Source organism: Sphingobacterium paramultivorum, assembly GCF_014109745.1.
In the GTDB taxonomy this organism is placed as follows: Bacteria; Bacteroidota; Bacteroidia; order Sphingobacteriales; family Sphingobacteriaceae; genus Sphingobacterium; species Sphingobacterium paramultivorum.
On the sequence record NZ_CP058555.1, the window covers coordinates 5,419,978 to 5,477,648 of the forward strand.

The window sequence follows — 57,671 nt, forward strand, 5'->3', positions numbered from 1 at the left end:
AGGAACGTGTGTTTCGGCAAAATCGCATACTTCAAATGAAATTAATTGCTCTACACCAGCAGTTCTTGCGTTCATCTTGGAGACGTTGATAGCCTCTTCCGAGATATCACTTGCGATAATTTGCGGAGCCGCTTTTTTATTGATCTGATCTTTAAGTACGCGACGCTCCTGGAAGAAAACTGTTTCATCATAACCAATGAAATGCATAAATGAATAGTTCATGCGTAATAATCCAGGTTTTCTGTTTGTTGCAATCAGAGCTGCCTCGATAGCTAAGGTTCCGGATCCACACATCGGGTTCACAAAAGGAGAATTACCATCCCATTTGGACGCAATAATAGTAGAGGCTGCCAGGGCTTCCAACATTGGCGCTTTTCCTGGGATCTTCCGGTAGCCATGTTTCGCTAATGTTTCACCTGAGGTATCGAGAAAAATTTCAGCACGGTCATCTTTCCAGTACAAGTGCACAACCGCTTTATTATTGTCTGGGCCTGAATTAGGGCGCATACCCTTTTTTTCCTTGATACGGTCCACGATTGCATCCTTAACTTTGACGTTTGCAAATAATGGTGTGCTGATTGTCTCATTGTCTACATTGGAGCTGACAGAGAAGTATCCGTCAAATTGAATGAGTTCTTCCCATGCGATTTGACTCAATTCTTCATAGAGCTCCGTCGGATTATTGGCCGTAAACTCTTTTAACGAATACAAAATCTGAGATGCTGTGCGCAGGTTCAGATTGAGCTTGATCGTATCGTTTATACTGACCTTTAATTCTACTCCTGTAGGAAATGCCCTGACAATGTCAAAACCTAACTCTTTAACTTCCTGTTGCAAATAAGGTGATAAGCGCTTATTGCACGTTATAATAACTTTATTGGGGGTGTTGAAAACTTCCATCATATTTTGTACAAAGTTAATTAAACTCTTCCTCAAAAATTGCTTAATTTTACGCTTTAATATTTATTTTTTTGATTATGGAAATTAGAGGAAAAGTACACGAGATAGGAGCGACACAACAAGTGACAGAATCATTCAAAAAACGTGATATGATTGTAGCTTATGCCGAAAACCCACAATTTGTTGAGTATATCCGTTTTGAATCAACACAAGACAGAACGTCAATTTTTGATAACCTAGCAATTGGTGAAGAGGTAGAAGTATCTTTTAATCTTCGTGGTCGTCCTTGGACTAATAAAGATGGCGTAACAACTTATTTCAATTCATTGGTAGCATGGCGTGTAACAAAATTGGGTAATGCTGCTCCAGCACCATCTTCTCCAGGTTACGCAGATATGCCTGCTCCTGTAGATTTGGCTGGTTCATCAGATGATGATGATCTACCATTCTAATCTGAATAGGATTTTATGCACTATCGCCCTTGCGGTAGCCAATAGATTATTTGAACTGTAAACAATCCGGTTATTTACAATAGAAAGGCTTCTTCAAGAAGCCTTTTTTCTTTCATAGCATCAGTATGGGCACCTGATTTTTCTTGGCGCTGAAATTGCTTGCTATACGGTGTCGTACATCAAAAAACAACAGATATGAAATTATCCGTATTATTTCTTTGCTTAGCAGCAGTTTCGCTAAGTGCATGCAATCAAACTTCAAAAGAGAGCCAGCATGCTACAGCAGATTCTTCAGTACATGAGACTGCGGCAGTAGATACTGCCCATACATCACAAAACTCACTGGATTGGGCTGGTACCTATGAAGCTACTATTCCCTGTGCAGATTGTGAAGGTATCAAAACCAATATCACCTTAAAGAATGATAATACCTTTGCCATCGTCAGTGAATATATTAATAAAAATACCAAGGTTGAGGATACTGGTAAAGTCATGTGGCATGACAACGGATCCGTTGTTCATCTCACAGGGAAAGAAACAAATATGAAATTGAAGGTCGGCGAAAATAAGCTGATTGGACTAGATCAGGAAGGCCATGAGATCGATGGTCCCAATGCACATCTCTATGTGTACAATAAGGTCGAAGGAGAGAAACTGTAAAACGAAGCTCCAATAACTGAATTAGCCGCTGACGTATTTACCGTAGGGAACTTTTCGGAGAAGATACGTCAGTAAGGCACTCGCCAACAGGGTGAGAACCGTTGCTACCGGGATTTTCCACAAAGTGGGCAACTGAAGCAAAGGATGAATATAATTCAGTAATAAAATATGGCATAAGTAAATGCCAAAGCTGTGAATGTCGATAAATTCCCAGAAGGCACTGAGCTGTTCTGGGAGTTTAAGACCTTGTACGAAGATGAATAAAAAGCCTCCACTCAATGCGATATTTGGCGAAAGATAGTTGTAAAGTGTCGGGTCAAATTCTCCGCGAGAAACACTCAAATGCGATGTCCCCGAAGCTGTAATTAAACAACAGATCAGAAAAAATGTAAAACTTGATAATTTTACCATTTGGATTGGATAATTACGTAAATAATGCCCCAATACAAGGTAGCCCGCATACCCCGAGAAAAAGGTCAGGTCAAAATTAGGTAGGTAACTATTGAACCATTTATTCGTAAAAAATAACGCTGCAAACCACAATCCCAAAAAGATCTCAAGCTCCCTTTTACTGCAGTTTCCAACAATTTTGCGTATGAAAGGAACTGCAAGGTAGAGCCCAAGTATCATGTATAGATACCAAAGGTGTGCATTCGTTCCTGATTTTAAGCGAATTAACACAATGTTAATAACTTGTGGAAAACCAATATAGTCAAAATCAATGTACCGAATAAAATAATAGAGAAGATAGACGATCGTCCAAAAAAGAAAAGGCGGGACAATTTTTAACAGACGTTTCCGATAAAACTGTCCCGTACTTTCATCTTTCTGTAGCAGCAGAGCGCCTGAAATAATGACAAACAGGGGTACCGCAAAGCGCGAGAAGCTATTGAGCCAATTGGCATAACTCCAGTCGAATGACTCAAAGTCATTGCTGTTTAGGTAGCCCGAAGAGGAATGAATCAAGATAACGAGGAATATCGCAACAATACGTAGTACACTGATATAACTGGTTCGCGCCATTTGATTATGCTGTTTTTATTGACTTTTACTGTCGTAGGCTTTCAAATACAGCAGGGTTAGGAGTGCGCCAATACTCGCCATGCCCACGCCAACAAGCGAAGGTGTGTTATAAGCTAAACCCAACGTTATTGGAATTCCACCTAAAAATGCACCTAAGGTATTGCCGAGGTTAAAGGCAGCCTGGCCACCTGCCGCAGCCAATGTTGCAGCTTCTTTTGAAGCGCGGATTAACATCAGTTGTGTCGGCGAACCAATAGTAAAAGATACCAGTCCAGTAATAAATGCCAAAGGATAAGCTGTCCAGCCCAATGGCGATATAAAGTAAACCATCACAAGGCATAGCGCCATGGCGGAAAAACTAGCGATCGCAGCTTTGGTTGGGGAGATTGTATCGGCCAATTTTCCGCCAATAAGATTCCCGAAAAACATACCGACACCGATCAGGACCATAATCAGTGGTACACGATCTGCAGCGATGCCCGACACATTGGTCACTAAAGGCGCGATGTAACTGATCCAGGCAAAAAGTCCACCGGTACCGATGGCGATAATAGCCATTAATAGCCAAGCAATTTTTTTGTTGAAGAAGTTGAGTTGGCTAAAGATGTTATTCCCTTTGGAAGCTTCAATTTTTGGCATCCAAGCATAAATTGCTGCAAAAGTGATTAACCCCAATACACTGATGATACCATACGTCAAACGCCATGAATAATGATGGCCGAGGTAGGTTCCTAGCGGTACTCCAGCCAAATTGGCAATGGTCATTCCTGTAAACATAATGGATATAGCCTGGGCCTCTTTTCCCTTTGGTGCCAACCGAGCAGCAACAACAGATCCAACACCAAAAAATGCACCATGCGGAAGCCCCGCCATAAAACGGGAGAGACTGATCAAAAATTGACCTGGAGCAATACTAAATAGGCCGTTGAAAATAAAGAAGAGCAACATTAAAAAAAGTAATACCTTCTTTGGCGGATATTTTCCCGTAAATAGGACTAATGTTGGGGCACCTACAACAACACCCAGTGCGTATAGTGCAATCAGGTGCGCGGCAGTAGGGATCTCGATATGAAGATCTTTGGCAATATCAGGCAGGATACCCATCATCGTGAATTCGGTCATTCCGATGGCAAGTCCGCCAAATGCCAAAGCGATAATTCCTTTGTTCATTGTATTTTAAGGTTGAGGTTGTACGATAATGGTACGAAGATAATAAATAGATTGTACTAAAAATTATTGATACCTTTTTTGAGGGACACAAGTAATATTTTTAGTCTTTCTTAAGATGATCTGACGTTGATCTAATCTGCTTTCCAGTACCACCGAATCCGCAGCATGATAAACGACTTTAAAGCGGGGGATATACTGGCCGGAAAGATAGCAGCCTGAAATTTTCTGCTTGCCATTCTCCTTGGTATAAATGCCATCGACAATGATAGAGTCTCCACGCAAAACATAAATACCCTTTGCATGTTCTGTCCAGGATCCATTTTTGTAACAGCTATCCGGGATTGTTTGTACTTTATTGTTGACGTGCATGGTCGCGTAAACAGAATCACAGGTAAACTTGAAATCGGTCAAGGCATACTGCATCATCTGCTGTTGTCCTGGAATACTGTCTTGGACCCATTCTCCCTGTAAAAAGGGAGCGCCTTCGTTCTGCATATCCGAATTGAATTTGCATGCAGTAAAAAAGAAAAACATACCTATGGCAACTGCCAATAGGTATGTCTTTGTTCGTATATTTTTTATTGAAATAAAAGTCACAGCTTATTTTAAACTTCCAACCATATCTTCTGGTTTTACCCAAGCATCGAAATCTTCAGGAGTCACATAACCTAAGCGTACCGCTTCTTCTTTAAGCGTAGTGCCGTTTTTATGTGCTGTTTGCGCGATTTCTGCTGATTTGTAGTAACCAATTTTTGTATTCAGTGCCGTTACTAACATCAATGAGTTGTCTACCAATTCTTTGATGCGTTTGTAGTTCGGTTCAATACCAGCTGCACAGTGCTCTTCAAATGAAACACAAGCATCACCCAATAGGCGAGCAGATTGTAAGAAGTTTGCGGCCATCAATGGTTTGAACACGTTTAGTTCATAGTGACCTTGCGTTCCACCAATCGTAATCGCCACATCATTACCCATCACTTGCGCCGCAACCATTGTCAATGCTTCACATTGCGTTGGATTAACTTTACCTGGCATAATCGATGACCCTGGTTCGTTTTCAGGGATCAAGATTTCACCGATACCTGAACGTGGGCCAGAAGCCAACATACGGATATCGTTTGCAATTTTATTTAATGAAACAGCCAATTGCTTCAATGCACCGTGTGTTTCAACGATTGCGTCGTGAGCAGCCAATGCTTCAAATTTATTTTCAGCGGTTACGAAAGGTAGGCCTGTAAATTCAGCGATATATTTAGCAACGACAACGTCATAGCCGTTTGGTGTATTTAATCCTGTACCTACAGCAGTACCTCCCAATGCAAGTTCTGACAAATGCGAAAGTGTATTTCTTAAAGCTTTCAGACCATGGTTCAATTGAGCGACATAACCTGAAATCTCTTGACCTAGAGTCAACGGAGTAGCATCCATTAAGTGTGTACGGCCAATTTTAACCACGCTTTTAAACTCCTCAGCTTTTTTTGCCAATGTGTCACGCAATTTTTCTACACCTGGAATGGTAACTTCAGCAACAGCTTTGTAAGCCGCAATATGCATTCCTGTAGGGAAAGTATCGTTAGATGATTGTGATTTGTTTACATCATCATTTGCTTTTAACACAGGTTCACCTTCACCGATTTTATGTCCAGCCAATACTTGTGCACGGTTTGCTACAACCTCATTCACATTCATATTGGATTGCGTACCCGAGCCCGTTTGCCAAATAACCAATGGAAATTGATCATCCAATTTGCCCGCCAAGATCTCATCACATACTGTAGCGATCGCATCACGTTTCTCTACAGGTAATACCCCCAACTCGTGGTTAGCATAAGCAGCTGCTTTTTTCAAATAAGCAAAGCCTGCGACGATTTCGTGTGGCATTGAAGCTGCCGGTCCGATTTTAAAGTTGTTGCGTGAACGCTCTGTTTGTGCACCCCAGTATTTGTCTGCAGGTACTTGAACTTCACCCATTGTGTCTTTTTCAATTCTGAATGACATAGTATGTAAGTATAAGTAAAACGTAAAAATTAAAAGCATATGTGCAAAGCACATCATACATCACTCACAAAGTTACAGGATAATACAGTAAAGAACAAGGATTAAAGCATAAAGACACAATAAGCAGGTTTTAAAAACCAAGACGTTTTGTCAAGGAATCATTCACATGGTGGAAAACCTGTTTCGGTTTTAACGTCCGCCAGGGAATCACGTTCAATGTACCACCGAAATTAATGTAATAATCTATATTTTGCTGCTGGAATTCTTCGATAACATGCTCACGGAAACCAATGCCCGCAATCCATCCGTCCTCGATATCCTGAAACCATTCCTCATAGTAAGAGTCGTCTGAAGCATGAAAATTCAGTACATTCTCTCCAATTAGAATAAAATACTTGATCCCTTGACTGATCAATACATCGATAATCTCTCGCTTGAGCAACATGATGTCATTGTAGATAGCATCATTCCATTCACCAATCAGTTCGATAATACAGTACTGTTTCTCATAGTCTACAAACAGTATTTTCAGATATAAGGTAAGCGAACCGAATTCATCCCATTGTGGGTGCAAAAGAAAATTATAGATCTGTTTGTCAAAATCGAATTCGCTGTAGACTGTACCATAAAATGGGGATTGTTCATCTTCAGCGGCAATGTAATAGTCCCGCCAATTGTAATAAGGTTCGATTTCGTGCATAAAGTGGAATCTTTTTCAATTCAAACTAAGATAAATTTACGCGAATTTGCAAGTTAAATTATAGGGATCATTGTCATGTATTGAAATTAAATGTTTGGCACTCCTACGAACTGTTTGGTTATGATTTTTGATAAAGACTTTTAATCATGGACAGCTTTGTTTCCTGACCAAAACAATGACGTGAACTTTTTGTTTTTAATGTAAAAATATGGGTTCAAAAACTCGTTTAACCGAATAAACTTGCTATTTTTGATAAAGTAATTAATTGTTGAATAGTTTGTCTCATCTTCGGTAATTCATGAAGATTTCCCATGCAGAAAAGTATTAAACGAAATATTTTTGTAGCCGCTACATATGCTGCAGTATTGCTTCTCGGCTTGCTGTTGGGACAAAATTATGCCGAGGAACAGGGAAGTAACCAGAAAACAACCTTTTCAAGTTTGCGCTCCAATGGCAATTCTGATAAATTACAATATCTCATTCAATTAATTTCCGAGAATTACGTCGACAATGTCAGTATAGACACCGTGCAGGATGAAGCCATTGAGCATGTTGTTTCCCGCCTGGATCCTTTTTCCACCTTTTTGAAACCCAATCAAGTGCTAGCAAAGCAGGAAACGCTTGAGGGAACATTTGATGGTATCGGAGTAGAGTACTTTCGCCTGAAAGATACGCTACTTGTTGTTGGGATGGTTGCAGCTGGTCCCGCTGAGAAAGCAGGTATGCGTATCGGCGACCGCATTTTAAAGATCGGTAATAAGGATCTTGTCGGAAGAAAGGTTGCCGAATCCGAAATTGAAAAACTGATCCGCGGAAAGAAAGGAACAGCTGTATTGATCTCCATTCAACGCAATGGAGTAGTATTGGGCAATCCAATAAAAGTCATTCGTGATCAGGTAAATGTTTCGAGTTTAGATGCATCGTATATGATCGCTCCGAAAACGGCTTATGTGAAAATTCGAAGATTTGGACATAAGACAGCAGACGAATTCAGGCAGTCACTCATTGACTTACGAAAAAGCGGAGCTCAAGATCTTATTTTGGACCTACGTAATAATGGTGGCGGATTTGTACATACGGCAATTGATCTGGCTGGTCAATTTTTCAAAGAAAAGAGACTGTTGATGTATACCGAGGGTGCAAATGAACTGCGCCAGGATTTCTATTCTGAGAAGGCGGGAGATTTTGGTGATGGCCGGGTCATTGTGCTGATCAATGAAAGCACAGCATCAGCGAGCGAAATACTGAGCGGTGCTCTTCAGGATTTGGATCGGGCAACTATTGTCGGCCGCAGATCCTATGGCAAAGGTTTGGTGCAAGAGCAATTTGATTTTTCAGACGGTTCTGCAATCAATCTGACTGTGGCTCGCTACTATACACCGCTTGGAAGATGTATTCAGCGAAAATATGCACGGGCGAATTTTGATGCGGCAAAATACATGACAGGCTTCGATCTATGGACAATGGATACCGAATTCAGCCAAAAGGAAATGTTTACAACCAGCAAAGGAAAGCTTGTCTTCGGTGGTGGCGGTATTCTTCCGGACGTGACTATCCCGATTGACACCAATGAAACCAGTGCCAAGTACCGCGAGATATTTCATTCCAATGCAATCGAAGAGTTTGTTTATGATCGTTTCACGAAACATCTGCCGGCATATTCTATCGAGAATTTTATTAGTGGCTATCACTTGCCAGCAACAGAATTTGATCTATTCATTTCATATCTTAATAGCCAAAAGCGGATCGCGGTCACAGCCAAAGAAGCAAAAAACTTACATGATTTAATTCAATCCGATATCGAGGCCTTGGTAGGTCGATATTATTTTGGTCGTGAAGCATATTACAAAATCAAAAACCGAAGAGATAAATTTATTGAAATAGGTCTTAAAACGTTGGGGTATCAAATGCCTAAGGTTTAAGTTTAAGATCAGACCATACAGGATAATGATCCGACAATTTCTGTTTGACAATCTGATAGTTCATCACCTGAAATTTCTGGCTGGCAAAAATATAATCGATCTGGAATATCGGAAGCAGGGCATGATGGGTTACTCCCCAGCCATTACCTTTCTCCTTAAATGCATTGTACAGCCCGTCTCCAATTAGATTGACCGAGTAACTCATTGGAGTATCATTGAAATCACCTACCGCAATATAAGGATATTGACATTCATTCATATGTTTCTTTAACGAATGCGCCTGTTCGCTACGAAGCTCGAAGGCATTCTTAAGTTTGCGGCTCAATTTACGTGTCCTCGAATTATCCGATTCATTATTATTGGACAGATTTTGGATAAATTCCTTGTCTTCATTTTGAAGCGCAAAAGAACGGAGATGTATATTATAGATGCGAATCAGTGTATCCTGTTTTTTGATATCTACATAACTAATCCGGTTGATTCCGTAATCGTTGTCTCTGATGGTACCTGAATCATAGATTGGGAAGCGGGACAGGACAGCCATTCCATAAGCCTCGTAATCGTTTTTAGAACTAGGCTCAAAGAAAAAATAATCATAGCCCAGTTTATCCTTGAATTCTTCGGAGAACACATGTTTTCCTTTGATCTTGCTAATATATTCCTGAAAGCAGATCACATCGGGAGATATGCTGTCAATAATTCGGACAACGTCGGCTTTAAAGTTTTTTTTCTCATCGTTTACTTTTTTGAACAAATGAGCATTGAAGGTCATGATGCGCAGGGTACGTGTCTCGGAGGATACAGGGGCATTCTCTTTGCGAATGTTCCAATGTTTAGTTAAAAAAGGCCATCCAATGAGGATTGTTACGAGTGAATAAAGAGCAATTTTCCGTTTGCGGAGTAGCCAATAAAAGATAAATCCAATATTGATAAGAAGAATTGGAAGGTAGCCCAGGCCCATAAATGCAATGGGCCAAAAAGATTTAGGATTAATGAAGGTCGCCGAATAGCTCATAAGCAATGCAACGATCGCAAGCATATTTGCCAGGAACATTGTTTTACTTATAAAGCCCAGTTTTCTTCTTAAAAATGTCCTTTTATCCATCAACCTTGTCACCACTATTGCTTGCCCTAAAGAGCGTTTCTTTTTCATGGTTCGTTAGACTGTCGTAGCCAGAAACAGAAATTTTATCTAAGATAGCATCGATTTCGTCCTGATTGGGTAAGTCATAACGATGTTTCCGATTTGTCGGAATATTGTTACCTACAACGACTTTCATTTTTGCAGGCTTCTTTTGTTTTTTCTGAAAAATTGTAGACCAGTCCATCCCCGATTTTAGCGCATAAGTGAATCCCATTCCAAAAAGTATAACTGCAAAATACGAAATGGCTGCTGGTCGATTAGTCATGGTAAGCGCAAGGAATTCCAATCCAAAATAAATGATAGCCACCAACTTTAGTTTCACAGTACCAATCAGCAGAAGTCGTAATTCATATTTGGGAACCAAAGTGACAATTGCCGCCAATACTGCTGCCAACGGGAGAGAGCCGCCCATGAGCTGAACGCTGTCAGAAACGGGAATAAGTGACCCAAAGCCCACATAAAGAACGCTGCCGAGCAGCCACGAAGCGATATAGACAAATAGAAATTGCCGCTTGTTTAAGAAGGTAAAAAAGATCTGACCGACCCAATAGAGCCAAAGACTATCAAAAAGTATGGTCAGAAGCTTGACGTAAACAAAATTCGATGTGATTAATGACCAAGGCTGTGCAATAAATGCTGAGAAATTATTCGGTAAACTCAACCGGCGTACAATAGGCTCCAAAAAGCTTTGTGGTACAATTTTTAATTCGAAGAGTAGATCTAAAAAATAAATGAGGACAAATAAACAGACCTGAATACTGATCACCAAAGGTACGGGCGAGCCAGTTTTATAGGTTTGTCTCCAAAAATCTTTTAAACCGATGTTATTCATTGCGCACGATATTAATAAATTCCTTTTCTAATCTTCCACAGTTTAAGCAGTAGATAGCCAAATAGTGCACCACCGACATGCGCCAGGTGAGCCACAGAATCTCCTGGTCTAGACAAGCTCATATAAATTTCGATGAGGATGAATCCACCGATCATATACTTTGCTTTGACTGGTACAGGAATAAACAAAAATTGAAGTGGTATGTTTGGAAAAAGGTAGGCAAATGCTAATAGAACACCATAAATGGCTCCTGAGGCCCCCAACATCGGAATGAGGTAAGTTAGTGCTTCATTATTTCCGGTATTGGCCATGGCAATAAGTTCGTTTCCGCTTATGCCGTGAAGTGGAGCGAAAGAACCTGTCGCATTATAGAGTTGTATACCATTTACAGCTGTATAAAGAAACCAGGCACCGATTCCCGAAACCAAGTAGAAATTTAAAAAACGTTTTGACCCAAGTACCTGCTCAATCATAGGACCGAACATAACCAGGGAAAACATATTGAAGAAAATATGGGTAATATTGTTCTTGTCATGCATAAACATATGCGTAATCACCTGCCAGATTTTAAAATAAGGGGAGTCTGGATAATAGACCGCAAGATAATCATATGCTGCAGGTACAAGTTGTGATCCAATATAAAATATGATATTGATGATCAATAAATTCTTGATAACAGGTGTCAGTTGTGGAAACATATATTTTATCTTCTAATTTTTACCAAATTTTTCCGCTAATTCTTGCAATGTAAATGTTACAATTACAGGGTTGCCATAAATGGAGATATTGGGTGAGTGACAAGCAAAAAGTCTATCCACAAGCTCCGCCATCGCTGTATTGTCCAATACGGTACCGGGCTTAATGGCCGCATTACGGGCAAGACTCTTGGCAAGATTTTCTCGCTTAGCGAGCTTATACTCAGATTGATTGTTTTTGTAATCCTCCAATATTTTCTCAATCATCTTTATTTCGTCGAATCCTGTTCCTAAGTCTGCAGGAATTCCGTCAATAATATAGGAATTTTTTCCAAATTCACGAATTTGAAAGCCTAAGCCATTGATGTCCTCCAGGAGGTCTTTCATTAATTCATTATCTGCAGCATTCAGGTCCAAAGTCTGTGGAAACAAACTTTGTTGACTCAGACCTTTATGTTGGTCCAGTTGCGCAAGAAATTGTTCAAAGAGAATACGTTCATGTGCAGCCTGTTGATCGATTAGAATAAATCCAGAGTGAATCTGAGAAACAATATATTTATTATGGAGCTGAAAAAAGAGCTTTGAGGATGACTTATCTTCGGCCTGAATGGTCTGTGAGTTATCCGTATGCAATTCTGGCTCCGCATGCAATGGCAGCTGAACAGATTCCTCCTTTTCGACAATCTGGTACAAGGAATCCCAATTGCTGGGTATGCCACCTGTTTTCTTACTGAGTCCCTCAGCGTAGCTTTCCGAGCGCGTGTAGCTCGAACCAGATTTTGATTTGTCTGTATCAAATGGATTGAAGTTTGGATTAAAAGTTACCGTTGGAACGATAATTTCATCCAATGCCTTTTTTGTGATGAGATTGGTGAAGCTCGTTTCCTGTTCAAAATCCAAAGATGGCATGATATTGTACCGTCCCAATGATCTTTTTACGGCTGAACGGATAATGGCGTAAATAGCCTTATCGTCTTCATACTTAATTTCGGTCTTGGTAGGGTGTACGTTGATATCGATGCGTGCTGGATCTATGTCGATAAATAAGACATAGAAAGGAAATGTTTCGGCCTGTAAGATATCTTCATAAGCATTCATGACCGCATGGTGCAGGTAGGGATCACGTACAAAGCGTTTGTTGACAAAGAAAAACTGTTCACCACGTGTTTTTTTTGCAAATTCAGGTTTTCCCACAAAACCTTCTACCTTAATGATGGATGTATCTTCTTCCACAGGGACAAGTCGCTGATTGTAATTGTTTCCGAAAATATGGACAATACGTTGTTTCAGCGTCTCAGCTGGCAAATGGTAGATCTCATTTCCGTCACTATGTAAGGACAGGAAAATCTGTGGATTTGATAAGGCAATACGTTGAAATTCATCAATAATATGACGCATTTCTACGGAGTTACTCTTTAGAAAGTTCCTTCGCGCAGGAATATTGTAAAAAAGATTTTTAACTAAAATATTTGTTCCGGCAGCAACAGCTTCCGGGTATTGGTTGACAACTTTTGATCCCTCTATCTCAACAACTGTACCCAGTTCATCTTCGATGCGGCGTGTTTTGAGCTCTACCTGTGCAATCGCAGCAATGGAGGCCATTGCTTCACCACGGAAACCCATTGTGCGGATAGCGAATAAGTCTTCAGCCTTACGAATTTTCGATGTTGCGTGACGTTCAAAACAAAGACGAGCATCAGTTACGCTCATGCCACAGCCATTGTCAATGACCTGGATCAATGACTTGCCTGCATCTTTAACAATAAGTTTTATTTTGTCAGCTCCAGCATCAATAGCATTCTCAATCAATTCTTTAATGGCAGACGCTGGTCGCTGCACCACTTCTCCCGCCGCAATCTGATTAGCAACATTATCTGGAAGTAATTGAATAATATCCGACATATAATACAAAGTTAAGAAATATCCATATTTACAGCGTATAAACACTGATGAAAATCAACCGGACATTCCGTATGTTCTTTAAAAGCAAAAACCTTTAATGTGTTCATTTATACAAATGAAAATGGATGGCGTTGATAAATAGTTGCGCCCTCTTCCTCGGCCGTCAAAGTCAGTGTGCGATATCTATTACCCCTGTAAGACAAAGCCCAAGGAGTTGGAAAACATTCCTGCGCAATAACCGAGCCATCCCGGGCAAACAGCAGCCGTGAAACATAATACTTCGCGGCTGCTGTCTCAAAGGTATTACATTTCTAATTTTAAGAAACGTGCTGTTTCGCTTTTATTATTCTTAATTAAGTTTTCAGGTGTTCCTTCAAATAGAACCTGCCCACCGTCTTTGCCACCTTCGGGACCGATATCAATGACCCAATCAGCCGATTTAACGACATCAAGGTTGTGCTCGATGATCAAAATGGTGTTCCCGCGCCCGACCAGGCGATTGATAACGCCCATAAGAACATTAACATCTTCAAAGTGAAGACCTGTTGTCGGTTCATCAAGGATATAGAATGTATTTCCAGTGTCTTTTTTAGAAAGTTCAGTAGCCAATTTTACCCGTTGTGCCTCACCTCCCGATAAGGTTGTCGAGGACTGTCCTAAGGTGATATAACCCAAACCTACATCCTGCAGTGTTTTGATCTTTCGGTAAATACTCGGTACATTTTCGAAGAAATCCACAGCGTCGTTGATGCTCATATCAAGTACATCGGAAATGGATTTTCCTTTATAGCGTACCTCTAAAGTTTCTCGGTTGTAGCGTTTTCCGTGACATGTTTCACAAGGAACCTGTACATCGGGAAGGAAATTCATTTCGATGACTTTCAGCCCGGCTCCCTGACAGGTTTCACAACGACCACCTTTGACGTTAAAGGAAAATCTTCCTGGTTTATAGCCTCTGATCTTAGCTTCTGGAAGCTGAACAAACAAGGTTCTGATATCCGAAAATACACCAGTATAGGTCGAAGGGTTGGACCGTGGTGTACGGCCGATAGGACTTTGGTCGATCTCGATGACTTTGTCAATATGTTCTAACCCTTCAATTTTTTTGAAAGGAAGTGGAATTGCTTTGGCTCTGAAAAAATGTTTATTCAAAATCGGGTATAAAGTACCTGTGATTAGGCTTGATTTACCCGAACCTGAAACACCCGATACAACAATGAGTTTTCCTAATGGAAAAGAGACAGACAGATTTTTTAAGTTATGTCCGGTTGCTCCATGTAATGACAATGTTTTTCCATTGCCCTCACGGCGTTTCTCAGGAATCTTAACCTCTTTTGTTCCGTTGAGGTAAGCTGCTGTTAAAGAGTTTGATTTTAGGATTTCTGTTGGTGTACCTTCGGCAACCACAGTGCCACCATGAACGCCTGCAGCAGGTCCCATGTCGATAACATGGTCGGCATGTAGGATCATGTCTTTATCATGTTCCACAACAAGGACCGAATTGCCAATATCGCGTAGGTTTTTAAGCGCATTGATCAAACGTTCGTTATCCCGCTGATGGAGCCCAATACTGGGCTCATCCAGAATATAAAGTACATTCACCAGTTGGGAACCAATCTGTGTGGCCAGACGGATCCGCTGTGCTTCACCACCCGAAAGTGTTTTAGCTGTACGATCCAAGGTCAAGTAATTTAGGCCGACATCCAGCAGGAAGCCTAAACGTGCGCGGATTTCCTTTAATATCTCCGTTGCAATAATGAGTTGGCGTTCATCAAGTTTGCTTTCAACCTGATCAAACCATTCTTTGATGGATGTAATGTCCATCGTTGAGAGCTCATGGATGTTTTTATCCGCAATTTTAAAATGTAAAGACTCTTTTTTCAGACGCGCTCCCGCACAGGTTGGACAGGTCACTTTTGTTCTGAAGTCATCTAAAGAAGGCGCCTCATCCGATGATTTTCCCGAAAACTCTTCCAGCATCTTAAAGATTCCTTCAAATTCAACACGATATTCACGTGTGCCATAACTTCCATAAGATACCGTGACAACGATAGGCTCTTCCTTATTGCCAAATAAAAGCTGATCAATCTGTTCTTCAGTTAGTTTTTCAAGCGGTGTTGTAATCGTAAAATCTAATTTTTTTGCGACAGCTTTCAATACTTCCGAAGTCCAATTTTCCCGGGTAGGTCCCAAAGGGGCCAAACCACCTTTTTGAATACTTAGTTTTTTATCCGGAATAACGGCATTCTTATCAATTTCAAAAATATAGCCCAAACCATCACATGTAGGACAAGCACCGTATGGGGAATTGAATGAGAAGGTATTTGGCTGTGGCTCATCATAAGAGATGCCCGATTCGGCATCCATGAGATAACGGCTATAGAATTGCTCCTGATTATCTTTCGTGGAGACCTTGATGATACCTTTCGCTGTTTTCATCGCCTGCATCACTGAAGTCTGTAAGCGCTTTTTATCTTCACGCTCTACTTTCAGACGATCTACGACGATTTCAATATCGTGTATTTTGTAGCGGTCAACCTGCATTTTTGGAACAAGGTCCAATATTTCTCCATCCACACGTACCTTCACATAGCCTTGCTTACGGATTTGTTCAAACAACTCACGGTAGTGGCCTTTACGTCCCTTAACCACTGGAGCCAGGATGTTCAGGGCCTGTCCTTCAAACTCAGTCAAAATCCGTTCGATAACCTGATCGTCCGACATACGCTCCATTTTCTTCCCGGTCACATGGGAGAAAGCTTCTCCTGCTCGGGCAAATAGTAGACGCATAAAATCATACACTTCAGTAATGGTTCCAACAGTGGACCTCGGATTTTTGCTAGTGGTTTTCTGCTCAATGGAGATCACTGGACTTAAGCCCGATATCTTGTCCACATCCGGACGTTCCATGCCTCCCAAAAACTGACGGCTGTAGGCACTGAATGTCTCCATATACCGACGTTGTCCTTCGGCATAAATGGTGTCAAAAGCCAAGGAAGACTTTCCGCTGCCACTTAAGCCTGTGATAACAACCAATTCATTTCTCGGAAAAGAAACATCTATATTTTTTAGATTATGCGCACGCGCTCCAAATACCTGAACTTCACTTTGTTCGCCCAAATCTGGGCTTCTTTTTACTGCCATGAAAACTCCTTAAGGTCCCCGTGTGAGGGATTAAATGCAAAACATGCAAAATTACAGATTTTAAAGGAATTATGCGAGCCTATCTGACTTTTGGAACAAAATGTGATATACAAGTGATTTAAAAAAATAATGTACCTTGCACAGTAAATCTAAATTTATGCGAAAATACGACGTCAGCAAACAAGAGAAACAATCGATCGACGATATTGTCCAATTTTGGAAGAAAGAGAACTTATTGGATGAACAAAAAGCGAACGAGCTGATGGATAGTTTAGACGTGAAAAGTTTTGATTGGGGACAACTGGCTAGATACGCTTTTTGGATTGCCTTGGCATCTCTGGTCTTTGCTGTTTTTTCGTTGTTTACAGATGCATCATTTTTGGCCTTTGTGGATACACTCTACGAAGCACCTAATATCCTATTTTGCTTCTTTTTCGCCGCCGTGGCTGTATTATTCTATACGCTGGGTTTTCGGTATAAGAAACGTTATCCTTATAAAAATCTATCCACGGAAACCATGATGCTGATTGGGGTTTTCGGAACTGCGGCCTGTATCGGGTTTATGGGTAAAGTATTGGATAAAGACACGATGCACTATTCCTTGTTATTTTTACTCTCCGTGGTGATTTATGGCTTTCTTGCCGTTAAGCTCGAGAGTAAGCTGATTTGGACGTTTATGCTTTTGGCTTTGGGAGTATGGTTTGCGACCGAGACTGCCTACCATAGCAATTGGGGATTTAAGTTTTGGGGAATGAACTACCCACTGCGTTTTACCATTTTTGGGACACTGATAACCGCGTTGGCTGTTTGGATTCAACCCAGGTCTGAAAAGCTACAAGTCTTTCAGCCCATTAGTTATATTGTGGGATTGATCTATCTGATGATATCCTTGTGGACCCTTTCTATTTTTGGAAATTATGCTGATTTCTATGAATGGACGACTGTACGTCAATACCATATGTTCTACTGGGGTATTTTATCCACTGCCGTGTCGGTATTCCTGGTTGTCTACGGCTTAAAAGCGAAAGATAATGTCAGCAGAGAAGTAGGCTTTGTATTTTTAGTGCTCAATATCTATACCCGTTATGTCGAGTATCTCTGGGATAATATCAATAGAGCAGTGTTCTTTTTGATTTTGGCCGTGTCCTTTTGGTTTGTCGGCCGTTGGGCAGAGAAATTATGGAACAAACGGAAGGAAGAGATTGCTGGATAACCCTTAAAATTGAATCGTAAATCCGACACCTCTATTCGAACTGATGCCTAGATTGGGATCCAGGCTTAAGTATTTGCGGATCCGGGTAATAAAGACATCCATGCTCCTTCCTGTAAAGAAATCTGCATTTCCCCATACCTTTTCAAGGATTTCTTCACGCGTGACAAGCTGACCATTGTGTTGCCATAGAAAGAGGAGAAGTTGGGCTTCACGTTCAGTGAGCTTAAATTGTTTCAAAGTATGGCTTAATAATAATTGTTCGGGATGGAATAGATACTTCCCGATGGCGATCGATTTTGGACTACTATTTTTCTGATTCCGCTTTAATATATTCTGTATGCGAAGCAATAGTTCCTCGGGATCACAAGGTTTAGTGACATAGTCATCGGCACCGATTTTTAGTCCCGTGAGCTTATCTATTTTTTGCTCCTTGGCTGTTAAGAAGATAAAGGGTAAAGCAGGGTATAGTGCATTGATTTCTTTGGCCAGGCTAAAACCACTGATTTGAGGAAGCATAACATCAAGTATAACCAGATCGTAATCGGCTAGCTGCTGGAAATTTTCCGTAAGATCATTGGGCTGCGCTATCCAGTCTATGGCAAATGTGGATAACTCAAGGTATTGCTTGAGCATAAAACCAAAATCTGGATCATCTTCAACGAGTAATATTTTATTCATTTTTGTCTTAAGTAGTTAAGTTAATACAAATGCTTTAGTCTATGGCCGCCTATTTCCTTTCCACAGTTTATCCTTGTTGGTTATATTTCCGATGATAGGACAAGTGCATGCGGCAGCTGGATTTTAAACGTAGTCCCTACATTGGGTTTGCTGGTTACAGTAAGCTGTCCGTGATAACGATCGACGATTTTTTTTACAAGGAAAAGACCGATTCCCAGGCCTTTGGTGTCGTGAACATTGTCTTTTTGGATGCGGTAAAACTTGTCGAAAATATAAGGTAACTCGGACTCCTCCATGCCATAACCATTATCCTGTATACAAACCGAGAGTTTACCTTTCTGATCCTCAAAAAAGATATTAATCCAAGTTGCACCATATTTTACGGCATTGTTCATCAGGTTCTGAAATAGTGTTGTCGCATCATTTGGACTCAGACATAATTTGCCGTCAGGCAAGGGACTTAATTGGAATGCGATAGCGGAGTTGGTCAATTGAAAATCGTCGAAAATAGCTTGAAGTTCTGTACTGGTGACAGGAGGCTGATCAATAGTTTGAAGATTTTCGTTAAGTGGATCAAGGGTTTGTTCCAAGCGATTTACTTGTCGTTCAATGACCGTTATAATGCTTTCGTCTGTTGATTTTCGAAGTGTTTTAGCGGCAATTTTCAGGGTTGCAATAGGTGTTTTGAGTTCATGTGAAATATTGTCGACGACATCGTGCAGTACGGTGATCTGTTTCTGCTGTTTTCTGAGATTCTGAATGGTTCTATAAAAAAGCCAAAGAAAAGCGGCTAGAATAAATAAGGTGCTCAATAGGAGCGAAGTAAGTTCTTTGAACAATATCCAGTTGAGATTCGTTACCTCAAAGGAAGTTTTCCGGTGTACAAAAAAGGTATACAAGATCTCTCGGCTTTGGATACTGTCTTTGATTTTCTGTGTTTCCGTTTTTTCAGTTATCCATTCGCTTGAAGAAAGCTCTACGGGTTGACGAAACGTTCCATTTGTTATGTAGACAGTGATAGGCCCCGCTGCGATTTGTTTTTCTAGGTTCTTGAAGTAAATACCCAAAATTTCCTTTTTCAGGATAACATCCATTCCCAAGGGTTGAAATAGGCTGTCGACATATCGCGTGAGCTTCTGGGAAGTTTTATGGGCATTTGCGCGGTATAGCTCTTTTAGTTTTTCGGCTGTTATCTCATTTTTAACCAATTTGATGTAGTAGTCTCTAGCAATATCCTTGCTCATTAAATCATCATCAAAAAGCTTGTCGTTGTCATGAAGCTTGCCCAGCTTACTTTTCACAGTGGCAAAAATATCACGCTGTTTGAGCTGATAGGTATTGTACAATTGATACCCCTGTATGCCAATAAGTACGGCAAAAAATAACGTAAAGAGGACGATATAACTTTTGGGCTTCAATTCCATACACAAATATAACTGCTGACGGCTAAGATAATATACCTTAACCCAGTATTAACCCTTCATTAACCATTATTTGTCGCAACTATAGACACTTTTGAACCATTAAATACCGAAGTATGAAATTGATCCTATTTTTTCTGGCTTTCCCCTTGTTGCTTTCAGCACAGACCAAACAAATCGGGGGACAAGTACAGGATGCAAACAAAATTGTGCTGGCGGGAGCGACCGTTATGCTATTGGATAGCAACTATCAAGAGATCCGTGAAGTAAAGACTGACCATTTTGGAAAGTTTATACTTACGCTGGATCATCCTAGTGGATACTATCTACGGACAACCTATCTGAACTTCAAGTCTCAGGAACTTTTTTTTCGCAGCGATACCATTTCTCGCCCTTTGTTACTTGAACTTCTTCCTGAAGCAAAGGTACTCGAAGAAGCGCAGGTCGTGGGTCGAGCTCCCCGATTGATCCGTAAGTTGGACCGCTTGGAATTTAACGTTCAAAATTCCAATCTTTCAGCACTGAATAGCTGGGATATTTTGAAGCGTACACCATTGGTGATGGTGAATGGTGCGGATTTAATGGTCCGTGGAAACAAAAATATTGTTGTCCTCATTAATGACCGCAAAGTGATGCTCACGGGGGACGAACTGAAAACCTATCTGGAGAATACAGCAGGTAGCGACGTGCAATCGATAGAGGTTATTACCAATCCACCTGCAAAATATGAAGCTGAGGGAAGCACGATTATCAATATTAAACTTTCCAAATCCAACCTATATGGCTTTAGAGGCACGGTGGTTGCATTGGCCGAAAAAAGCAGTACCTGGAAGCAACTGTTTGGACTGACCCAGTATTATAAAGATGAAAAATTCAATCTTCGTGGTACTTATAATTTCGGACGAGGGACCTACGCACGCTATGAAACGAATTATGTATATTATCCGAATGAGCAAACCTCATGGGAAGGTGTCATGGATCGATTTGATACCAATAACAGTCAGAACAGCTATGTATTTTCGATAGACTATACACCCGATACAACCTGGACGGTTAATGCTGGGCTAAATGGTTATTACGGACCGAAAACCTATGGTATTTATGAAGTGCCCACCATTATATACGATAAAAATCATGTACAGGAGTCTAGTTATTTTACCACCAATGATCATCAACGGTCGACAAAAACGAATAACCTCTACCTTCAGGTAACAAAGAAGCTTAATTCCAGGTGGAGCATAAATTGGTCATCCTACTTCACTGACAATCATTCGACAAATGATCAGGATGTACTGACGGCGCTGCGATTTAAGGGGGAGGAGCCGACAGATACCCGATTTATCAGTAATAATGGAAATAAAAATCGGCTTTTTTCTTCACAGATAGATTTCACCGGAAAAATAAAGAAGCTGGGGATGGAGTTTGGTGGAAAATTTAGCGATGTGAAAACGACGAGCACCCTAGCTTTCTTTGATGATGAATCAGGGAAGCTTGAGCAAAGGCCTGATAAGAGTAGTGTGTTTGATTACAAAGAACGTAATGTGGCTTTGTATGGCTCATTGGACTATGCCTGGAAAAAATGGAGCTGGAAAGCTGGTTTAAGAGGAGAATATACCGATTTGGAAGGTATTGTATCCGAACCGGCTGATATCAATAAGCGTGATTATTTTGTGCTCTTCCCGACATTTTACATGCAATATGCCTTGACTGACGATCAGCAGTTTGGTTTTTCCTATGGAAAGCGTATCAGTCGACCATCGTATTCTTGGCTTAATCCTGCAAAATCCTATTACAATCGTTTTTCTTATTTTCAGGGAGATCCACGTTTAAGGGCGACGATCGTTCATAACCTGAATCTGACCTGGACAAAAAACAACTGGAATATCGATCTCTTCTACCGATTTGAAAAGTGGCCCAATATGGAAATTTCCCGCCAAGATAACAACAATCACCAACTGATTTTCCAATATACCAATATCAAGAAAGGACAAGGGGCTGGGATAGACTTAGGAAAGAGTTTTCAGCTGACCGGACGCTGGGGATTGAATCTGCAGCTAGAGGGGATGTATAACGAGAATTATTTTATGGGTACTGATGACGTATTGCACAAAAATGATGTGTATATCGGCAACGGAAACGTAAGCACCAACTATGTGCTGAATAAGGATGCCGGTTGGAACCTTGAACTGGGTAATACGTTTACATCGCCCACGATACAGGGGCCATTTAAAATTACAGGGTATTCAAGTACCTATGTGACGACAAATCGAAAATTCTTTAAAAAGAAATTTGAAGTAAATCTATCATTTATGGATATTTTCAAAACAGAGAAAATGACGATATCATCCAAGTACGGCGATCAAAATAATTTTTATAGGGACTATCGGGATACCAGAAAAGTAAATCTGACGCTGCGGTATCATTTTGGAAATCAGAAAGTCAAGAGCAGTAATCAGCCCACAAGAACAGAAGAGCAGAACCGTTTGTAAATCAGTTAATCTTGGTAAAGTTAAATCCTTTCGATTCTCTGTACCTATTTTATTCATAATACATTGGTAAAGGGAATGAATATAACAGCATGGATTAAAAACAATAATCCTCCACATCGCATGTGGAGGATTATCAGATGCTAAGAAAGTATTTTCTTAGTTTATTTTCAAAGAATACGTGATATTAATACCGCCAGCGGCAAGCATATCGTGTACCGAACAATATTTTTTAACGGCTAATTCAGCCGCTTTGGCTGCTTTTACCTCATCAATTTCACCTTTTAGGAAAAAATTAATGTGAATATCTGTAAATACTTGAGGGATTTCTTCGCGGCGTTTACCTTCCACCTCAACCTGGATATCGTCAATTTGCTGGCGTTGTTTTACCAGAATACTATGGAGGTCAAAGACGCTGCAAGAACCCAGTGCCATTAAAACCAACTCCATTGGACGAACACCTTTTCCTTCACCGCCGATAGCTTCCGAGCCATCAATGTTGACTTTGACAGGGGATAATTCACTGCTGGCTTCGAAATGCACAGCTTGGTTGACACGGTTTAATTTGATTTTCATCTTATTTTATTTTATTCTTTTTTGCTCGTTTAGGCTGTGAGGAGATGGGGTAATACTTCATCTTCTTTTTCAATCCATACGAGTTTTTTCTGTTCAATCTATACTAAACAAATATACAAAAAAGGCAGACGATTATTCGTCTGCCTTTTGTCAGTATATTGATCGCTGTTTATTTTGAAACAGTATCAGGTAATTTAACACCGCGATATTTTGCTACGTCAACTTGCGGGATCTTCGATCCATATTTTGAATTGATCGCACTGATAAAGATATTGGCCATTAGGGCATTTCCAATTGGCGTTAGGTGGATACCATCCAAAGAGAAAGCATTTCCAGTGATATATTTTGCACTAACCGCTAGTCCGTTGATACGGACGCCTCCTTTTACATTATTCAAGAACTCATGTACATCTGCTAAAGCTAGGCCTTTTGAGTCTGCAGCAGCTTTGATGGCCGCATTATACTCGTTGATACGTTGTACGACTGTTGCCGTTTCGCTTACATCAAGCACGTATTTGTCTTCCACGGGATTCAGTGGGTGTAAGCCGTACGGAATTTGTGCGGCATTTGGTTTTCCCAATAATCCTGTTGAGGAGAATGGTAGAACAAAATAATCTTGATCAGTAGCAGCACGAGGACCTGACTTTGTTGCAATGTAGATATTTGTTACTGGTGTCGGCGGATTTGTTGCATTCACGGCTGCCAATAAAGCAGCACGGGTTACCGTCGTAAAATAAGGTGTTGCTGTTACATCAGGAATTGTTGCCAGTACCCCTTTTCTGTCCCCTTGAGTCAGTGCCTGTACATAGCCATTGAGAATCGCAGTAAACTGAGCTGTTTCTGTCAACACAGTTGTCGGATCCGGTTGTTTTGTTGTTGGGTTAATGTTCACTACACCACCATTTGTTGCCCAGCCGAGCGCGTCGTTATTTCCAAGCGCAAAACTAAAGAAGGTATGGTTTTGCGTGGTGGAATAGTTGAAATATGTTTTCATCGCATCTGCATCAGGTAGTAAGCGCTCGAAATACATGTTTCCAGCGGGAGACCCCATACCTGCTACCATAGAAAGGTCCATACGCATACCTGGTACACCAAGGTTGTTGATCGGATCTGTATATTTGGTCAATAATTTTGGTGAAGCTGAGCGGTAGGCTAATTTATCCGTTACCTGTGCCGTCACCGGCTGGCCATTGACAAGTGCTGTAAGCGTAATATAGCCTGAGCCATTGGCTTGATCTTCACTGAAAAATGGCGATTTGAACTCACCGCCCCCGACCTGTTTCAATTGTTCCGCAATTAAATTGGGGTAAGCCACCTTTTGGCCCTCTAAGTAAAGTCCTCCGTCGGCATAACCTGCTGTCAATGAGTTTCCGATGGCAACATATTTTGAAAAATTAAGCGATCCAGCCGAAGGCGTATATTCGTCCAAGGTAGGTTTACATGAGGCGATCGCAAAAAGTGCTAACGCCGCAGCTATATAAAGTTTGTTTTTTTTCATCTTAGTCAAATTTGGCTGTTAATTACCATTTATAGCTTACACCGATACCAGGAGCAAAAATATTTGTCGCATAAGTACCCGAAAGATGGCTCTCCACGTTGGTTGACTGGCGAGCCACAATGCGTTGGTATGCAAAAGAACCTGTGACGTCAATTTTCGGCGACGGTTTTACGGTAAAACCCCCAGATATCAAGTACCTGGTGTTATCTGGTGTCTCCGGATAGACATAGGCACTCTGTTGCACCGGTGTTGCGATCACACCGCCACCTATACGTAATTGTAGGCAGTCGGAAGCAATATACTCCAATCCTGCTTTGACAGATCCTGCTTTATCATATTTTTTTGGTGAATGCGTATCCTGTAATACAGGCGTATTTTCCTTGTAATCGAAGTCCAGGGACTTATAAATGTCGTAGTTGATGAGTGTGGCATCAATAGCCATCTTCAATTTCTCCGAAATAGGGAAGGCCATTCCCACTGCAAATGTGGATGGCAGCGGTAATTCAGCACTGAATTTGTTGCCCGCAGGGAAGTTGCTTGCGACGGATTCAGGTACGTCAAAATTTGCATCCCCATTTTTAAGTTTGGTGACGACTTTAGAGCGGTAACTTACCGATATTGCAAATTCGTCTTCTAAGTTATAATGAATACCCACGTTATACCCCGTTCCAGTTCCAGTTCCTTTTAGGGTTGCCAATCCGGCGTGACCATCCGGATAGAATACGGGAACAGAATTTTCGAGGTCTACGGTACCAATGTTGTAGACAAAACCACCACCAACACTAAAATTTTCAGTTAGTTTGAAACTTAATGTGGGCTGAATATAGATTGCACGTAGCGAAAGGCTGACCAAACTGAATTTACCAACCCAATCTTTCCCCCAATCGACAGCTCCACCATAAGGTGTGTAGACTCCAATACCGGCTTTCCACCAGGAGTTTTTAGGACCGAATGCGGCAAATAATGAGAAAGGAGTTGAAATCTGATTTCTAGTATGATAAACAACTGTACTTCCAACCTCTTGAAATGCAGACTTGTACATCACGGCATTACCGGCAACGGAAATAGCATTATGGTCCATTTTTGCTAAGGCACCCGGGCTATAGAAAATGGAAGATTCATCTAAAAAGTAAGCAGAGCCTGCTCCTCCCATTCCCACTGCCTTGGGACTTTGTAGATTCACTTGTGATCCTTGTGCAAACAAGAGTGACGGACTTGCACAAAGTATTGAGAATAGTAGTTTCTTCATACTAGTGTTTATTGTTTGGTTAACATTCCTCTATCAAATACAATGCTAACATAATAAATGTTTGACTAAAATTAATAAATGTTGTGTAATATTTTTTTTGCTCGTACCTTTAAGTGCAAGGTTACTAAAAATTAAACGATCATATTATATGGCTACAATCACTTTTAAAGGCAATCCAGTAAACACGAAAGGCAGTTTACCACAGGTTGGCGAGCAAGCTCCTGATTTTAAATTAACTGCAGGCGATCTTTCCGATAAGTCTCTAGTAGACTTCAAGGGAAAAAAAATTGTATTAAATATTTTTCCTAGTGTAGATACCGGAACTTGTGCCGCTTCCGTACGTGCATTTAATAAAGAAGCATCGCAGTTGGATAATACTGTAGTGTTATGTATATCGAAAGACCTACCTTTTGCACAAGGTCGTTTTTGTGCAGCAGAAGGTCTAAATAATGTAGTGACATTATCAGAGTATAAAGATTCAAACTTTTCAGATGCTTATCAATTGGCTATTGCGGACGGACCTTTGGCGGGTTTGTTGAGCCGTGTTGTCATTACATTGGATGAAACTGGAAAAGTGTTGTATGAAGAGCAAGTTGCAGAAATTGCTGACGAGCCAAACTATGCCGCAGCGATCGCATCGTTGAATTAAGAAGGATGTGAGCGAATAAAAAAGCCTTTGTTTTATGCAAAGGCTTTTTTATTTAATATGTCTTCTTGTTGTTATTTTGTTTTCTCCAGAGCCTGCAAGATGTCGTTGATGATATCTTGTTGATCTTCCAAACCCACCGACAGACGGATGCTGCCTGGTCTGATACCTAAGTTCAGGCGTTCATCTTCCGATAACTTTGAGTGTGTGGTGGAGGCTGGATGCGTTGCGATTGATCTTGAATCTCCTAAGTTAGAGGTATATAAAATCATTTCCAAATGATCCACAAAGGCTTTTGCTCGCTCAAAACCACCTTTGACAACAAAGGTTACAATACCGCCACCAGCTTTCATTTGTTTCTTGGCCAGCTCATATTGTGGATGGCTTGGTAAAAATGGATATTTTACATCCTCAATTTCCGCATGATTTTCCAATGCCTCGGCCAAAGCCAATGCGTTAGAACAATGGCGGTCCATACGGATGCCCAACGTGTCTAAACTTTTTGATATGATCCAGGCATTGAATGGGGATAGCGCCGGGCCTGTATGACGGATAAAGAACATCAATTTATCGATAAGTTCTTGTTTTCCGACAACAATTCCACCCAAAACACGGCCCTGTCCATCCATATATTTGGTCGCCGAATGGATGACCAGGTCAAATCCATATTGAATCGGTTTCTGAAGATAAGGTGTGGCAAAGCAGTTGTCGATCGACAGAATGATATGAGGATATTTCTCCTTGAATTTACCCAACCATTCCAAATCAACCAATTCCAGACCTGGGTTGGATGGTGATTCTAAAAAGATGATTTTCGTATTCGGCTGGATTGCTTTTTCCCATTCTTCCGGATTAGCTGCGTCTACGTAAGTTGTTGTAACACCCCAACGTGGGAAAAGTTCCGTAAATAACTGATGTGTAGAGCCGAATATTGCACGTGAAGAAACGATATGGTCTCCACTTTCGATAATTCCTGCAAAGGAGGCAAATACTGCTGCCATACCTGATGCAAAAGACAATCCTGCTTCTGCACCTTCAAGAATACAAACTTTGTTGATGAATTCTGAAGTATTTGGATTAGCATAGCGGGAATAAATCATTGCATCCTCTTCGCCAGCAAAGACCGCCCGACCTTGTTCAGCGCTGTCGAAGATAAAACTTGATGTAAGGTATAAAGGAGTCGAATGTTCGCGAAGTGCTGAACGATCGACCTGTTCACGTATGATTTTAGATTGATCTTGTTTCATGATGTGTAAAGGTACGAGATGAAAATTTTATATTTGTATAATTAGCAATGAAATAACCCATTTTATGAAAAAAATATGGCTTTTGCCTTGTACTATAATCCTAGTGCTTTGCTTTTCCTGTTCAAAGGAAGGAGAAATGGACTTAGGGCAAAGGCCAAAGGAAATTCCGATCCTTTATTTGCAGTCATCTACCGCTGAATCATTTATGTCTAATGTGAACGAAATGAAACTGAGTTATCGCGGAAAACAATTGGATCGCATTATAGGGGGATTTTTAGAGATACCTACCGCGAACGGATTTGTCCCCTTTTTTACGGATAAGGTGTACTGGGACGTTCGTGTAAACGGAAATCGGATGATACTTGAAAAAAAGAGTTTTAATAAAGAACTTATATTTTCAGACAGGCAGGAGTTATTATTTGAGGGAGGCAAAATTGTCGAACGTAAAATTTTTGAAGAAGGTACCCATACCCGAGTATATTCTTATCAATACATAGGTGATTTGCTAAAAGGGGAGTACAGCTACGTCGACGAGCAGCTCAGGTCCCAAAAAACATTCTATTTTAATTCAGCGAAGAACCTAGATAGCCTCGTTGTAAGTTATCCTAATTCAGCTTTTAAATCTGTTCAGATATTTCGTGACTATGATACCAAGCCTAATAAGATCAAAGGATTTATGGTGTTGGAAGAGTTTCTTCCCCGCGCCTTGTCGACAAACAATTATCGAAGGAAAACTACAATATCTGTTTCTGTAATTGGCGAGCGTAGTTTTTTTGACGAGAAGAGCTGGGATGAGAAGCTTTTCAATTAGTGTTCCATCATCGTATAAAATTTTTAAACTTTCGTAAAACAAAAAAACTGTAAATACAAAGAGGATAGAAGATAATAATTTCTTAAAGAAGAGAGGCCGGTACATGTACCGGCCTCTCTTTTATCATAAGATTAACTTATTTTTTGACGAATTGCATCACGACGATATCTCCAGAAATAAATGTCAATTCATTATCTCGTACATCAAAGTTTGTCGTTGACTTTAGACCATTCATAAATTCGTTGTAAGCTGCGTTCTCACAGTGCATCATGGTTGAAATCAATTTATCTCCGATTTTGATCGAATTGCCTTTTTCGCTTTCGTAGGTTCCACCAATACCATTACAACCGTTGTTACCATCTACTTTGTGGTCTTTTGTGTTGAAAGTCAGTGTTGGAATTTTGTCCTTAAATAAATCCTTAAGTTGTTTTCCTGCAGTTTCTGGTGTGGTCAGGGATTTAAGTTCCCAGGTGCCTTCCAAAGACGAATTGTCCACTGTGCTTGGTTTTTGAACCGTAGTCGCAGTGTCGCCGCTACCTGTTGCCTCAGTTTTTTTTCCCGTTGTGTTACATGCGATTGTTGAAAACGCCAATGCAACCGCTAAAATCATTAAATTTCCTCTCATAATCATTTTTAATAATATAAAACTTTCATTATTTCTTCAGCATCAAAAACCATGAAAACAACCTGAAGGTTCTTTTTGGTCAATAAAGACAGACACTTTCAGAAAAAACATTCCTTTTTCTGCCCTATACTTATAATTATCATGCCAATCTCAAGTATAGACCAATGGAGCATCTAGTCGAATGCTGTTAACTACTTTATCCTCTATTAATAACGGATGGATGATTTTTGTTTGAACGACAAGCGAAAGAATCAGATTTTTGGGGAAATTAGGGTGAAAAAAGAACAGTTTTGTGTTGATATAGCATATCAATCGAGGTACAGCATGTTTTTCTTTGGTGTTGAAGATAAAAAATCGCTTATGCCGGTATACGAAAAGTTAAATAATTGGCTGTAAATAGTACCATTGATAAATTGGAATTCTTGTTTTAATCAATCGATTGATTTGAACAAAGAATACGATTTGACCTAGGGATAAATCCTATTGGAGCTGAGCATCGGTCGGTTTTGTACGCAAATGTTACATACAGCATTTTGCAAAACTTCTTATCTTAGAGCTTTACAACCTAATTTTCTAGCACATAAATATAGACTATGTTGACAATCTTGTTATCCTCCATTTTACTTTCCAGCGGGCCTGTAGCCAAATCAGATACTTTAAAAGCTTACGGGGCTCTGCCAACCGAGCGTCAATTAAAGTGGCAAGAGATGGAAACGTATTGTTTGATTCATTATACGCCGACAACTTTCCAAAATAAGGAGTGGGGTTATGGTGATGCACAGCCCTCGTTGTTTAATCCTTCGGCTTTTGATGCAAATCAAATTGCTAAGGCAGCTGCAGCAGGAGGTTTCAGGGGCCTAATTAGTGTAGCGAAGCACCATGACGGATTTTGTTTGTGGCCAACCAAGACAACATCCTATAGTATCGCTTCTTCACCATGGGAAAATGGAAAAGGTGATATGGTTAAAGATTTTATGCAAGCGACCCATCGAAATGGGATGAAATTTGGTGTATATCTTTCTGCTTGGGATCGTCACGATGAACGTTATGGTACTCCGGCCTATGCTGAAGCCTACAGACAGCAGCTGACTGAATTGATGAGCAATTATGGCCCTTTGTTTACATCCTGGCATGACGGAGCAAATGGAGGTGATGGCTTTTATGGTGGCCATGAAGGGAAGCGTATTATTGATCGAACAACTTACTATGAGTGGCATGAAAAAACCTGGCCTATCGTGCGTAAATTACAGCCTGAAGCCGTTATTTTCTCAGATATCGGTCCCGATATGCGTTGGGTGGGTAATGAAAAAGGATTTGCTGCCGAAACATCATGGGCAACATTTACGCCGATTGGCTTAAATGGAAAAGTCGCTGTACCTGGAGCAACAGAATCACATAATGCCGAAACAGGCGACCGTAATGGTAAATATTGGATACCTGCTGAATGTGACGTGCCGCAACGTCCGGGATGGTTTTATCATGAAGAACAAGATAGTCGTGTAAAAACACCAAATCAGCTTTTTGAGATCTATTTAAAATCCGTTGGAAGAGGAGCATGCATGAATCTTGGCTTAGCACCGATGCCTTCTGGTACATTACATGAGAATGATGTGACGTCGCTGCAGGCTTTTGGAAAAAAAGTGAAGGAAACTTTCCGTACAAATCTGGCTAAGGGAGCAACCATCACGGCATCCAATGTCCGTAATGGTGATTCAAAATCCTATGGGACTTCATTTATTACCGATAATGATCGCTATAGCTATTGGGCAACAGACGATTCCAAAACATCGGCAACATTGGAAATAAAATTAAAATCCCCAGCGAAGTTCGATCTTATTCAGTTGAGAGAGAATATTAAGTTGGGACAACGTATCGATAGTGTTTCGATTGAACGTTGGGAAAATAACAGCTGGAAGCCTTTGGCCAAAGCAACAAGTATCGGCGCAAACCGACTCATCAAACTCGAGCAACCTCAAACTGCAAGTAAATTACGTCTTCATGTTTATGCTCCTGTAGCGATTACGCTCAGTGATTTTGGATTGTTCAAGGAGTATAACGAGCCCTTTGCATTTAATACCAAAGAGGTGAAAAAGCTGACCGGATTTAAGATTTCGACAGGTAGATCTAATAATAATGCTTATATATCTGACGGAAAACCAAGTACTTTTGCGACTGTTGCCGATCAAGGTGTAATCGTTGTCGCTACAGAAAAACCTGTTTCTGGTATCGGCTTCCTTCCTCGTCAGGATGGAAAGAACATAGGGACACCAACACATTATAAAATCTCAACCAGTACCGACGGGAAAACATGGACCCTTGTTAAAGAGGGCGAGTTTTCCAATATTAAGGCAAATCCAATTTTGCAACAGGTGTTTTTTGATACAAACAACGCAACCAAGTTTATCAAATTTGAACCAAAACAATTTATCGACGGCAATGAATTAGCCATAGCGGAACTTGAATTGTATGGCAAATAAATTTTTAATGTTTATCGTGGTATGTATATGTCATACCACGTTGCTTTTTGCCCAACAAAATCCACTCGTACTTTGGTATAATAAGCCCGCTAAGGTTTGGGAAGAAACTCTGCCATTAGGAAACGGACTCATCGGCATGATGCCAGATGGAAATCCTAGTCAGGAAAAGATCGTGCTCAACGAGATCAGTATGTGGTCGGGCAGTCCAGAAGATCCCAATAATTATGAAGCCTACAAAAATGTTGAAGCTATTCAGGCACTGCTTAAAGCAGGTAAAAATGATGAAGCCGAAAAACTGGTCAATGAAACTTTTGTGACCAAAGGCAAGGGGTCCGGTTTTGGTAATGGTGCAAAGGTTCCCTATGGCTGTTATCAGCTATTCGGCGACCTTTTGCTGGATTATAAATTGCCCGCTGGAACGATCCAAGATTACAAGCGTTCCTTGGACTTAGCGACGGCCTCGGCACAAACTTCATTCAAGATCAACGGACAACAGGTCCAACGTCGTTATTATACTTCTTTTGACAATAATGTAGGTGTTATCCAATTGAGTCAACATAAAGATGAGGTACAGCAGTTAGGTATATCATTTCAGCGCCAGGAAAATATTGACCGTTATACCTTGTTGGACGATGGGATTCTGATCGAGGGGTCTTTGCCTGATGGAAAGGGAGGTAAAAATCTGAAATTCGTTGGATTAATTCAGGTTAAAGGTAAAAATCTGCAGATCAGCAAAAAGGATAAAACCTTAGAGCTGTCTGCAAAAGGCGGTCTCACGGTCTATTTCTCAGCAAGTACTTCCTATTATGGGAAGGATCCTTTACCTGTTGTCAAAGCGGCTGTTGCAGCAGCAAAAACTGCTGACGAACAGAAAATATATAAAAACCATCTTGCTGCCTATCAAAAAATCTTTAATCGGGTAAATCTTAATTTGTTTGGAAATACGGCGAATAACGCTATCCCTACTAATGAACGGATTGCCAATTTCTATAAAAATCCAGTTCAGGACCCTGATCTGGCCACGATTTATTATCAGTATGGAAGGTATTTGAATATTTCAAGTGCTGCTCCTAAAAATACAAATTCTCTGCCGCCAAATCTGCAGGGACTATGGGCTAATCAGATCAATACACCTTGGAATGGTGACTATCATCTCAATATCAATGCACAGATGAATCATTGGGGCGTGGAGGTCAATAACCTGAGCGAATATCATAAGCCTTTTATTGAAATGATAAAGCGGATTGCAAAAACTGGCGAGCAGACAGCAAAGGCTTACTATAACGCACCGGGTTGGGTGGTCTATATGATGACGAATATCTGGGGCTATTCCGCTCCGGGTGAGCAGGCTTCCTGGGGAGCCAGTACGGCATCGGGCTGGCTATGTAACCATCTCTGGGAACATTATCTGTTCACGGAGGATAAAGATTACCTCAAAGAGATTTATCCGATACTCAAAGGAGCGGCTGAGTTTTACGATCATACATTGGTTCAGGACCCTAAAACAGGATGGTGGGTCACTTCACCGTCGGTGTCGCCGGAAAATGCTTTCCGAATGGCCAATGGAAAAGTTGCTGCGGTTGTAATGGGACCTACTATTGATAACCAGATCGTACGGGAGTTATACCAGGCGGTGATCAAAGCTGATTCTATCCTTGCGACGAACGATAGTTTTGCCGGCGCCTTGAAAGCGAAGCTGAAGGATATCCCTCCGCCGGTAGTCGTTAGCCCATCGGGGCGCGTGATGGAATGGCTAGAGGACTATCAGGAAGTTGAACCTAAACATCGACATGTATCACATTTATATGGTCTGTATCCCGCGGCATTTATCTCGCCACAGACAACACCTGAATGGGCTGACGCAGCACGTAAGACTTTAGCTGTACGTGGCGATGAAGGAACCGGCTGGTCTAGAGCCTGGAAAATATTGTTTTGGGCGAGATTACAGGATGGTGATCATGCACTCGAAATTCTAAGGCAGTTGCTTAAACCCGCTTTTACCAATGAAACAACCTATCAGGGAGTCGGGGCAGGTACCTACCCTAATTTGTTCTGTGCGCATCCGCCTTTTCAGATAGACGGAAACTTCGGCGGCGCAGCCGGCATTGCCGAGATGTTGATACAGAGTCACAATGGTTATATCCATCTATTACCTGCTCTACCCAAAGCCTGGTCAAAGGGTGAAGTTAAGGGACTTAAAACCCGTGGAAACTATACCGTAGACATCAAATGGGAAAATGGAAAGGTTTCCGCCTTGCAGATTAAAGGTAAAAAAGGAAAGCTTCGTCTATTTGAAAACGGAAACTATAAAGATTATGAAGTTCGTTAAATATTTTTGCTTGATTTCTGTGCTGGCCTTGGGGACGACAGCCTGTACCCAAAAGTCCGAATCGGCGAAGACAGCCGCCTTGTTGAATAGCTTTAGCTATAAGATAACTGGAAAAACCACTGCCGCGGACGGGACTCAGGTGAGCCTCGTCGATCACGATAATAAACTGCAGCAATTTGTAAAAACGCCGGTTGCCAATGGGCAATTTGTTTTGGAAGGCGAACTAGCCATGGCCGGATTTTATGATATTCAGATAAAGGGTATGGAGGCCTATACATTATTTGTCGAAGGCGGGAGTGACTATGATTTGAGTGAAAATCAGGGCAAGTTTACCTTGACAACCTCTTCGCAGAATGCCAAGGATTTCATACAGTTCAATGCGAACTACAAACAGCGTGAGGAGGAGGAAAAAAATAGAACGGCAAATAAAAGCCAACGGGTAAGGCAGTTGGAGAGCCAGTTGCCTTCGATGGCTGCAAGAAATGATGGTTCCTATGAAAAAGCAGTGGATGAAATACAGCGCTTAAGCGGCAATGCCGCATTTAATCCACGCATACTATACGCCGATTTTATTCTCGATAGTACCCACCGTTCATCCTTAGTATTGCCTTATTTTTTTAAATACATCTCCTTGGATCAGACGAATTATAAAAAATTCGATGCGGCATTGCTGAGTTTTAATACGGATTTGCAGAAGCATCCTTATTTTAAATTTGCCCGCGAAAAGGTCGATAGGGTGAAAGACTTCTATGAAAATATGCCTGTATTTCCTGCTATTAGCCCGATGAATGTAGAGCGGGATAGTTTGAATTTAAAGGATATTTCAAAAGCTAAAATGCTGATTGCCGCGTTTTGGAGAACTTCCAATACAAATAGCAAGGCAGATATAGTGATGTTACGGAAAAAAGAATCTCAGTTGAACGCTATGGGGGTAAGGGTTATCTATTTTTCGCTGGATAAGGATTTGGATAAATGGATCAAATCAAGTAAAGAGCTCGCCCTAGGCAAGCAGAGCTATTTTTTGAATTATAACGACCAAGCAACGATGGAAAATGATTTTGGTATAGATCGTACGCCAAGTTATCTATGGATAAATCCGCAGACCTTCCAAATTTTATCCTTGAGTGGTGAGGATCCAGCAATGCCTCAGTTTTTAGGGAAGGTAAAGGAATTTCTTACTAAAAATTAACGATTATTGTCTTAAAAAATCTTACATTTGAATTAACTGTTTAATATTTGTTATTTCAATACGTAATGAAAGTCGTTCAATTTACAGTTCCGGTTGTTTACCAAGGATCTATTTGTGTGCAGGAAGACATTCTGCCGTCATTCTATAGCAACTATCACCGACACAAGGAAATTCAGTTGACCTACATCCTGAAAGGGCGGGGAACCTTTATGATTGGCAACTTTACACATAGTTTTGAAGAGGACGAAATCTATATCGTTGATGCGGATGAACCGCATATGTTCAAAACGGGGGAAGATATAGGGGATGGCATTCATGCCATCCATATTTTTTTCGACTACGAACATTTTAAACCCTTTCTGGATTTTCCTGAATTCGATGATGTCAAGTATTTCCTGGAACATATCAACGTCAGTAAAAAATTGGATGCGGAGCACTCTGTCGCGTTGAAAGAAAAATTTGTACAGATTAACGTGAGTGCGGGCATAGATCGTCTCCTCTCGTTTGTGAAGCTGATTAATTTTTTAAGTAAAAAAGTAGATCAATGGACTTCGCTGTATACAGGTATTCCACAAAAGAAGTTCTCAGATGCCGAAGGATTGCGAATCAATGAAATATTCCAATATACTTTCCAGCATTTTGGAGACAAAATTTCCTTGGAAGATATAGCTGCGGTAGCACACATGACGCCACACGCATTTTGCAAGTATTTTAAGAAACATACCCGGAAAACCTATGTTACCTTCCTCAATGAAATCCGGATTGAACGTGCCTGTAAAATGTTGATTGACGAATCTTCGGAAAGTGTTTCTAATATCGCTTTTAAAACAGGGTTTAACAATGTTGTCAATTTCAATCGGGTGTTCAAGAAAATAACCAAACTTTCGCCGAGTGAATATGTGCAGGAACATCGTATGCGCGACTAGGCTGTTTGGCGGATGTTACTATGCCGTTTAATGGAATAGTCTATGGAGATTTCCGAGCTATGGCAGGATCGTCATCCCGTTGATTTTTGGTAGGCTCCCCTCCGCGGAAATCGGAAGAATGGTTTTGTTGACAATATCGGAGAAAGACTCGTCAATAAAATTTAAAAATAGCAGGTGCTAAAATGGTATTTTTGAGTTCTAACGATAACCATTCGATGAATAAAAATCTATTTATTGCACTCATAGTTTTATGTATATCTGCGCTGCAGCTCCGGGCCCAATCTTCTCTTTTTAAGATTGATACATTGCAATACCAAGGAACGGATAAGCATATTGTCAATCTGGTCATTTTGGGGGACGGTTACACCAAAGCACAGCTGGATGATTACGCTGCCGATGCCAAGCAGTTTACCAACTATTTTTTCTCGATCGAACCCTTCAAGCAATACAGCAGTTTTTTTAATGTGTTTGCTATTCGTACGATCTCCGAGGAATCTGGTGCAGTGCACGACTGCAAAGCGGGTGACTGTGTACATGGTGAAACCGATCTGAGTAAATATCCCCCACGTTACAATAAGTTTACACGGGATCATGCTGTTCCGATTGCTCATCCGAACACGATTTTTGGAAGCAGCTTTGACAATGGTGGTTTACATCGTTTGGTTGTACCTCAGAAAAATGATCGTATTGAAGAGGTATTGAAAATGCATACCCCAAATTATACACAGGTCGTTGTGTTGGTCAATTCCCCATTTTATGGTGGTTCAGGAGGAAAATGGGCAACTTCTACTGTTAATTTTAAGAGCAATGACATCGCGGTGCACGAAATTGGACATTCCTTTGCCCAGCTTGCGGATGAGTATTGGGCTGGGAATCAATATGCTATTGAGTCTGCAAACCGCTCACAATCGGCAGATGCAAAGCAGGTCCCCTGGAAATACTGGCTTGGAAAAGACGGAGTTGGTATTTATTCTTATGGTGGTAAAGGTTCGCCCTCTAACTGGTTTAGACCACATGAATATTGTAAAATGCAATACCTGGTAGCTCCATTTTGTCCCGTTTGTCAAGAGCAATTTGTTGCTTCCATCAAGAAAAAGTCAAGTCCATTTATTCAGGTAAAACCTGCCCTCGATAAGCCGATTACCTTAGATAGTGTTCAGAAGTTTTCGCTACGTCTGGCAAAACCTTCCCCGAACACCTTTAAAATGTCCTGGTTGTTGAATGATCAAACAATTGCGACCGACATTGATTCGATTTACCTCGATCCGGGAATGCTAAGCGTTGGAGCGAATACGTTGAAGGTGATGATTCAGGATACGACAAATCTATTACGTAATCCATCCTATGTCAACCATCGAGACTCGGTTGTGTGGACATTTAATCAGGTAAAATTGCTTGAATTAGCGAAGCCATCGACCACATGGGGCGATACATTGGAAACCTGTTATGGTGGTGCTCAGGTGCTTACAGTGAAGCATCCTATTGCCGGACTTGAATATCGCTGGTATGATGCCGCCACAGGATTTTGGGAAGAGACGGGCAGTAATATTTTTTTACAAAATATTGTGGAATCAAAAGTATACCTCGTCCGTGGTATTTGGGATGACCGGGTTTCCGAGAAAACAAAAGTTTACATCAACATATTGGACAAAATTGATAAGCCAAAGAATATTCATGTTAAAATAGACAAGAAGAAAAACACAGTGCAATTGACAGTAAAGGATAAAGTCGATGCGCGTTATAACTATATCTGGTTGAATGAAGAAGGTAATCCGATCTATGAATGGGACGAATTTAATGGCGAGTATGTACGTCCAACAGGGGTAAATAATGTGCTCACAATGAAGTTAACAACCTCTTCTGGAAAGATATACGTTCAAAAAATAGATAAAGAGACAACTTGCAAAAGCGAGAAAACGATTGTAATTTTTTAGTTACACTATTGGAGTGAAATGATTTATAAGTTAATTTTAATCTGCCGGTTAATTAACTTATAAATCATTTATATTTATGAAAAGAAAATCCAAGTCAACTTGGGGAATTCTTTCATGTGTATTCATCCTGGTTTTAGCCGCAATGCCTTCGTGCAAAAAGCATGCAAAACTTCCCGATGAAAACGATGAAACAATTCATGCGGTAAAATTCAAAGTCAAGGATTTTGAAGCGATTGTTACTCCTCTAAAAAAACAATCAACCACGGCAAAACGAGCTGCGTTAGGCGGAGCTGCTTCCGAAAACGAATTGCTGTACCACTGGACGTTTGATAATAGCAACACTGTTCCAGAAGTTGCACTCGATGCCGCTGTTTTGATCGATTACAACAATGCAAAGACAGACTATGATTTTTTGGGCGGTTGGCCTGCAACGGGAAAAGCCATAAGTTTTAAGGGCGGGAAAGAGATCCTAATTAAAATCCCTACCAAAGGTATTCAATCCTTAGGCAGCTGGACGTTTGATGGCAATAGTTCGAGTACAGGACCAAGAGCGCTCATGTTGAGCTATTCCCTGGATATGGGAAATAGTTTTTCAGTGCTCTCGGACACAATCAGGTATCCCCCGAATGTGCAACTTTCAGCTAAAATTCCAATAAGTACATCGTTGGCAAATATTTCGCTTGGCAGCAGCAAAGAGCTTTGGTTGAAAATCTCATTATTTGCCGGGAGCAGAGACGGTGGAGTGGGCTACAGTCCAACGACGGGTACCTTTAAGATGGATAACTTGATGATTTATGGGCAAGTAAAGCCGCAGGCTTTACCAAGCAAATTTTACTACCATGTGTTCGATGCAAAATCGAAGGCCATGATCAAATCGGGCGTACTTAATTCGCAGGAAACTTTCGATGTTGAATTGCCGAATGGAACCTATTACCTGAGTCTGATTGCTAAAAATTCAACATTGCCGCTGATTATGGCAGAGGCTGTGGATTTTGAACACTTTTATGCTACGAATGCTTTTTCTGAACAATCTGCGGAGTTGTTTGCAGGTCGGGATACCTTTGAGGTTAAGGGGGCGCTAGAGCGGGTACTGAAGTTAAACCGGATCTACAGTGAGGTCAAGTTGACCTTTACAGACAGCGAAGATCTGAGCGCAATTGATAGTATTCAGGTGGAGCAACTTCATCCTGTATTTCATTATTATCCTTTTATGACGCGAAGTAGTGATCAGTTCGATAAAAGTGTATTGACGGTTGTCCCACATTTTACGGTAGCTGATCAAAGTTTTTCGTTCAACCAATTTATGGGCTATTATCTCGATAACAAGGCTATTCGGTATCAGTTTCGAGTTTTCAAAGACGGCCAACTACTGCGTACATTTGAACTGGGAAGCGAAATCCGAAATAATGTTCAAATACAGTTTAAGGGCAAATTGCTGGAGACTGCCAATGGGAATTTGGGTTTTCAGATCGTGAAGAATGAACATTGGGACGATCATATTGTGATAGAATACTAGCACAGTTATTGTACTTAGCATCTAGCCGCCCTACATCTATTAAAACAAAAAGGTGTCCAGCAATGGACACCTTTTCTGTGATAGCGGATTGGCTATATCAATTTTTTTAGCAAGGTATTCCAACCAGCCAAGTCATTCAATATTTTTTCAAGATCGGCAATGGCAACACGTTCCTGTGCCATCGTATCACGGTGACGGATAGTTACGGTGTTGTCTTCCAATGAATCGTAATCGATTGTGATACAGATTGGTGTTCCGATTGCGTCTTGACGACGGTAACGTTTTCCAATGGCATCTTTTTCATCATACTGAACGTTGTAATCCAATTTTAACGTATTTAGGATCTCACGTGCTTTTTCTGGTAAACCATCTTTTTTGGTCAATGGTAAAATTGCAGCTTTTACCGGTGCCAATGCTGGTGGAAATTTCAATACAACACGAGAATCTTGTTTTTCTGCCGTAGAAAGATCTTCTGTTACCAAAGAGTTACATAATACAGTTAAGAAAAGGCGATCCAATCCAATTGAAGTTTCAATTACATATGGAATGTAGTTTTGATTGATTTCAGGATCAAAATATTGCATTTTCTTTTTAGAAAATTCCTGATGTTGTTTCAAGTCAAAATCTGTACGCGAGTGGATACCTTCAACTTCTTTGAATCCGAATGGGAAGTTGAATTCAATATCAACTGCAGCATTTGCGTAATGCGCTAATTTATCGTGATCGTGGTAACGGTAGTTTGAAGGATCGAAGCCCAATGCCAAGTGCCATTTCAAGCGTGTCTCTTTCCATTTGTTATACCATTCCAATTCAGTACCCGGGCGGCAGAAAAATTGCATTTCCATTTGCTCGAATTCACGCATACGCATGATAAACTGACGTGCAATTACTTCGTTACGGAAAGCTTTACCAATTTGTGCAATACCAAAAGGAATTTTCATACGTCCTGTCTTTTGAACGTTCAGGAAGTTGACGAAAATACCTTGTGCAGTTTCAGGGCGAAGATAAACTTGATCTGCTCCATCTGCCATAGCACCCATCTGAGTTGCAAACATCAAATTAAATTGACGTACTTCAGTCCAATTTTTGGTACCTGAAACCGGACATACGATATTATGTTCTTCAATGATGGTTTTTAGTCCAGCTAAATCGTCTGCATTCAATGCGGTATTCAAAGCGTCTAATAATACAGCAGCTTCTGCTGTCTTGCCATCTGCCTCATAACGTGCAATCTTATCTTCGATCAATTGATCAGCACGGTAACGTTTTTTTGAATCCTTATTGTCGATCATCGGGTCGTTAAAGCCATCAACGTGACCAGAGGCTTTCCATGTCGTAGGGTGCATGAAAATTGCGGCATCAATACCAACAATGTTTTCGTGCAATTGCACCATGGATTTCCACCAATAAGTCTTTAGGTTGTTTTTTAATTCCGAACCTAATTGCCCGTAATCGTAGACGGCACTTAATCCGTCATATATTTCGCTCGATTGAAATACAAAACCGTATTCCTTCGCGTGTGATACTACACTTTTGAAAAAGTCGTCTGTCTGTTTGCTCATAAGTGGCAAATATAGATATTAGTTTTAGATTTTAGATATAAGATTCTTGATAAGAGGTATTCTTTAAATGCCTAAATCACGGATCTGCTGAGACGCATTTTTGTTATCTACTTTTTTGATGATATGCTCGATAATGCCATCTGCATCAATCACAAAAGTGGTACGTGCTGTGCCCATATACTTTTTGCCATACATGTTCTTTTCGACCCATACACCATAGGCCTCTACAAGGCTCTTGTCTTCATCTACAAGCAGCTGAAAAGGAAGCTCATGTTTGCTGATGAATTTTTGGTGCGATGCCTCGCCGTCCACACTTACGCCTATGATTTCAAAACCATCTTTTTTCAAAGACTGATAATTGTCTCTGAAATTGCAGGCCTCCGTGGTGCAGCCTGGTGTATTGTCTTTTGGATAAAAATATAAAATAACTTTTTTCCCTTTAAAATCTGAAAGATGGACTGTTTCACCATTTTGATTTTTTGCACTGAAATCCGGTGCTTTCTGTCCTATTTCTAGTGTTGCCATATTACATTGTATTTAGTCGATTAAGATACGATTAATCTCTTGAACCCCCTGATTTATTGCCAAAAATTAGGGGGCTACCTCATAAAAGAAGCTTCGTATGTCTTTAAATTTCCTTTATTGTCTTTCACTTCGAGTTTAAACTCATGTCGGCCACTGCTTAAGTCGGGTTCGAAGTCGTGCCAGATATGTCTCGTTTTAGGATCATATTTCATCAAGGCCCATTTTCCATCAATATAAGCGTCAAAAGTATCTATTCCAGAGAGATTGTCGCTGATTGTAAAGTCAATGGATTGCTGTCCACTCACATTCTTTCCGTCGGTCAGGTTACGTGTGACAATATTCGGTGCAATGGTGTCAACAGCAACATAAAAACCGCCAAACTCGCGAACATTGGCCACGACCCAACCGTTCTCATATTTACCTCCCTGTGCTCCGCCGTCGGAAGAAACAATCAAAGCTTTGTCATAAAGATTTTCAGACAAGCTGTAGTCTGGTTTGATCATGAGTTTGTAGTATCCGAATACCGGTGTATAAGCGTTGTGGATATAGTGCATTGCCGAGTAGCCTTTTGCAGGTTTTGCTCCCTGCGAATAGTTGAAGTAAAGGTCGTCATACAATATATTTTTGCTCATATAAACCCGAGCATTCTCCGCTTCATATTTATTCTCGTCAGCATAGTGGAACATTTTGAGGCCTGTTGCACCTGTACGGCTGATGGAAAGTGAAGGGTTGTTGTGCACCTTAAAATTCAATTCGCTCATATTCCCTTGAACATCCTTGACAACATATTTGACATCATGGACCTCATTATCTTTCAATTCGATTTTTCCCAGGTTGTCCAGATGTTTATAGATGTTGATCGGATTGTTTGGATCTTTAAAACTTTTTTGAACGCGTACACCGGACTTTTTTAAGTAAGGGTAGTCGACGTAAGACTGGATCGCACGTGTCTGGTCAAAAGGGATTGATTCAAACAGCACCGTACTGATGTTTTTGTTGTCCAAAAAAAGTTCAATCGAGTAGACGCCATACGTAAATGAGATACCACTGCGTTTATCAACCGTGTTAATGCCTAGCCCAAAGGTGCCATTCACAGAGATGGGGGCGTTTGTTGCTAAACTATAATTGCCGCTACCAACGGATTTGATCGTTTGATGTCTGCGGGGCGTATTTTCATCAAACAGTTCGGAGCCTAAATCATAGACCGTCATGCCGCGGATGATCGGTTTTACACCATCCGGAAAGAGCAGTCCGAACAATTGTGGATTGAGTGGTAGCTGCGCTTTTGTATCACGGATTTCAAAATGAAGATGCGGACCGGCAGAGCCACCTGTATTGCCCGAATTTGCAATAAACTCGCCTTTTTTCACCGGGACCTGATTTGGTTTGAGGAATACATCGACATCAAAACGTTTCTGCTTGTACTGCTCATCTTTGATGATTTTAGCAAGATCCGAATTGAAACTCTCTAGGTGCATGTATACCGAGGTGTAACCATTTGGGTGATCAATATAAACATAATTACCACCACCACCTATCTGTACCCTGACGCGGGATACAAAACCTTCCGCCGCTGCATGCACAGGAATATTGATGCGTTGTTGTGTCCGATAATCGTCCCCGCCATGGAAATGCGTTGCGCGCAATTCGCCGAATGATCCTGAAGCCTGCGGCGCAATGTCCATGGGCCGTACAAAATAATTTTGTGGATAATTGCGGCTTTTGATAATATCTTGTCCCTGGCTCAAACCTGTCATACAAGTGAGGAGGGCCAGTAATGCTATTCTTTTTTTTGTCATAGGATGTCCCAACTTATTTAATTTTACAGCTAAACATCTTCTGTTCGCCGATGAAACCTTCCAATAAATCGCCGATGGCAACGGAACCGACACCAACAGGCGTACCTGTGTAAATGAGATCCCCTTTGCGGAGGGTAATAAATTTGGAGGTATACACAATCAGATCCTCGTAGGAGAAAATCATGTCCTTGGTATTTCCCTGCTGAACTGTTTGCCCATTTTGCTGCAGGGAGAAATCAATCGAATTCACATCCACAAGCTCCTCTTTAGGAATCAAGTTGCTGATCACTGCAGAATGGTCAAATGCTTTTGCCAATTCCCAGGGAAGGCTTTTTGCTTTTAGTTCTTGCTGTACATCCCTTGCGGTGAAGTCAATCCCCAGACCGACTGCATCGAAGTATGTTGATGCAAATTTTGGTGTCACATGTTTTCCTTCTTTACAGACCCGGAGGACAACTTCGGTTTCGAACTGAATATTTTTGGAGAATTCCGGGTAATAGAAATCTTTGTTATCCTTTAATACCGCAGTATCAGGTTTTAAAAATATAATGGGATTCTCGGGGACTGGATTATTGAGCTCTTTCGCGTGGTCGATGTAATTGCGACCGATTGCAATTATTTTCATTATATAAATTTTTAAGGCAATGAAGCTTTCAGATTTCTTGCGAACTCATGAGCTCGGTTTTCATCGCGTGTACGTTTGAGGCGGTATTAGAAAGTACTATATGCTATTTGTGAACTACCTACACTTGGCCGGAATGCGCTATGCTAACGAACGTAATGGCTATCTTCTAAAAGCTTGTCGTGCATTCATACTCGGTATACATTAGTTTTCGTTTACCACAACAAACTTAATAAATGTCCAAAGCTTATCCAAAAATGAAGGAAAACAACTGCTTTTATACATACTATCAAAGTAACTATTTACATAGGTTTTAGTTAGGTTTTGTTTAGGTTTTATTTAGGTATAGTATAGGTTATAGCTAAATAAAACCTATGCTATACCTAATCTAATACTAGTTTATACCTAACTTAATTCAAACATTAATATAGATCGATTGTTAAGAGGTCATTGTTAAGATGATAATTAAACAAAAAACTTAAAATATGGCTATAGTAGAAGATGGACCCAATGGTGGTTTTCGAGGTAAAGTTGGTTCGATATATGGATACAATCGTATGGGGCAATGGATTATTCGGGGAGCAAGGAGAAAAAGCAGTAAACCTCCGACTGAAGCTCAGCGATTACATCGTCAAAAAATGAAAGCTATCGGAAAATTTTGTTCGGAGAACAAAGCAGTTTTTGATTTTGGCTATGGGCTAAAAAAAGAAAATGGATCTAAATATGGTGCATTTCAGCTCGCGCAAAAACATGTTTTTAATGATGTACTGGCTTTTGATGCCGATCATAATCCTGTTGTGAATTTTGAAAATTTGAATGTGTTTGTGGGGGATCTAATACCGCCCGCGGGTACTAAGGTAAGTGTGAATGAAGGTCGTATATTTTTGGAATGGATACCAAACCCGGTGTATGATGATGAAATTTATAAGTTAAATCTAGCATGCGTTAGCTTAAAAGATTTCTGCTCGTTAAAATTAGCAGTTGCATCTGCTAGGGATGGCCAATGTTTTGTGGACGTACCGGTTGAATTAAACCAAAAAGCTGATTATCATGTCTACATCGGTTTTTGGGATACCTATCATGGTGCATTCTCAAATTCTACCTATTGTGGTGTCATTTAATAGGATTTTTCCACCTACTTGTGTATCTTTAACACTATGAATAAAATACAGGCGGTATTGTTCGATCTGGACGGTACGTTAATTGATTCGGAATATTTCTATTTCAAAAACTGGGCACCTATATTAAAACAGGAATTTAACCTTCAGATCAACTATGAAGATTGGATTCGCGATTTTGCTGGACATACTTTAGCACATAATGTCAAGCGTCTTACCGAGGACTATGGCTACGACGTGACGGAAGAACATATGTGGAAGCGTACTCGTGCGGCTTATGCCGATTCTAATATGAGCGATATAGAATTGATGCCTGGAGCGCGAGAAATTTTAGCTTTTTTGAAAGCAGAAGATATCCGTATTGGGCTTGTGACCTCGAGTTATAGAAGCACAGTCGATACTGTTTTGGGAAAGCATGAGCTTTTGGATTATTTTGAGTTTTTTGTCACGCGTGAGTGTGTGGAGTTGCCAAAACCCAATCCGGAACCCTATCGTTTGGCATTAACAAATCTGGGTCTACCAGCTGACCGCTGTGTGGCTATCGAGGATACATCGACCGGAAGTACATCGGCGTTGGGAGCAGGGACGCAGTTGATTGCAGTTACGAAACAGGAGGTAGAACGTGCTAGACTAACAGCTGTTGATAACATTGTGGAAAACTTATCTGAGGCAAAAGACCTGTTGGCGCAATGGATTTGAGGGTTGTAAAATAATTTAATCGTTTTAGCATTTGTATTTTTATTCGGATATATGTAATATTACCGAATTGTAAAGGGAACTCTGATTATGAACCGTAGAACCGCAATAAAGCAATTTTTCATTATAGCTGGCGGACTGACAATTTTGTCGTCCTGTCTGAATGATGGAGGTGCATCAATTGTATTAAATAAGCTGAAGATTTCGGCGGAAGATGAGCAATTTTTGGGCGATCTGGCTAACATCCTGATTCCGAAATCGGATACACCGGGAGGAAAGGATCTGAACTTACATCTTTTCGTTATTAAAATGGTGGATGACTGTGAGTCGCCAGAAAATCAGGCTAAATTTGTCGCTGGTTTCAACAAATTGAGAAAACAGTTGAATTTAAAAAATAGCAAAGAGACTGAGACCACTTTGGCGGGGTTAAAAGACCAAACCGACGAGAGGGCTTTTTTTGAGACCTTCAAATCGCGTGCAATTCAGGGGTATATGAACTCAGAATACGTGATGAAGAATAAGGTGATATATAAACTTATTCCGGGTCCGTACAATGGTGCGGTAAAAGTTAAGGCATAAATAGCAGATGGCAAATCTAAATATTGACAGTGAAAAAAATAGAACCTACGATGCGATCGTGATCGGTTCGGGAATTAGTGGCGGTTGGTCCGCAAAAGAGTTGTGCGAGAAGGGCTTGAAAACATTGGTTTTGGAACGTGGACGTGATGTACAACATATCAAGGATTACCCAACCACCAATATGATGCCTTGGGAGTTTGAACATCGGAATGAAATGCCTTTCAAAGTAAAAGAAGAAAATCCGATTGTCAGCAAATGTTACGCATTCCATGAAGATGCGGCCCATTTTTTTGTAAAAGACAAGGAACACCCTTATATTCAAGAGAAACCTTTTGATTGGATCAGAGGCTATCAAGTTGGTGGCAAGTCGTTATTATGGGCGAGACAGACGCAACGTTGGTCTGACTTTGATTTCGAAGGTCCAGCGAGAGATGGTTTTGCCGTAGATTGGCCGATACGTTATGCTGATTTAGCACCTTGGTACGCTTATGTCGAAAAATTTGCCGGTATTGCCGGTAATCACGATGGACTTCCTGAATTGCCAGACGGCGAGTTTTTGCCAGGGTACCCATTAAATATTGTCGAGAAGTATTTTAAAGAAAGCGTCCAAAAGAAATTTCCGGAACGCAAAGTTATTTCAGCACGTTGTGCACACTTATCTAAACCAAATCAGATTCACATCGAACAAGGACGTGTACAGTGTCAGAATCGCGTACTTTGTCAGCGAGGATGTCCTTTTGGTGGATATTTCAGTTCCAATGCAACGACAATCCCTTGGGCCGCCAAGACCGGGAATATGACCTTACGCCCATTTTCGGTTGTTCATTCGATTCTCTATGATGAACAAAAAGGAAAAGCAGTCGGTGTACGTGTTATAGATACCAATACAAAAGAGGAAATTGATTTTTATGCCAAATTGATTTTTGTCAATGCGGCTGCAATCAATACCAATTTGATCTTATTGAATTCTAAATCGAACCGTTTTCCAAATGGTTTGGGTAATGATAGTGGTGTGCTCGGAAAATATGTTGCCTTTCACAACTATAGTGCACGCATTTATGCAGAGTATGAAGGGATGTTGGATTTTACGGCCGAAGGGCGGAATCCCGCAGGTGGAGGGTATATTCCACGTTTCAGAAACTTGCACAAACAGGAAACAGACTTTTTAAGGGGCTATGCCGCCGGTTTCGGAGCTTCACGTAGTAAAGAGTCAGATCGTTCAGGTTTAGGGCTAGATCTGAAGAACAATTTGTTGAATCCTAAATTAGGTGTTTGGCAGGTTGGATCTCACATGATGGGTGAAACAATACCAAAAGAATCAGGAATGGTTTCATTGGATAGCAGTAAGAAAGATGACTGGGGTATTCCTTTGTTAAAAATTGCTGTCGATTATGATGAGAATGATGAAAAAATGAAAAAAGATTACATTGCTGTCATGACGGAGATGTTTACGGATGCTGGCTTCACAAACATTCGCCCGGATACACACTGGCAGGCTCCAGGTTTAGATATCCATGAAATGGGCGGAGCACGTATGGGGCACGATCCGAAAACTTCGGTACTGAATAAATGGAATCAGATGCATGCTGTGAAAAACGTTTTTGTCACAGATGGTGCAAGTATGACCTCAACATCAACACAAAATCCTTCATTGACCTATATGGCATTTTCGGCACGATCTGTCGATTATGCGATCAGCGAGATGAAGAAAGGAAATATTTAGTTTATTGGGGAAAGGTTTTGAAAATAAATCTTTCCCCAGTAAAATTAAAGTGCTATCTTTCCAACTTAATAGCACGTTAAAACCAAGAAATAATAACCAAAAGGGAAAACAATAACGAATAAACAATTAAAGAACCAATAAGTAATAAAAAAGACAATTAAAGAACCAAAATAGGGAAACCAAAAAATTTTACAACAAAAGCAAAAGCGATTTAGCTTAATTTATTACAGATGCTATGCGGCAATAATCCCATAGACATTTTGAAACCTTATGTTTTCTGTTAAATGAAAGCAAGGGGAGTATCATATGCAATTTTAAGAAAGCAGATCGATTTTAAAACCATCAATTAAGGGAAACTAAATTAAACTAGACGTTCTAAGCATCTTTTTGCTAAAACGTTTTTATAAACCAAATCACTATTAATATGAGCAAAGTTGACGTAAAATCACTTGCGCAGCTTGGGAAAAAATCAAAGTTATTTTTCTCATTGGCTGTCATTGCTGGTACTTTCCAACAAGTCAATGCCGCAGTCGGAACTTCTGCCAATTACGATGGCAAATCCTTCGTAAAAGAAGTAAACCATGCGCAGCAACAAGTTAAAGGAAAAGTATTGGATGCTACTGGAAAACCAATTTCAGGAGTTAACATCGCCGTTAAAGGTACTTCAAAGGGCACACAATCTGATGCCTTGGGTAATTTTACATTGGATGCTAAATCGGGGGATGTATTGGTCGTCTCTTCCATTGGTTACAAAGCCAAAGAAGTTACTGTTTCCGGTGCAACTGTTTCTGTACAATTGGACGATGATCAAAGCCAATTGGACGAGGTTGTCGTTGTTGGTTACGGTACAATGCGTAAATCTGATGTGACAGGTTCTATCGCCATGGTCAAAGGGGCAGACATGATCAAAGATCAGAGTTTTAGCCCTTTAGATGCCTTGAGGGGAAAAGCTTCTGGGGTGAATATCTTTTCTAATTCCAGTCAACCTGGAGCATATGGAAATAGAGTCGTTATCCGTGGTGTGGCTACGATCAACTCGTCTTCCAATCCTCTTTACGTTGTCGACGGAGTCGTGATGGAAGATTTCAATTTGTTGAATCCGAATGATATCGAAAATATTGAGGTCTTAAAAGATGCTTCTTCTGCAGCTATTTATGGTGCACGTGGTGCAAATGGCGTTATCTTGGTAACAACAAAACGTGGAAATAAAGACGGATCTAGAACAATTAGTTATCAAGGATCAGCTGGAGTGAGCTCTGCTCAACGCTACATGGATGTGCTGAATGCACAGGAATGGGTGGATGCCTTTATGATCGGATTGGAGAATGAAAACAAATACCAAGGAAAATCTTGGTCTTTGGATAAAAAGACCTGGTTTAATGATGCAAACTATTTTGATGGAAATGGTAATCCACTGTATGATACGGATTGGCAGAAAGAGGCAACACGTACAGCTATCTCACATAATCATCAACTAAATGTACAACAAGGTGATGAAAAATCTTCTGTTGGTGCATTTTTGAATTATACCGACCAACAAGGGATCATGAATAATACCTGGAACAAGCGGATAAATGCAAAAATGGCTTATGATGCAAAACCTACATCCTGGTTATCTACAGCAATTAATTTAACCGTTAATCACACTTGGGGACGTTATACTCCAGAAGATGGTGGTGGACAGGAAGCTCGTCGTACCATGATTGAGATGATTCCTTGGTATCCAGTTTATGATAAGGACGGTCTCTATACGAATTCGTCGTCATCGACTGTAGCAGAACAATTGGGTTTTGAAGGTATGTCCAATCCCGTCGCCATTCTAGATTTGCAAAAACGAATGCGCTACAATACACAAATTTTTGGAAATGCGGCATTAACATTTCATCTAGCTGATGGTTTGGATTTGAAAACACAACTAGGGATTGACCACCATAGAAAAGATTATAAGGGATATTCTTCAAAGCTGTTAAATAATATTTCTAGGCCGAATGGCTGGGCAGAACGTACCCATACAAATACATTGTATTGGCAGGAAGAAACTTATCTAACCTATAATAAGCAATTCGATAAACATCGGATCAATGCAATGGCAGGTCTCTCTTGGCAAAAGAAAACGTATGATTACGATAAAATGAGATCAGAGGGATTTCCGGATGATTTTTACGAGTATAATAACATGGGATTGGGCATCACTCCTTCTGGACTCGAGTCTAATGTCAATGAATGGGCGATGAATTCATATTTCTTAAGAGCTGCTTACTCGTATGATAATCGCTATTCAGCAACGGTAACCAGCCGTTATGATGGTTCATCTAAATTTGGTAAGAACAATAAATATGCATTTTTCCCTTCACTAGGTTTGGCATGGAATGTGTCCAATGAGGAATTTTTACAAGGCAACGAAACAATCAGTAATTTGAAATTACATACAAGTTACGGTTTGACAGGTAACTCCGAAATCGACCCCTATAAGTCGTTGTCAATCGTCGACGCTGGAACAATCTTGCTGAATAATGCTAGGGCTCCATATTCATTTGTGAACACGATTTCGAACCCGGATTTAAAATGGGAAAAAACGGCCCAGTTTGATTTTGGGGTGGAACTGGGATTACTAAAAAATCGATTAAACTTTGATATTTCTTATTATCGTCGGAAAACGACAGATCTTTTGTTGGAAGCGCCTCTACCAAGGGCAACCGGCTTTAATTCGGTTTATAAGAATATAGGATCTGTTCAGAATCAAGGTTTAGACATGATGATTACAGGTACAATTGTGACCAATGAGAATTTTGAGTGGAAGGCATCGTTGAACGGAAACTATAACAAAAATAAAGTCTTGAAATTAGGCGAGAACAACGCTGATATCTTACAAAATGATTGGGTCGGCGGGGCCAATAGCATTATTCGTGTCGGTGAAAACCTAAATAGTTTCTATGGCTATAGAAGATTAGGCGTATATACACAGGCGGATGTTGACGCAGGAAATGCAGAAATAAAAGATATAGGACGTGCAAAACGTTCAAAAGAAAAGGAAATCATAGGAAAAGGACTACCTGATTGGACAGGTAGTTTTATTAACAACCTCCGTTACAAGAACTTCGATTTCACCCTAGATCTGCAATTTGTCAAAGGAGTGGATGTCATGCAACAATTTTTCCATTCTACTTATGATCGTTTTGGAATTACCAATGGTCTGAAGGAAATTTTGACAGATGCATACAATGGTTCCAATCCGAATACCATGCAGCAGGCCATCTATCTGACCAATGGTGGGCATGCGGGACAGGATACCAATGTGGATGATGCTTGGGTTGCGGACGGATCCTATCTTCGTGTAAACTTGATGCAATTGGGATATACATTCAAAGCTGATGCGTTGAAGCGAATAGGATTATCCAGGTTACGTGTTTATGCGAATGCAAATAATCCATTTTTGTTCACATCAAAAGATTTTAAAGGTTATGATCCAGAAAGTACCTCACAAGGGGAGAGTAAATTTGGACAAAATATGACCTTTTTCTCTTATCCTAGAGCGAAGACTTTCTCTTTAGGTGTTAATGTTACATTTTAATTCATAGAATTTAAAAAGATGAAGACTAAATTAATCATGTTGTTATTAGCCGGAATGGCATTGACAACATCCTGTAATAAATTTTTGGAAGAAAATCCGGGCTCAAACTTATCGTTAATAAGTTATTATCAGAATGAAGGACAGGCCGAAGCAACTGTAAATTCACTTTATCGTCGCGGGGCGCCAATACGTTATTCTTCTACCGGTTCTTACCTTGGATCTACAGCCTCGATCAATACTATTTTGACTGGATATTTTACAAATAGCTACGAAGGACAAGAACGTGTTAGTTTATTCGCCCGTGAATTGACGCGACAACAAAATACAAATATCATCTCGCCAACGATGAATACGATCTGGGATGAAGGTTTTAAAGCGATTAATATTGCCAATGCAGGTATAAAGTACATTCCAGAAATAAGTATGCCAAATGAGGCAAAGAAAAATACGTTGTTGGCAGAGGCAAAATTCTTTAGAGCTTATAACTACTTTTATCTTGTCAAAACATTCGGTGCACTCCCGTTGTATACGCTCCCTAACGAAAACTTGACTGATCCACTTTACATAGAGCGTACAGATGCTGCGAAAATATATGAGTTGATCGAGCAAGATTTAAAGAGTGCGGTTGAAGTATTGCCTGCAAAAAAATTCGCAGAGAATGGGCATCGCATTACTAAATATGCAGCAGCAATGCTCTTAGCTGATGTTTATTTGCAAGAGGGAAAATACGCAGATGCGGCAACAGCAGCTAAAATTGTGGTGAATTCTCCGCATAAGATGACTGAAAATATTGATCTTGAGCAGAGTAGTGCATATAACTTACTGCGTAAGACTGATGACTTAGATGAGGTTATATATGCACAGGAGTTTGATGAAACTATTAATAATAGTGGTGCGCGAACAGCGACTGCTTTTAGTTCTTCGGCAGTTTCTGTATTTACTACTTATTCGATATTTGAGCGTGTTTTTGGCCCTACTAAGCAGTTTTTGAATGTTTATGATAAAAAAGATTTGAGGATTAAACCAAATCAGTTCTACCATTGGTCATATACAAATCCGATTAACGGTAAAACATGGACATCTACAGATGCAGGAATATGGTATTATGTGGATGAACAGGCATTGCTGACAACAGGGAGGGGTACAAAAGACTGGAATTTTTACCGCTATCCTGAGGCATTATTGACTGCCGCTGAGAGTATTGCTAAATCAACGGGTGTAAGTGCGGAAGCAGCGGGTTATTTAGCGAAGGTCAAAGCTCGTGCTAATACAGAAGGAAAATCAGTTTCTGCTTATACGGCCGAATTGCAAACATTATCAGCAGAAAATTTTGTGAAAGAATGCTGGAAAGAGCGTCTCCGCGAGTTCCCATTGGAATTTAAAATGTGGGACGATATTGTTAGAACTAAAATGTTCCCTGTTATTTCTACAACAGAAGCTGGAAAAGTAGATTTTGTTCCATTGATTGGTGCAAAGAATGGCTCTGGAGCAACATTTAAAGAATCCGACTTATTATGGCCTATTTCTCCTGATGAGATACAGCGTAATAATAAACTGACTCAGAATCCAGGATACCAATAGACATAACTAATATAAGATAAAGGGTATTCAATCTACCCTTTATCTTATCAATGTATAAAAATAGGGCTTGTGAATATTCATGAGTTCTTTTTTATGGGATATAAGTTGCTTTTTAACTGAATTTCATAAAAACAATAATTCTAAATTATTTTTGATTTAAAATTAAAAATACCTATCTTAACGATCGAATCATACACTTGAACTAAATAATAAACCAAAGAAGGAAATCCAACGTATATTTCTAAAAAAGCTTCCATTTTTTTTACTTTCTTAGCAAAACCGATTTTGCTGATATAGGATGGCGATTTTGAATCACGTGCCGATACTCAATTAATATTTAATACTAAATGTTTCCGATATAATGATGTGTATTGAATAACACAATAATCACTGTTTTCGGCAACTATTATAAATAATAATAAATAAAAATGCCTTTGCCAATAAGCTAAATCGTTTTATATACTAATCACCATAATAAAAATATGAGCAAAATTGATTTAAAAACAGTTGTGCGATTAAAAGGAGAATCTAAGCTATTCTTATCTTTGATTTTTATCGCAGGAGCAATGCAGCATGCGCAGGCTACTGTCTCTTCTCAAAGGATGTTAAGCAACTCTTTTCTAACGGAATCGAAAAAGCCCCAACAACAAATTAAGGGAAAAGTCTTGAATGCTGATGGAAAGCCAATTTCAAGTGTAAACATCACTGTTAAAGGAACATCGAAGGGGACACAGTCAGATGTGTCAGGTAATTTTTCTTTGGATGCTAAACAGGGAGACGTGTTGGTTGTCTCTTCTATTGGTTACAAAGCGAAAGAAGTTACAGTTTCTGGCGATACCATTTCTGTTCAATTGGAAGAAGACCAAAGTCAGTTGGAAGAGGTTGTAGTTGTCGGTTATGGTACGCAAAAAATAAGGGAAGTTACTTCTTCAGTAGCCCATGTAAGTGCAGACCAATTTCGTCAAAGCGGCGCGAGAAACCCGTTGGATCTCATTCAAGGAAAGGTCGCGGGATTGCAGGTGTCTAGAAGTGGGTCAAATCCTAATTCAGGTGTAGCGACTCAATTGCGGGGCGCGATTTCTGTCACTGGTAGTGCCAGTCCATTGTTTGTTATTGATGGGATACCTGGAGGTAATCCGGATCTACTACAACAAGATGATATTGAGTCTATAGATGTGCTGAAAGATGGATCCGGAGCTGCGATTTATGGAACAAGCGCCAATGCCGGTGTCATTCTGATTACGACAAAAAGGGGAAAACCTGGTAAATCGGTATTCAACTATTCCAGTTATTTTCGCAAAGATTTTGTCTATAATAGACCTGATTTTTTAACTCCACAAGAGTTTAGGGATAAGATTGCATCTGGTGAGCTAAAACAAACTGATTTTGGCCATTCTACCGATTTTTTTGATGAATTGATTAATAAAGATAATTTTTCACAAAATCATAACCTTTCACTGTCTGGAGGTAATGAATCAACTACCTATCGTGGAAGTGTCAATTTCCGAAATTTGGAAGGTATTGCAAAGGAAAATTCAAGAAAGGAATATACAGTGAGAACGAGTATAAACCAGAAGGGCTTTAACGATCGTTTGAATTTTCTCCTCAATATCGCTACCAATACGAACAATGCGAACTTGTTAGGCGGTGGTGGCTGGGAAAGTGAAGCTACGAAAAATCCGACGCTCTCAAATTATAACGATGATGGATCTTTTCGTTATGACCGAACGAGTACAAATGAATTTGCTCGATTGTTTACTGAAACAAGTTATCGGAAACAACAGACATCTTCTTTAGACGGAAAAGCAGATTTAAATATAATTGAGGGATTAAAGGCCAGTGTTTTTGGGTCGGTACAACGTAATTCCTATACAGATGGTGCTTATAGAGCGCTCAATAGTGAAGCATCTTTAGAAGATCAAGACTATCCGGGTGGGGGATATGCTTCCAAATCCAATCTATTGAATGAAAAATATGCATTTGAACCGACACTTCAATATAACACTACCGTTGCCGAAAAACATGCAATCACAGCGTTAGCAGGATATAGTTATCGTTATGAGAAAGATGAGGGACAAAGTGCAGACAATAGGGGATTTATAAATAATAATTTCCATGAAGATAATTTGTCGGAAGGACAAGCGCTTCGGGATGGACGTGCTAATATGGACAGCTATAAGAATGACAATACTTTGATCGCCTTTTTTGGCCGGGTAAATTATACCTACGCGGATAAGTACATGGCTCAGTTTATTCTAAGGCGTGAAGGTTCGTCTAAATTTGGAGCAAATAACAAATGGGGGAGCTTTCCGGCAGTATCAGTGGGGTGGAACATCAGCAATGAAGATTTTATGAAAGATATCGGTTTTATAAATAATTTAAAATTACGTGCAGGTTATGGCGAAACGGGAAATACGGGCTTTGCTAATAATGCCTCTCGATTAACTTTGGGGGGAGGAGGAAAATATCTGTTCCCTGATGAGTCCTACCGAGAAACCTACGGACCCGACCGTAATCCGAATCCAAACTTGCGGTGGGAGACGAAGAAGGAAACAAATATCGGTGTTGATTTCACAATGTTGAGCAATAAGCTTTCAGGTTCAATTGATGTTTTTCAACGAAAAACTGTTGATCTTTTGGATACATATACTACCCCACAGCCTCCTTATATAAGAAATAATATATATTCCAATGTAGGTACACTTTCTTCAAAGGGTATTGAGCTAGCGCTTAGCTATCGTGCTATAGATCGTGAGAATTTTAAGTGGAACATGGATTTTACAGCTAGTACGCTAAAAAATGTTTTAGATAGTTATTCGAATGATATATTTAAAGTAAAATATAAAACATTTGGTGAAATCGGCGGAGCAGGAGCATTGGGCGATGCATTCACAACGTACGAAGGGCACAAGATCGGTGAATTTTTTGGTAAACGATTTGCCGGATTTGATGATGAAGGAAAATGGCTTTTTTATAACCGAAATGGCGAAGCTGTGCACAATGATGCAATTAATAATTCAAGAGATGATTTGAATTCTTCTGATTTAGCGGTAATAGGAAATGCAGTCCCCAAATATTATATTTCCTGGACGAATAATTTTTCCTATAAGAATTTTGATCTGAGAATTTTTATGCGGGGTAAATTCGATTATGATATCTTAAATACAACGGCACTTTCTTATGGCAATAAGGTCTGGTCAGAGAATCTTTTGAGAGATGCTTTCACCAAATATAAAGATATTAATGATACCTATATGTATTCTGATTACTATTTGGAAAGTGGTAGTCACTTAAAAATTGATGAAGTTACATTGGGATATCGATTTAAATTGAAAAGTAACACTTGGGTGAATAATGTGCGCATATATTTGACGGCTCAAAATCTGGCAACAATAACAGGGTATTCAGGGAATGATCCTGATTTTGTATTGGATACGGGGCTGGGTAATGAAGTAAATGGACAACGTTTAGGTATTGATAGTAGAGGACCTTATCCCAATACGAGATCGTTTTTGTTTGGTGTAAATTTTGGTTTTTAATAGATAGTATTATGAAAAATATTGTTAAGATTTTATTTTTAGCTTGCGTAATTAATGCATCAAGTTGTACAAATTTAGATGAAAACGCTTATGATATCATTGTAGCGGACGATTTTTATAAAAATAAGAATGAGGTTATATCAGCTGTATTGCGTCCATACACGCATGCAAATGCGTGGATATCACCATCAGGGCAGGATGGATGGTGGCGGCCAGCAGAATTATCCGCAGATCAATTAGCCTGGCCGACCAAAGGGCGGCATGGAGAAGATGGAGGCAAATGGAAAAGGCTGCATTATCATACTTGGACAGTAGATGAAGGTGGGTTAAACAACGCATGGGTATTGATGTATTGGGGAGTAGGTTTGTGTAATAGCCCCATTGATATTCTCGAAAAATCTGACGTGGCTCGCATGGGGATAACAGATGCTGAAAAGAATGAGTTTATTGCTGAACTAAAGCTTTTACGGGCATTACATTATCTAAAGCTAATGGATTTATTCGGCAATATTCCAATAACTACCAAAGCCCCGAGTTCAGCAGAGGAGCCCTTGCCTCTACCTTCTTCTACAAAAGAGGTTTTTGAATTTATTGAAAAGGAAATTTTAGATAACATTGGTTCAGCCCCTAAATTAACAAAAAGTATGCTGGGAAGAGTCTCTCAGGCTTCAGGCTATGCAATGCTCGTTGAACTATATTTGAATGCTGAAAGATGGTCTGGTCAACCGCGATGGGACGATTGTATTGCGGCTGCTGATAAATTGATATCGGGCGCTGGAGGAGGTTTGAATGGTGCCATGGCATTAGATCCAAATTTAACAGATTCCTATGTGCCGACCAATGACATGTCTAAGGAAACTATTTTTTCAATTGCCTACGATTATCAGACAGCAGACTTTGAACCTGGATTTCCAGGGGAATTTTATCATTTTGTACAAAGCGAGATCTATGGTGGGGGAAGAACTGGCAATAACGGTATTGTGTTAATTCCGG

The 57,671-nt window shown here is 40.3% G+C and carries 43 protein-coding genes (2 of these 43 only partly in view); 21 read left to right on the forward strand and 22 right to left on the reverse strand.

The annotated features are described in order from the left end of the window. Window positions 1-900 carry the 5' portion of a THUMP domain-containing class I SAM-dependent RNA methyltransferase gene (locus HS960_RS22565; RefSeq protein WP_153844545.1) on the reverse strand. The gene continues 279 nt to the left of window position 1, outside the view, so only the first 900 of its 1,179 coding nucleotides appear in the window; its start codon is at window positions 898-900; its stop codon lies off the left edge, out of view. A 77-nt stretch (window positions 901-977) separates the two neighbouring features. Here HS960_RS22565 and HS960_RS22570 point away from each other — a divergent pair, with 77 nt between their 5' ends. Together HS960_RS22570 and HS960_RS22575 are read left to right on the forward strand one after the other, a co-directional pair. Further along, complete coding sequence (locus tag HS960_RS22570; RefSeq protein WP_075994416.1) at window positions 978-1,352, forward strand: DUF3127 domain-containing protein; 375 nt, start codon at window positions 978-980, stop codon at window positions 1,350-1,352. Between the two features lie 195 nt (window positions 1,353-1,547). Continuing rightward, entirely contained in the window at window positions 1,548-2,012 is a 465-nt protein-coding gene (locus HS960_RS22575) for a copper resistance protein NlpE (RefSeq protein ID WP_182330668.1), read from the forward strand. A gap of 21 nt (window positions 2,013-2,033) precedes the next feature. Here HS960_RS22575 and HS960_RS22580 read toward each other — a convergent pair whose 3' ends face one another. The 5 genes from HS960_RS22580 to HS960_RS22600 form a co-directional block, all read right to left on the reverse strand. Continuing rightward, the gene (locus tag HS960_RS22580) at window positions 2,034-3,035 is read right to left on the reverse strand and encodes an acyltransferase (protein WP_182330669.1); all 1,002 of its coding nucleotides are present in this window, start codon (window positions 3,033-3,035) and stop codon (window positions 2,034-2,036) included. A 15-nt stretch (window positions 3,036-3,050) separates the two neighbouring features. Then, window positions 3,051-4,205: an MFS transporter gene (locus HS960_RS22585; protein WP_075994414.1), complete on the reverse strand. Its 1,155-nt coding sequence runs from the start codon at window positions 4,203-4,205 to the stop codon at window positions 3,051-3,053. Window positions 4,206-4,268: 63 nt separating this feature from the next. Beyond that, a complete protein-coding gene (locus tag HS960_RS22590; protein ID WP_228280109.1) occupies window positions 4,269-4,700 on the reverse strand; it encodes a fumarate hydratase in 432 nt (143 codons plus the stop codon). Between the two features lie 105 nt (window positions 4,701-4,805). Further along, window positions 4,806-6,203, reverse strand: a complete 1,398-nt coding sequence (gene fumC / locus HS960_RS22595) for a class II fumarate hydratase (RefSeq protein WP_088163154.1) — start codon at window positions 6,201-6,203, stop codon at window positions 4,806-4,808. Between the two features lie 130 nt (window positions 6,204-6,333). After that, the gene (locus HS960_RS22600; protein ID WP_075994411.1) at window positions 6,334-6,903 is read right to left on the reverse strand and encodes a hypothetical protein; all 570 of its coding nucleotides are present in this window, start codon (window positions 6,901-6,903) and stop codon (window positions 6,334-6,336) included. Between the two features lie 311 nt (window positions 6,904-7,214). On the opposite strand from HS960_RS22600, the gene HS960_RS22605 reads away from it, so the two are divergent. Further along, window positions 7,215-8,825, forward strand: a complete 1,611-nt coding sequence (locus tag HS960_RS22605; protein WP_075994410.1) for a S41 family peptidase — start codon at window positions 7,215-7,217, stop codon at window positions 8,823-8,825. Here HS960_RS22605 and HS960_RS22610 read toward each other — a convergent pair. The 5 genes from HS960_RS22610 to uvrA form a co-directional block, all read right to left on the reverse strand. After that, the gene (locus HS960_RS22610; protein ID WP_227550057.1) at window positions 8,815-9,978 is read right to left on the reverse strand and encodes an endonuclease/exonuclease/phosphatase family protein; all 1,164 of its coding nucleotides are present in this window, start codon (window positions 9,976-9,978) and stop codon (window positions 8,815-8,817) included. The two genes, HS960_RS22605 and HS960_RS22610, sit on opposite strands and share 11 nt — an antisense overlap. Beyond that, complete coding sequence (locus tag HS960_RS22615) at window positions 9,923-10,801, reverse strand: rhomboid family intramembrane serine protease (protein WP_182330671.1); 879 nt, start codon at window positions 10,799-10,801, stop codon at window positions 9,923-9,925. Before HS960_RS22615 ends, HS960_RS22610 begins: the two co-directional genes overlap by 56 nt. Before the next feature lie 11 nt (window positions 10,802-10,812). Continuing rightward, on the reverse strand, window positions 10,813-11,499 hold the full coding sequence (locus tag HS960_RS22620; protein WP_153844313.1) for a rhomboid family intramembrane serine protease: 687 nt from the start codon (window positions 11,497-11,499) through the stop codon (window positions 10,813-10,815). A 12-nt stretch (window positions 11,500-11,511) separates the two neighbouring features. Beyond that, window positions 11,512-13,398 (reverse strand): DNA mismatch repair endonuclease MutL, encoded by a 1,887-nt coding sequence (gene mutL, locus HS960_RS22625; RefSeq protein ID WP_153844312.1) that lies wholly within the window; start codon window positions 13,396-13,398, stop codon window positions 11,512-11,514. Window positions 13,399-13,701: 303 nt separating this feature from the next. After that, entirely contained in the window at window positions 13,702-16,542 is a 2,841-nt protein-coding gene (uvrA, locus tag HS960_RS22630; protein ID WP_182330672.1) for an excinuclease ABC subunit UvrA, read from the reverse strand. 157 nt (window positions 16,543-16,699) lie between these two features. On the opposite strand from uvrA, the gene HS960_RS22635 reads away from it, so the two are divergent. Continuing rightward, window positions 16,700-17,755 (forward strand): DUF2157 domain-containing protein, encoded by a 1,056-nt coding sequence (locus HS960_RS22635; protein WP_182330673.1) that lies wholly within the window; start codon window positions 16,700-16,702, stop codon window positions 17,753-17,755. Between the two features lie 3 nt (window positions 17,756-17,758). Here the strand turns inward: HS960_RS22635 and HS960_RS22640 are convergent, their stop codons facing one another. After that, on the reverse strand, window positions 17,759-18,433 hold the full coding sequence (locus HS960_RS22640; protein WP_182330674.1) for a response regulator transcription factor: 675 nt from the start codon (window positions 18,431-18,433) through the stop codon (window positions 17,759-17,761). A gap of 80 nt (window positions 18,434-18,513) precedes the next feature. Then, window positions 18,514-19,857 carry a sensor histidine kinase gene (locus tag HS960_RS22645; RefSeq protein ID WP_153844308.1) on the reverse strand — a complete coding sequence of 448 codons (1,344 nt, stop codon included), beginning with the start codon at window positions 19,855-19,857 and terminating at the stop codon, window positions 18,514-18,516. Window positions 19,858-19,970: 113 nt separating this feature from the next. Here HS960_RS22645 and HS960_RS22650 point away from each other — a divergent pair, with 113 nt between their 5' ends. Beyond that, the gene (locus tag HS960_RS22650; protein ID WP_159727393.1) at window positions 19,971-22,343 is read left to right on the forward strand and encodes an outer membrane beta-barrel family protein; all 2,373 of its coding nucleotides are present in this window, start codon (window positions 19,971-19,973) and stop codon (window positions 22,341-22,343) included. 156 nt (window positions 22,344-22,499) lie between these two features. Here the strand turns inward: HS960_RS22650 and HS960_RS22655 are convergent, their stop codons facing one another. From HS960_RS22655 to HS960_RS22665, 3 genes are all read right to left on the reverse strand, one after another. After that, complete coding sequence (locus tag HS960_RS22655; protein WP_070570243.1) at window positions 22,500-22,916, reverse strand: OsmC family protein; 417 nt, start codon at window positions 22,914-22,916, stop codon at window positions 22,500-22,502. Window positions 22,917-23,085: 169 nt separating this feature from the next. After that, entirely contained in the window at window positions 23,086-24,414 is a 1,329-nt protein-coding gene (locus HS960_RS22660; RefSeq protein WP_182330675.1) for an SGNH/GDSL hydrolase family protein, read from the reverse strand. 22 nt (window positions 24,415-24,436) lie between these two features. After that, entirely contained in the window at window positions 24,437-25,663 is a 1,227-nt protein-coding gene (locus tag HS960_RS22665; RefSeq protein WP_153844305.1) for an OmpP1/FadL family transporter, read from the reverse strand. Between the two features lie 148 nt (window positions 25,664-25,811). On the opposite strand from HS960_RS22665, the gene tpx reads away from it, so the two are divergent. After that, on the forward strand, window positions 25,812-26,312 hold the full coding sequence (gene tpx, locus HS960_RS22670) for a thiol peroxidase (protein ID WP_120335038.1): 501 nt from the start codon (window positions 25,812-25,814) through the stop codon (window positions 26,310-26,312). 71 nt (window positions 26,313-26,383) lie between these two features. Here the strand turns inward: tpx and HS960_RS22675 are convergent, their stop codons facing one another. Then, window positions 26,384-27,556 (reverse strand): trans-sulfuration enzyme family protein, encoded by a 1,173-nt coding sequence (locus tag HS960_RS22675; RefSeq protein ID WP_153844304.1) that lies wholly within the window; start codon window positions 27,554-27,556, stop codon window positions 26,384-26,386. 136 nt (window positions 27,557-27,692) lie between these two features. On the opposite strand from HS960_RS22675, the gene HS960_RS22680 reads away from it, so the two are divergent. After that, window positions 27,693-28,367 (forward strand): hypothetical protein, encoded by a 675-nt coding sequence (locus HS960_RS22680; RefSeq protein ID WP_153844303.1) that lies wholly within the window; start codon window positions 27,693-27,695, stop codon window positions 28,365-28,367. A 136-nt stretch (window positions 28,368-28,503) separates the two neighbouring features. On the opposite strand, the gene HS960_RS22685 is transcribed toward HS960_RS22680, so the two are convergent. Next, a complete protein-coding gene (locus HS960_RS22685) occupies window positions 28,504-28,992 on the reverse strand; it encodes an META domain-containing protein (RefSeq protein WP_182330676.1) in 489 nt (162 codons plus the stop codon). A 593-nt stretch (window positions 28,993-29,585) separates the two neighbouring features. Between HS960_RS22685 and HS960_RS22690 the strand changes: the two genes are divergently transcribed. The 6 genes from HS960_RS22690 (at window position 29,586) to HS960_RS22715 (ending at window position 39,363) form a co-directional block, all read left to right on the forward strand. After that, the gene (locus tag HS960_RS22690) at window positions 29,586-31,469 is read left to right on the forward strand and encodes an alpha-L-fucosidase (protein ID WP_153844301.1); all 1,884 of its coding nucleotides are present in this window, start codon (window positions 29,586-29,588) and stop codon (window positions 31,467-31,469) included. Further along, window positions 31,459-33,798 (forward strand): glycoside hydrolase family 95 protein, encoded by a 2,340-nt coding sequence (locus HS960_RS22695; RefSeq protein ID WP_153844300.1) that lies wholly within the window; start codon window positions 31,459-31,461, stop codon window positions 33,796-33,798. The genes HS960_RS22690 and HS960_RS22695 overlap by 11 nt, the downstream gene beginning before the upstream one ends. After that, window positions 33,785-34,987, forward strand: coding sequence for a DUF4369 domain-containing protein (locus HS960_RS22700; RefSeq protein ID WP_153844299.1), 1,203 nt, complete (start codon window positions 33,785-33,787; stop codon window positions 34,985-34,987). The genes HS960_RS22695 and HS960_RS22700 overlap by 14 nt, the downstream gene beginning before the upstream one ends. 65 nt (window positions 34,988-35,052) lie before the next feature. Further along, window positions 35,053-35,913: a helix-turn-helix domain-containing protein gene (locus tag HS960_RS22705; protein ID WP_153844298.1), complete on the forward strand. Its 861-nt coding sequence runs from the start codon at window positions 35,053-35,055 to the stop codon at window positions 35,911-35,913. A 215-nt stretch (window positions 35,914-36,128) separates the two neighbouring features. Then, window positions 36,129-37,847, forward strand: a complete 1,719-nt coding sequence (locus HS960_RS22710) for a M64 family metallopeptidase (RefSeq protein WP_182330677.1) — start codon at window positions 36,129-36,131, stop codon at window positions 37,845-37,847. Window positions 37,848-37,923: 76 nt separating this feature from the next. After that, on the forward strand, window positions 37,924-39,363 hold the full coding sequence (locus HS960_RS22715) for a hypothetical protein (RefSeq protein ID WP_159727379.1): 1,440 nt from the start codon (window positions 37,924-37,926) through the stop codon (window positions 39,361-39,363). 92 nt (window positions 39,364-39,455) lie between these two features. On the opposite strand, the gene HS960_RS22720 is transcribed toward HS960_RS22715, so the two are convergent. The 4 genes from HS960_RS22720 to HS960_RS22735 all read right to left on the reverse strand — a co-directional run bounded on the left by HS960_RS22720 (window position 39,456) and on the right by HS960_RS22735 (window position 43,874). Further along, window positions 39,456-40,925, reverse strand: coding sequence for a glycine--tRNA ligase (locus HS960_RS22720; protein ID WP_153844295.1), 1,470 nt, complete (start codon window positions 40,923-40,925; stop codon window positions 39,456-39,458). 63 nt (window positions 40,926-40,988) lie between these two features. Next, a complete protein-coding gene (gene bcp, locus HS960_RS22725; protein ID WP_153844294.1) occupies window positions 40,989-41,450 on the reverse strand; it encodes a thioredoxin-dependent thiol peroxidase in 462 nt (153 codons plus the stop codon). Window positions 41,451-41,524: 74 nt separating this feature from the next. Next, window positions 41,525-43,249 (reverse strand): M23 family metallopeptidase, encoded by a 1,725-nt coding sequence (locus HS960_RS22730; RefSeq protein WP_228280111.1) that lies wholly within the window; start codon window positions 43,247-43,249, stop codon window positions 41,525-41,527. A 13-nt stretch (window positions 43,250-43,262) separates the two neighbouring features. Then, window positions 43,263-43,874, reverse strand: a complete 612-nt coding sequence (locus HS960_RS22735; RefSeq protein ID WP_182330678.1) for a fumarylacetoacetate hydrolase family protein — start codon at window positions 43,872-43,874, stop codon at window positions 43,263-43,265. Between the two features lie 482 nt (window positions 43,875-44,356). On the opposite strand from HS960_RS22735, the gene HS960_RS22740 reads away from it, so the two are divergent. The 8 genes from HS960_RS22740 to HS960_RS22775 form a co-directional block, all read left to right on the forward strand. Next, window positions 44,357-44,992 carry a DUF6266 family protein gene (locus HS960_RS22740; protein WP_159727377.1) on the forward strand — a complete coding sequence of 212 codons (636 nt, stop codon included), beginning with the start codon at window positions 44,357-44,359 and terminating at the stop codon, window positions 44,990-44,992. Between the two features lie 36 nt (window positions 44,993-45,028). Next, on the forward strand, window positions 45,029-45,688 hold the full coding sequence (locus HS960_RS22745; protein WP_153844291.1) for an HAD family hydrolase: 660 nt from the start codon (window positions 45,029-45,031) through the stop codon (window positions 45,686-45,688). Window positions 45,689-45,775: 87 nt separating this feature from the next. Continuing rightward, window positions 45,776-46,264: a gluconate 2-dehydrogenase subunit 3 family protein gene (locus HS960_RS22750; protein ID WP_153844290.1), complete on the forward strand. Its 489-nt coding sequence runs from the start codon at window positions 45,776-45,778 to the stop codon at window positions 46,262-46,264. A gap of 7 nt (window positions 46,265-46,271) precedes the next feature. Then, window positions 46,272-47,987, forward strand: a complete 1,716-nt coding sequence (locus HS960_RS22755; RefSeq protein ID WP_088163121.1) for a GMC oxidoreductase — start codon at window positions 46,272-46,274, stop codon at window positions 47,985-47,987. A gap of 424 nt (window positions 47,988-48,411) precedes the next feature. Continuing rightward, a complete protein-coding gene (locus HS960_RS22760; RefSeq protein WP_159727375.1) occupies window positions 48,412-51,558 on the forward strand; it encodes a SusC/RagA family TonB-linked outer membrane protein in 3,147 nt (1,048 codons plus the stop codon). Window positions 51,559-51,576: 18 nt separating this feature from the next. Then, window positions 51,577-53,139, forward strand: a complete 1,563-nt coding sequence (locus tag HS960_RS22765) for a RagB/SusD family nutrient uptake outer membrane protein (protein ID WP_153844288.1) — start codon at window positions 51,577-51,579, stop codon at window positions 53,137-53,139. A 482-nt stretch (window positions 53,140-53,621) separates the two neighbouring features. Next, window positions 53,622-56,678: a SusC/RagA family TonB-linked outer membrane protein gene (locus HS960_RS22770; RefSeq protein WP_227550055.1), complete on the forward strand. Its 3,057-nt coding sequence runs from the start codon at window positions 53,622-53,624 to the stop codon at window positions 56,676-56,678. Between the two features lie 11 nt (window positions 56,679-56,689). Further along, a protein-coding gene (locus HS960_RS22775; protein ID WP_153844287.1) for a RagB/SusD family nutrient uptake outer membrane protein crosses the window boundary here: on the forward strand, window positions 56,690-57,671 show its 5' portion. It continues 665 nt past the right edge of the window; only the first 982 of its 1,647 coding nucleotides appear in the window; it begins with the start codon at window positions 56,690-56,692; its stop codon lies off the right edge, out of view.

What these genes read in the sequence shown, in the direction of transcription:
- HS960_RS22680 (WP_153844303.1), top strand. Translation starts at nt 27,693, where the DNA reads ATGGACTTAGGGCAAAGGCCAAAGGAAATTCCGATCCTTTATTTGCAG.
- HS960_RS22640 (WP_182330674.1), bottom strand. Translation starts at nt 18,433, where the DNA reads ATGAATAAAATATTACTCGTTGAAGATGATCCAGATTTTGGTTTTATG.
- HS960_RS22755 (WP_088163121.1), top strand. Translation starts at nt 46,272, where the DNA reads ATGGCAAATCTAAATATTGACAGTGAAAAAAATAGAACCTACGATGCG.
- uvrA (WP_182330672.1), bottom strand. Translation starts at nt 16,542, where the DNA reads ATGGCAGTAAAAAGAAGCCCAGATTTGGGCGAACAAAGTGAAGTTCAG.
- HS960_RS22660 (WP_182330675.1), bottom strand. Translation starts at nt 24,414, where the DNA reads ATGAAAAAAAACAAACTTTATATAGCTGCGGCGTTAGCACTTTTTGCG.
- HS960_RS22735 (WP_182330678.1), bottom strand. Translation starts at nt 43,874, where the DNA reads ATGAAAATAATTGCAATCGGTCGCAATTACATCGACCACGCGAAAGAG.
- HS960_RS22700 (WP_153844299.1), top strand. Translation starts at nt 33,785, where the DNA reads ATGAAGTTCGTTAAATATTTTTGCTTGATTTCTGTGCTGGCCTTGGGG.
- fumC (WP_088163154.1), bottom strand. Translation starts at nt 6,203, where the DNA reads ATGTCATTCAGAATTGAAAAAGACACAATGGGTGAAGTTCAAGTACCT.
- HS960_RS22745 (WP_153844291.1), top strand. Translation starts at nt 45,029, where the DNA reads ATGAATAAAATACAGGCGGTATTGTTCGATCTGGACGGTACGTTAATT.
- mutL (WP_153844312.1), bottom strand. Translation starts at nt 13,398, where the DNA reads ATGTCGGATATTATTCAATTACTTCCAGATAATGTTGCTAATCAGATT.
- HS960_RS22710 (WP_182330677.1), top strand. Translation starts at nt 36,129, where the DNA reads ATGAATAAAAATCTATTTATTGCACTCATAGTTTTATGTATATCTGCG.
- HS960_RS22635 (WP_182330673.1), top strand. Translation starts at nt 16,700, where the DNA reads ATGCGAAAATACGACGTCAGCAAACAAGAGAAACAATCGATCGACGAT.
- HS960_RS22765 (WP_153844288.1), top strand. Translation starts at nt 51,577, where the DNA reads ATGAAGACTAAATTAATCATGTTGTTATTAGCCGGAATGGCATTGACA.
- HS960_RS22730 (WP_228280111.1), bottom strand. Translation starts at nt 43,249, where the DNA reads ATGACAAAAAAAAGAATAGCATTACTGGCCCTCCTCACTTGTATGACA.
- HS960_RS22720 (WP_153844295.1), bottom strand. Translation starts at nt 40,925, where the DNA reads ATGAGCAAACAGACAGACGACTTTTTCAAAAGTGTAGTATCACACGCG.
- HS960_RS22615 (WP_182330671.1), bottom strand. Translation starts at nt 10,801, where the DNA reads ATGAATAACATCGGTTTAAAAGATTTTTGGAGACAAACCTATAAAACT.
- tpx (WP_120335038.1), top strand. Translation starts at nt 25,812, where the DNA reads ATGGCTACAATCACTTTTAAAGGCAATCCAGTAAACACGAAAGGCAGT.
- HS960_RS22580 (WP_182330669.1), bottom strand. Translation starts at nt 3,035, where the DNA reads ATGGCGCGAACCAGTTATATCAGTGTACTACGTATTGTTGCGATATTC.
- HS960_RS22685 (WP_182330676.1), bottom strand. Translation starts at nt 28,992, where the DNA reads ATGAGAGGAAATTTAATGATTTTAGCGGTTGCATTGGCGTTTTCAACA.
- HS960_RS22650 (WP_159727393.1), top strand. Translation starts at nt 19,971, where the DNA reads ATGAAATTGATCCTATTTTTTCTGGCTTTCCCCTTGTTGCTTTCAGCA.
- HS960_RS22690 (WP_153844301.1), top strand. Translation starts at nt 29,586, where the DNA reads ATGTTGACAATCTTGTTATCCTCCATTTTACTTTCCAGCGGGCCTGTA.
- HS960_RS22585 (WP_075994414.1), bottom strand. Translation starts at nt 4,205, where the DNA reads ATGAACAAAGGAATTATCGCTTTGGCATTTGGCGGACTTGCCATCGGA.
- HS960_RS22605 (WP_075994410.1), top strand. Translation starts at nt 7,215, where the DNA reads ATGCAGAAAAGTATTAAACGAAATATTTTTGTAGCCGCTACATATGCT.
- HS960_RS22715 (WP_159727379.1), top strand. Translation starts at nt 37,924, where the DNA reads ATGAAAAGAAAATCCAAGTCAACTTGGGGAATTCTTTCATGTGTATTC.
- HS960_RS22740 (WP_159727377.1), top strand. Translation starts at nt 44,357, where the DNA reads ATGGCTATAGTAGAAGATGGACCCAATGGTGGTTTTCGAGGTAAAGTT.
- HS960_RS22770 (WP_227550055.1), top strand. Translation starts at nt 53,622, where the DNA reads ATGAGCAAAATTGATTTAAAAACAGTTGTGCGATTAAAAGGAGAATCT.
- HS960_RS22645 (WP_153844308.1), bottom strand. Translation starts at nt 19,857, where the DNA reads ATGGAATTGAAGCCCAAAAGTTATATCGTCCTCTTTACGTTATTTTTT.
- HS960_RS22665 (WP_153844305.1), bottom strand. Translation starts at nt 25,663, where the DNA reads ATGAAGAAACTACTATTCTCAATACTTTGTGCAAGTCCGTCACTCTTG.
- HS960_RS22610 (WP_227550057.1), bottom strand. Translation starts at nt 9,978, where the DNA reads ATGAAAAAGAAACGCTCTTTAGGGCAAGCAATAGTGGTGACAAGGTTG.
- bcp (WP_153844294.1), bottom strand. Translation starts at nt 41,450, where the DNA reads ATGGCAACACTAGAAATAGGACAGAAAGCACCGGATTTCAGTGCAAAA.
- HS960_RS22705 (WP_153844298.1), top strand. Translation starts at nt 35,053, where the DNA reads ATGAAAGTCGTTCAATTTACAGTTCCGGTTGTTTACCAAGGATCTATT.
- HS960_RS22570 (WP_075994416.1), top strand. Translation starts at nt 978, where the DNA reads ATGGAAATTAGAGGAAAAGTACACGAGATAGGAGCGACACAACAAGTG.
- HS960_RS22600 (WP_075994411.1), bottom strand. Translation starts at nt 6,903, where the DNA reads ATGCACGAAATCGAACCTTATTACAATTGGCGGGACTATTACATTGCC.
- HS960_RS22575 (WP_182330668.1), top strand. Translation starts at nt 1,548, where the DNA reads ATGAAATTATCCGTATTATTTCTTTGCTTAGCAGCAGTTTCGCTAAGT.
- HS960_RS22675 (WP_153844304.1), bottom strand. Translation starts at nt 27,556, where the DNA reads ATGAAACAAGATCAATCTAAAATCATACGTGAACAGGTCGATCGTTCA.
- HS960_RS22655 (WP_070570243.1), bottom strand. Translation starts at nt 22,916, where the DNA reads ATGAAAATCAAATTAAACCGTGTCAACCAAGCTGTGCATTTCGAAGCC.
- HS960_RS22695 (WP_153844300.1), top strand. Translation starts at nt 31,459, where the DNA reads ATGGCAAATAAATTTTTAATGTTTATCGTGGTATGTATATGTCATACC.
- HS960_RS22750 (WP_153844290.1), top strand. Translation starts at nt 45,776, where the DNA reads ATGAACCGTAGAACCGCAATAAAGCAATTTTTCATTATAGCTGGCGGA.
- HS960_RS22760 (WP_159727375.1), top strand. Translation starts at nt 48,412, where the DNA reads ATGAGCAAAGTTGACGTAAAATCACTTGCGCAGCTTGGGAAAAAATCA.
- HS960_RS22620 (WP_153844313.1), bottom strand. Translation starts at nt 11,499, where the DNA reads ATGTTTCCACAACTGACACCTGTTATCAAGAATTTATTGATCATCAAT.
- HS960_RS22590 (WP_228280109.1), bottom strand. Translation starts at nt 4,700, where the DNA reads ATGCAGAACGAAGGCGCTCCCTTTTTACAGGGAGAATGGGTCCAAGAC.